Source organism: Streptomyces sp. TG1A-8, from assembly GCF_030499535.1.
Lineage (GTDB): Bacteria > Actinomycetota > Actinomycetes > Streptomycetales > Streptomycetaceae > Streptomyces.
In genome coordinates, this window is record NZ_JASTLB010000001.1 from 6,301,929 (window position 1) to 6,355,963 (window position 54,035).

Below are 54,035 nucleotides of genomic sequence, written 5' to 3' on the forward strand. Positions count from 1 at the left end.
GATCAACGACGGTCTCAGCGACGCGTGCGCCAACAACGGCCAGCCGACGTGGACGTACAACCAGGGCGTGGTGCTGGGGGGCCTGACCGAGCTGTACCGGGCCACCGGTGACTCGGCGCTGCTGACCACCGCCCGCACGCTGGCCGACGCCTCGACCGTGCGGCTGCAGACCAACGGGGTGCTGCGCGAGCCGGGCGAGGGCGACTCCTGCACCGGTGACGGCCCCAGCTTCAAGGGCGCCTACGTCCGCGGCCTGGGACGGCTCAACACCCAGCTCGGCGACCACCCGTACACCGGGATCCTCGCGAGCTGGGCGAACACCGCCTACACCCACGACCGCAACCCCCTCGACCAGTACGGCCCGCACTGGGGCGGCGGCGCCGGCACCACGGACTACGGCTGCCAGCAGAGCGCCCTGGACCTCCTCAACGCGGCCGGCTGACCCGGACCGGCGAGGACCTGCGGGGGCCGGTGCGGCGGAGCCGGCCAGGCCCCCGCGGGCACTGGGCTGCCTGTCCCAGCCCCGGACGCCCGCGGATACGGCAGCGTGCAGCTCCCCACCACCGACAGCGGCCGGGAGGTCGCCGGGGACGCCGAACGACAGGGAGGCAGAGGACGGGGGAGACCGGGAGGCATGGCCACCGGCGTCGTGCTGGGCACGGCGGCGGGCCGTCCCGCCGTTTGAGCCGGAGCGCCGCAGCCGCGGCAGCCGGCCGCACGGACGGCGGCGGGGTCACCGGGGGGAGCCGGTCGTCAGGAATGGTGGATCGGGTGGTTCGCCCGCGGCGACGGAGACCCCGGCCCGAGCAGGAAAGCACCTCCGTCGAGGCCGTGCAGGACGGAGTCGGCGGTGGTTTCCGGAGTGAGGTGCGTCGTGTCGAGTACGTGTCCTTCGAATGCGCCGAGGCCGGTGAACTGCCGGTGCAGTGAGCGGATCGGGTCGGGGTCGGTCAGCGCGTCGCCACCGCGGCCGGCCGCCCGGCGCAGCGTCGTGTCCTGATCGGGACGCAGGACGGCGTAGTGCAGCTCGGCACCCCGTGTCCCACCCGTGGTCCGGAACGCGTCGATGAACCAGGGGCCGACGATGCCGTCGCAGATGACCTGGTAGCCGCCGACGGCATAGCCGAAGGCGGCGTCGGCCAGGACACCGATGACGGTTTCGTTCTGCCGGTGGGCCTGCGGGAGGTGGGGAGCGATCGCACCCCGCTTGATGAAGTGCCAGAAGTCGTCGCAGTGCAGGTGGACGCTGGGCGACAGCCGGTCGGCCAGCAGGCGGGCCACGGTGCTCTTGCCCGCACCGGGCGGACCGGTGAGGACGATCACCCTTCCAGGGGGAGGAGCCGGGGTCGTGGCGTCGGTGGTGGGCTGATCCATGCGGCGATCCTTATCACTGGGTTCGACCGGCGCGCCGGGTTCGAAGCGGGCTCCGGCCCCGGCGGGGCGGCGGAGCGGGGCGCGTCCACGGCCCGCCGACGGGCCCGGACGGACCCGACGGGCTCGAAGACCACGGTGGGGCAGGACCGTCCGGATGGCCCGGTCGTCGCTCCGGCTATGTTGGCGGGGACATCCGACAGGCGGGGCTGGCATGCAGAGAACAGAAGAACGGGCCGAGGAGGCCGAGGCCGTCGACGCGGACGGAACGGCGGGGGACGGCACTGCCGCCGGCTGGCCCCGGTGGTGGCCGCTGCTGTTCCTGGGGGCGGCCACCGTGCCCGGTGCGGTGCTCTACTTCGGGGGCAGGTGGATGGAGACGCCGGCGATGCAGGCGTGGCGGACCGTCTGCCTCGCCGTGACCGTGCAGGCGCTGCCCTTCCTCCTGCTGGGCACGGCCCTGTCCGGGGCCATCAACGCGTTCGTGCCGGCGCGGGTGTTCAGCCGCGTGCTGCCGCGTCGGCCGGTGCTCGCCGTGCCGGTGGCCGGTGTGGCGGGGGTGGTGCTGCCGGGCTGCGAGTGTGCGTCGGTGCCGGTGGCGAACAGCCTGATCGGGCGGGGTGTCACGCCCGCGGCCGCGTTCGCGTTCCTGCTGTCGGCGCCCTCGATCAACCCGGTGGTGCTGACTGCCACCGCGGTCGCCTTCCCCGGTCACCCGGCCGTGGTCGCCGCCCGGCTGCTGGCCTCGCTGGGCACGGCCGCCGTCATGGGTTGGCTGTGGTTGTGGCGGGGGCGGGCCGAGTGGCTGCGGCCGGTGGTGCGGCACAGCGGGCACCAGGTGGGCGGCAGCCGGTGGCGGGAGTTCCGGGTCGGCTTCCAGCACGACTTCCTGCACGCGGGCGGATTCCTGGTGGTGGGCGCGATGGCGGCGGCCACGTTCAACGTGGCGGTGCCCCGTTCCGTGCTGGACGTGTTCTCCGGTTCGCCCTGGCTGTCGGTGCTGTTCCTGGCCGGGCTGGCGATCGTGCTGGCGGTGTGTTCGGAGGCGGACGCGTTCGTGGCGGCCTCGCTCAGCGGGTTCTCGCCGGTCTCGCGGCTGGCGTTCATGGTGGTCGGCCCGATGGTCGACCTGAAGCTGATCGCCCTTCAGGCGGGCACCTTCGGCCGGGCCTTCGCCGTCCGGTTCTCCGCCGCCACGGTGGTCGTGGCGGTCCTGTCCAGCGCACTGATCGGAGGAGCACTGCTGTGAAACGCCCGTTTCAGATGACCCTGCTCGTCCTCAGCGGCATCGGCCTGCTGCACGTCGCCCTCTTCACCGACCTCTACCTGCGCTACGTCAAGGAGGGGATGCGCCCGCTGCTCATCGCCTCCGGGGTCCTGCTGATCCTGCTCGGCGTGGCGGACGCGGTCTCCTACGGGCGACGGCGCGAGGACGACGAAACCGCGGACCACGGCGACGACGGCCACGGGCACCACCACTCCGGCGCACCCCGTGCGGCATGGCTGCTGTTCCTCCCGGCGCTGAGCCTGCTCGTCTACGCCCCGCCCGCCCTCGGCGCGTACACCGCCTCCCGCGAGGCCCCCAGGGCCATCACCCACCAGGACGACTTCGACCCGCTGCCCGCGGCCTCACCGCTTCCGATCACCCTCTCCGACTTCACCCGCCGCGTGCAGCAGGACCGCACACGGGCCATCAGGGACCGCACGGTCCGGATGACCGGTTTCGTCACGTCCGGCCGGCGGGGCGACGGCTGGTTCCTGACCCGGATCATCATCTCCTGCTGCGCAGCGGACGCCCAGTCCGTGAAGGTACGGGTCCACGGCACCCCGGCCCCGTCCGCGAACACCTGGGTGGTCGTCACGGGCACCTGGCACCCAGGCGGAACCCTGGGCACGAGCTCCGCACCCGTCGCACTCGACGCCCGTTCCGTGGAGAAGACCGCCAAGCCGGTGAACGCGTACACCGACGCCCTCCCGCTCACTCCCACGAGATGACCCGGTGCTCCTCCGCCCGCCGGTCGCCCCCGCGTTCGGGAGCGGGCGGGGTGTCCCTTCGTGCTGCGCCGCGCGGAGGGGAGCCCGATGCGCCGGCGGGTCTCCGGCGGTGCCGCACGCGGTTCCCCGGCGGCCGTGCGGGCGGGACGCGGTGCGCGGCCGACCGGCCGGACCGGGGCGCCGACGACCGGGACACCGCTCGTGCGCAGCGCCCCGCACCCGTTGGTGCCCGCAGGCCGCTCGCCGGCCCCTCCCGGACGCGAACTCGTGGGGATCGTCCAGGTCGTGGGCGGACGCCGGCACCACGTGCTCGGCTGCGTGGCGCCCCCACGACGGCGGCACCGTTCCCCGCGGCGCTCAGGACGGGCGGGCCGCCGGCCGTCCCCGGTGTCACCGGCGGTGAGTTCGTCGCCTCCGCCGAGGGCATCGGTCACGAACTGTTCACCGCGGCCACCAACCCCGACGCCTCGACCGACTTCGCGGGCCTCGTCGTCCGGGTGGCGAGGGCGCTCGTCCCGGACGGGGTGCTCACCGCACCGGACGCGCCCGTCCTCGAGCGCCTCGGCCCGGGCGACCGGCGGTCGGGTCGCAAGACCCCGTGGGCCGCAGCCGGTGCGCCGCACGATCCGGGCCGCCGGCCCGAACCTCCTGCCCGCCGGACGGACGGGGGTGCTCCTGGTGGCCGCCGCCGAGCCCGGCACTGCCGCCGGACGACCGGCAGCCCGCCCGCGACGCCGCACGCCGACGGCGCGGGTCCGCGGGAGGGCTTCCCCTGCGGACCCGCGCCGTCGGCGTGTTCGGCGGCCGGGAGAAGGACTCAGCCCAGCTCGGCCCCCTGCGCCGCGGCCTCCTCCTCCGTGTGGGCCCGGCTGGTGGCGAGCGTGCCACCGGCGCTCTCGAGGTGCGCGCGCACGAACCACTGGAACTGTTCCAGGTCGCGCAGTTGCCCGATCAGCAGGTCCTCGGTGGCCGTGTCGATCTCGGCCGCCGTCTTGATCGCGGCACGGAGGCCCTCGACCACCCCCGTGTAGACGAGGTCGAGCGCACCGAGGTGGGCGATGGCGTCGGCCCGGCCGATGGAGTAGTCGTCCCAGGTGCGCTCGGCGACCAGTGTCCCCGGCGTCCCCTGGGCGACGCCGCCGAGCGCGGCGATGCGCTCCGCCACGTCGTCGGCCATCTCCCGGACCCGGTCCACCTGCGGGTCGATCATCTCGTGGACACCGATGAAGTGCGGGCCGATCACGTTCCAGTGCACGTGCTTGAGCGTCAGGTGCAGATCGTTGAGAGCGTGCAGACGGAGCCTGAGCACACCGATGAGCCGGCCGGCCGCCTCGCGCTCGATGCCGGGCACCGTGTATTCGGGGGTCAGGTCCTGCGTCATGGCTCACCTCGGTTGTCAGCGGAGTGCGCTTGGCTGTCGACATCACGATTGCCCCGGTTCGACCATGCCAGACCTGGACCGCCGGCGCTCGCCGGGACGTCCCCCACGGGGACGGCGCGGTGCCGCGGCCGGCGGGTCCGTCGCCGGGCCCCGCGGCGCACCGCGCGCCGCGGAGCCTTCCGCGTCCGGGCGTGGCCGGCGTGCGGGAGACCGGGCGGGTGTGGCCCCCTCGTGCCGGCCCCGTCACCCGGATGGCTGGTCCACACCGTGCAGTCCTGGTCCGTCGTCCCAGTTCAGGACGGTATCGAACGCTTGGGCGGGGCTGACGCGCCGTCAGGTGGGTATGCGCGTGTACTCAGCGGCATCGAGGAAGGGGAAAGCCATGTCAGTGCATCCCGAACCTGCCGAAGCGACGCCGGCCGCGGAACACGTGGCCGAATCGATGATCGAGCTGTGGCAGCGCGCACACGAGGACGTCGCTCCGACGATCTCCCGCGAACAGATGCGCGTGCTGCTCGCCCTGGAGAACGAGCAGGCGGGCCCGGACCGGATCGCCCGCTGCCTCGGCGTCAGCCCCGTGTCGATGACGAGGGTGTTCGACCGGCTGGAACGGCGCGCACTGGTGCGCCCGGTCGCCCCCGGGGCCTTCGGTCTCACCGGCGCCGGGAAGTGCGTGCTGGAAGCGACGCGGCAGCGCCGCAGGCAACTGCTGGAACAGACGCTGGTGACCGCCCTGCCGCCGGACCGCCCGGTGCTGCGCGACGCCTTCGACCAGCTCTACGGGCGGGTCAGCCCGCTGGCCCGGGTGCCCCGCAGCCGCTCGCCGCTGTGACGGGGCACCCCTGCGGAACCACGGCGGGGGAGGGAACCGGGCACCGCCGTGCGGCGGGCGCGCAGGATCCCGCCGCCGGGCAGCGGGCCGGTCCTTGCCGCCCGCACCGGGTCCGCCGTTGTCCCCGGTGGGCGCGGAAGGCGCCCTCCCGCCGGGACTTCGGCCGACGGCCGGCCCGGTCGCTACGCGTCCGCGGGGTCCGCGGTCCCGGCTTCGTCCCCGTCGGCGGTCCGCCGCGTCCCCTCCTCGGGCCCGGGCCGGCCCCGCGACGGCTGCCCGTCCCCGGCGGGACGCTGATCCCCGGCGGACCGCTCCTCCTCGTCGAGGTGCTCGCGCACCTCTTCCGGCTTGTCCCCGATCTGTTCCATGGGTTCCCTCCGCCTCGTGGGCCTTCGACGGCTTCCCCCTCCGGGAGCCGTCCCGCGCGGCGGGAGCGGACCCCGGCGGAGAAACGTCACGTCCGGCAAGGAGCGGGTGACGCCGGATCGCAGCCCCGCTCCTGCCGCTCGTGCCGCGGGGTCCTACTGGTTCGACTTCGCCGCGCTGATGTCGCCGAGCGCCGACTCCGCGTCCCGCTCCATGGCCACGTCGCCCAGGGAGACGATGCCCACGGGGTGTCCGTGGTCGACGACCGGGAGGCGTCGGACGGAGTGCTCGCGCATCAGCCGCACCGCGCTGTCCAGGTCATCCTCCGGTGCCACGGTGACGAGGTCGTCGCTGCACGCGGAGGCGACGGACCTGTGGTCCTGGTCGCCGCCCTCCGCGAGCGCCCGCACGACCAGGTCGCGGTCGCTGACCAGGCCGCGCAGTTCGTCGCTCTCGGTCACCAGGACGACCCCGATGTTCTCGTCGCGCATCCGCTGGGCCACCGACGTCACCGGGGTCTGCGGCTCCACCGTCACCAGCCGGCTGGTCATGATGTCGCGTACGTGCTGAGTCATGACGCCTCCCTTCATCGGGTTCCGCGGTGCCGCTCACCGCGTCGCCCCCGACGAGTACCCGGCACGCGCCACGCAGGCACACCCCGATCCCGGCGGACGGCGATCGAACAGGTGATCGGGTCCCGGTGGGTCGGGGCGGAAGTTGCGGCTGCCGCCGTGAGGGCGTTACCTGGAAGTACCCGGCGGTGAAGCGAGCGCATGCGGGGCCGCGGCACGGCCGGGGCCCGCGCCCTCCCGTGCGTCCCCCGGCAGTGGCCCCTCCCTCACCGTCGCCGTCCGGCGCTCGATGCGGAGGTGGCCCAAGTGAAAGCTGTCGTCTATGAGAAGCCCTTCACCGTGGCGGTGAGGGACGTGCAGGACCCACAGATCCAGCACCCGAACGACGTGCTGGTACGGGTCACGTCGACCGCGATCTGTGGTTCGGACCTGCACATGTACGAGGGCCGCACGGCCGCCGAATCGGGCATCGTCTTCGGACACGAGAACCTCGGCATCATCGAGGAGGTCGGCAGCGGCGTGACCTCCCTGTCCGAGGGGGACCGTGTCGTGATGCCCTTCAACGTGGCCTGCGGTTTCTGCAAGAACTGCCTGGCCGGGAAGACCGGTTTCTGCCTGACGGTGAACCCCGGCTTCGCTGGCGGGGCCTACGGATACGTGGCGATGGGCCCCTTCATCGGCGGCCAGGCCGAGCGGCTCAGGGTGCCCTACGCCGACTTCAACTGCCTGAAGCTGCCGCCGGGTGACGAGTTCGAGTCCGACTTCATCCTGCTCGCCGACATCTTCCCGACCGGTTACCACGGATGCGAACTCGCCCAGGTGATCCCCGGCGAGAGCGTGGCCGTCTTCGGTGCCGGCCCGGTCGGTCTGATGGCCGCCTACTCCGCGCTGCTGCGCGGTGCGTCGAAGGTCTTCTCGGTCGACCGGGTGCCCGAGCGGCTCGCCAAGGCCGAGGAGATGGGGGCCATCCCCATCGACTTCACGCAGGGCGACCCGGCCGAACAGATCAAGGAGCAGACGGGCGGAGAGGGAGCCGACAAGGGCGTGGACGCCGTCGGGTACCAGGCCCAGGCGCCCGACGCGAGCCACGAGGAACCCGCCGTCGTCCTCAACACACTGGTCGAGACGGTGCGGCCGACCGGCATGCTCGGCATACCGGGTCTGTACGTGCCCTCGGACCCGGGCGGGCCCGACGAGCACGCCAAGCACGGCCAGCTGCTGGTCTCCATCGGCAGGATGTTCGAAAAAGGGCAGCAGATGGGCACCGGTCAGTGCAACGTCAAGCGGTACAACCGCCAGTTGCGCGACCTGATCATCGCCGGGCGGGCCAAGCCCAGCTTCGTGGTCTCCCACGAACTGCCGCTGGACCAGGCACCCCAGGCGTACGAGAAGTTCGACAAGCGGATCGAGGGATACACCAAGGTGGTGCTGCACCCCGGTCACGCCCTCGCGGCGTAGGACCCGGGAGGTCCCTTCCCGGCATGAGGCGCGCAATGCCCTCGCGGCGTACGCCTCCGGGGCGGGCGGAGTGCCGGGCCGGGGAGCGGCGGTCCATCCGCCGCTCCCCGGCCCCGGGTGTCTCCCCGGCCCCTCACACCAATCGCGCGGGTCCGCTGTTGCCGTAGCGGTTCAGGACGCGCCGGGCGGTCCGGACGAGCGGCTCGTTGCCCTGAGCGGGTGTTCCGCCCGGAAGGAGCAGGGTGTCCTCCAGGCCCGTCCGGGTGTCGACGCCCAGCGCGGCCGCGGTGTCGAGCACCGGCCAGGCCGTGTCGTCGACGCCGTGCAGCAGGACGGGGGCCGGGCTCAGGACCGACACGTCCTCGACCAGGCGGCGGCCGGCGACCGCCGCCCGGTCGGCGGGCGTGTCGGTGATCTCCACCAGGACGCGCAGGACACCGTCCACGAAGGGGGACGAGGTGAACCTGCGCAGGGCGTCCGTGCCGGAGTGGAGACCGGCCTCGATACCGATGCCGCGGTCCGCCAGCGCCTCCGCGACCAGGTCGGCCCCCTCCTCGTGCCAGTTCACCGACGCGTGGTCGGGCAGCGTCGTCCACGACCGGACGAGGGCGGCGCGGCGACGGGGGTCCGGTTCGGTCCACGCCCCGGTCGTGACGCCGACACGGATCCGTGGGCCCACGGACCGCCGGACGGCCCGTACGGCCTCCCCGACGACCCCGGGGTCCAGGGTGTCCCGGCCGTCGGCGTCCTTGGGGTGCAGATGGATGTCCTCGGCACCCGCGTCGACCGCCCGGCGGGCCTCGGCCGCCAGTTCCTCGGCACCGACGGGCACCCAGGGGCAGTCGGCGGTGGTGCGCGAGCCGTTGAGGCAGACCTGGAGCATGGACCGTACTCTGCCACGCGACCGGCCGGAACCCGTGGGGCACGCGCGAGTGCGGGCGGAGCCCCGGCCGCGGCGCCGACGGCGTCGTCCCGCCCATCGCGGTTGTCCACGTACCCACGTGCGCGACGACCGGACGCGGGCGGCCTGCGATGGGCACCGTGGAAGCACGTCACCGCCGGAGGCGAGACGGACGATCTCTACGTCCCGGACCCCGGCACCGTCACCCTTCCGCCGGGGGCGCCCTGGACCCTGCGCGGTTACCTCGGCGAGCCCTCACCGGTCGGGGAACCGCTGAACCCCGGCAGCGTCCGGTTGCTGTCGACACCGGACGGCGCGCTGATGACGGAGCAGGACCCGCGCCGGGTGATCCCGCTGGGCTGAGCCGTCCCGGACCCCGTGCCGAGCGGGTCATCAGCGGCCGCGGCGCCGCAGCAGGAGGTCGGCGACCACCGGCCGGTGGTCGGACGCCGTCGTGCCGACCTCGTACGCGTCGGTGACGGTGGCTTCCGGCGAGACGGCCACCACGTCGATGCGCTTGACCGGGTCAACGGCCGGATACGTCCCGCCGCCGTTCGGGGCGGCGTCGGCCAGGGGGCCCCACAGCCTCGCCAGCTCGGGGGCGCCCGGCTCGGCGTTGAAGTCGCCGACGAGCACCTTCGGCCCGAAGTCCTCGGCCAGGACGTCCAGCATGTCGTCGACCTGGGCCCGCCGGACCGAGGGGTCCGTGCGGTAGTCCAGATGGGTCGAGTACACGTGCACGAAGACGCCCCGGACGTTGACCGTCGCCTCGGCGAAACCCGGCGCGGGGGCCGGTACCGGGTCCGGCGTCTGGGTGGACAGCCGGGTGATCTCGTGGTTCCGGGCGTCGAGCACCGGGTGGCGGCTCAGCACCGCCACGCCGTACTGCTGCCGCCGCCCGCCCGGCGCCGTCGGCGGCACGTCGTAGATCGGCGCGAAGAAGACCCGCATGCCCAGGCGTCCGGCCAGTTCCCGGGCCTCGTCGGTGAAGTCGCTTCGGGCGCTCCAGTGCACGTCGACCTCCTGGAGGCCGATCACGTCGGCGTCGAGGCCCCGGATCGCCTCCGCGGTGCGGTCGAGGTCGAACACGTTGTCCTGGCCGGCTCCGGCGTGGATGTTGTAGGTGGCCACACGCAGCGGCACGGGCGGCACGGCCGGTTCCGTGCCGGCCGGCCGGTGCGCCGCGGCGGCCGCGGCCGGGGCCGGGCCGAGTACGGCGGCGGCGAGCAGGGCGGCGGCGAGCACGCGGCGGGTGGGTCGCCGGGTCTTGCGGTCCACGAGGTCCTCCATCGTCGGATTCGACTGCCGGTCCCTGCGCGACGGCGTCCCGGGCGGGGGCGTGCTCCCCTCGCCCGGGACACCGCCCGCCCGCCTCACGGCGGTGGGGCGGTTCACACGACGCCGCTCTCCCACCACCACGAGCCGGAGCCGTACGAGGGGTACTGGACGCGGCTGTCGACGTGCTGCCACGAGTGCGTGTACGCCTCGAGACCGGAGAAGCCGCTGGTCTCGGCGATCCGGTAGGTCTGCAGGGTGGTGTGGCCGGAGACCACGATGTCCGCGGCGACCCCGTACAGGTGCATGCTGTTGGACGCGCCGCCCACCGAGGCGTTGTGGGAGATGCTGCGGAAGCCGGAGTTGATGGTGATCGGGCTGTTCCCGGCCTTCTTGCGCACGGCCTCCAGCTTGTACATCAGCCTGCGCACGTTCTCCTTGACCTGCGCCGAGCCGACCTTGCCGCCGCTGAAGCCGGAGCCGTCGGAGGAGTAGAACTCGCTCCAGTTGAAGTTCGCGGTCGAACCGTCGCCGTCCTCCAGGCCGTTGAGCACGCTCTGGGTCTGCGGACCGACCACGCCGTCCGCGGTGAGGCCGTAGGCGGACTGGAAGCGCTGCACGGCGGCGGCCGTCGTCGCGCCGAAGGCGCCGTCCCAGGCGACGTACGTCTTCTGGGCGCCGGAGGCGGCCCAGCCGCCGACGCGGATCTGCAGCTCCACCACGTCGGAGCCCGAAGCACCCTGCTGGAGGGTACGGGCCCAGCCGTAGGCGGAGGCCCTGCCCGCGCCCCCGACGTCCGCCGCTGCCGCCGCGCCGAGCGCGGCCGCCAGGCCGGCCGCGCCCCGGAGCAGGGTGCGGCGGTCGACGCGTCCACCGGACTGTCCTGCCGTTCGCATGGAGATCTCCTTCACTGGTGGTGGGATACCGGGTGAATGGTCCGGAACGATCAGGCGACCAGCGCCTGCCAGGTGCCGGATCCGGCGATGCCGCCCGCGGCGGGGCCGCGGGCTGACCGGAACGAGCGCACCGCGCTGTCGGTGGCGGACCCGAAGGGGCCGTCGACGGTGGGCGCGGAACCGTGGGTGTCGGGCAGGTACTGAGCGGTCCTGACGCGTTCCCCGGCGGGGCCCTGCCGCACGGCGGGCCAACCGGTCGCCGGCGGTGGGTTGCGGGGGCTGCCCCTGGCGAAGGCCCGGAGGCCGGGGAGGCAGCCGTCGGAGGCGTCCCGGTCGCCGGGAAGGTCCCGGAACCGGCGTACTGCCACGGCGTCCGGGCGCTCCGGCCCGCGGGCAGTGTGTCCGGGCCGCTGGAGCGGCGGGCGATCCACAGTGGGTGGGCGGCGTCGGAGCCGCTGTCGTCGCCGGTGCAGGTGGTCCACCGGTGGACGGTGGTGGAGACCGTGGGGTGGCGCCCGGTGCCGGGCGGGTGAGGCGGCCGACCGGCCGGAGGCCCCGCCGGGGCACGGCCGTCCCGTGGTGGACCGGTGCGTGACGGTGCCGCGGACCGTTCCCGCGGCGTCGGCCCGGCGCCCGCCGCCGGGGTGGGATCCGTGCCGTGGCAGTGGTCGCGGTGCGGCCACTGTTCGCGGCGGACGCGGTGCCGTCAGCAGAACCAGCCGTCCTGGACCCAGCCGCGGCGGTTGAGGTCACCGTACGCGAAGCCGTACACCCACTCGCCCTGTTTGCTCTCCACCAGGAACGTCTGTCCCTGGTAGAGGGTGCCCGTCCAGGCGCCGAGCGGTGCGGTGCGGACGTAGAGGTCGTTGGCGCAGACGGTCTCCCGTTCGCCGACGGTGCCGTTCGCGGCGACGGCCGGGACGGTGCCGAGCAGTGCCGCGGCGCCGACCGCGGCGGCGACGGTGACCGCGCCACGGAGGGAGAGTGCCTGCCTGGGAGTGCTCATGGTGTCCTTTCGCTGCCGTTGTCGGGGAGGAGTCGTGGGGCGCGGGAGCGAGGTGCGGGCAGACCCGCCGAACCCACGGCGCTCACCAGGAGCCGTAGCCGCCGATGCACTCGTCGCGGACGTAGCCCCAGTCGTTGGGGCCGTAGTCGAAGGTGGCGGCCCAGCCGTTGTAGACGGGGTGCGAGCCGGGGCTGTGGCCCACCTTGTCGCCGTAGGCGAGGGTGCGCAGGTAGCCGCTGGGGCCGGTCGAGCTGTCGTAGTTGGCGTAGAAGCTCGCGCTCTGGCAGACGATGACGGCGTGCTGCGGCGGGACGTCCGCCGCCGCCGAGGACTGCCCGAGAGCGAGGGCGGTGACGGTCGCAGCACAGGCGAGGACGCTCCTGCGGAACGGCATTCCGATCAACTCCCTGTCACGGGGGTGGGGTTGACGCGCGTAAACCGTAGGACATGTATGGCATGTCCGCAACAAGTTCGCAGTGGTGTTCCAGCGGAGCCGTTCGCGCCGCCGGCCGCTCGGCGCCGAGCGCGACCGGGCCGCGAGGTCTTCGGTGAAGGCCGGGGCACGGCCCCCGTCGTGGAACGCCGGCCGTGTTCCGCACCGGATTCCCGGAGGGAGTGTCGCACGTCGCCGCGGTGGGCGGGGCCGGTCCGGCCTCCGCCGCGGGGGCGCACCGGGACAGGCATCCGGCTCCTGTCCGCGCCCCCGCGCCCGGTGCCCGTGCGGGTTCAGAGCCGTGAGGGCTCCGCCTCGGCCCGCCCGGGGGCCGTCCGGTCGGGCGCGGGGCCGTCCGGTGCCGTGGCGGGCGGGTGGTCGGCACGGACCCGGTCGAGCAGGGCCGCCGGGTCCGGGTCCGCCTGGAGGGCGCCGAGCAGCAGCAGCCACAGCTCGTGCAGGCGCTCCTCGATGTGTTCCCGGCCGTCCAGGGCGTCGGAGATGGTGTGCAGGCCGAAGAAGGCGCACACCACGCTGTGCGCGGCGGCGACCGGGTCGACGGCGGTCGCCAGTTCACCGTGCGCGTGTGCCTCGGTGAGCAGTTCGGCGACCACCCCGATCCAGTCCACGAAGGGCGTGGGCAGCGGGGTGGCGATGGCCTTGTGCTCCATCCAGAGGCGGGAACCGGCCCGGACCACCACGTCGTCGCGGAACGCGCGGGCGACGGTGAAGCTCAGCCCGACCAGTTTCTCCAGCGCCGGGCGGTCGGCGGACCGGTGACGGTCGATGAGGCGCGGCCAGGACGCGAAATGCTCCTCGACGACCGCGAGCGCGAGTTTCTCCTTGCTGGCGTAGTGGAAGTAAATGGCGCCGCTGGTGCGGCCGGAGAGCGTGCTGATGTCACTGATGCTGGTCCCCGCGTAACCCCGCTCGTCGAACAGCTGTGCCGCAGTTTCCAGCAGGGCCCGCCGTGTCAATTCTGCCTGCATGCGTCGCAACCTTTTTCGAGGTTTTCGTAGTTTTCGTACTTCCTGGCTTCGTGCAATGTAGTGCCTGGGCCCGCTCCGAAGGGCCGGGCCGGTGTGCGGAACCCGCCGAACTGGGGTCTGCTGGGGGAATGAGTGCTCGAATCCGTGGCGCCGCTGGAGCACCGCGGGCCCTGAGCTGGTCGCGCACGGTTCCCCGGGAACTGGTGCACCGGGTCTCCGTGGCGGAGGTTCTGCTCACCGACGTACTCCGTATCGATGAAGTGCATTTCTTGGCGGCCGCGTGCTGGCCCCGGTCGCATCCGACTTTCCCGGCCGACGGCACGGCCATGCACCATCCGCTGATGGTGGCGGAGACACTGCGTCAACTCGGCATTTTCATTCCCCTGCGGTACTTCGGCGTTTCGGCGGACGCCCGGCTGCTCATCACCGATCTCTTCCTCGCGGCGGAACCCGGGGCGCAGCCCCGGGTCCGCCACGGGGCCACCGAGGTCACCTGCCGGGTGCGGATCACCCGGCTGCGCACGGATCAGGCCGGTGCCGCCGTCGGACTGCGGCTGCACGTGGAGTTCTCGGCCGGCGGGGTGGCGTTCGCCCGGGCCGGCGGCGGGGCGCGGTTCCTCTCCCCCGGCCGCTACGCGGCCCTGCGCGGGCCGCTGGCCGGCGCCCGGAGGCCCGGGGCGCCGGGCGGGCTGTTCCGCCCCGACCCGGTGACGCTCGGTGTGAACCACCCCCGTGACGTCGTCATCGGGCTCGCCGGGACGCAGGAGCGCGCCGGTCCGGACGGGCGTGACGGAGGGCACGGGCGGGACGGGCGGGGTGCGCAGGACGGTTGCGAGCGCCGGGACGTGGTGGTGGACGTGGCCGACCCCCGGCATCCGTTCTTCTTCGACCACGCCACCGACCACGTCCCCGGGATGGTGCTGCTGGAGGCGGCACGGCAGGCCGCCGCGCTGGCGAGCGGCGGGGTGCTGCTCCGGATGACCGGTGCCCGGCTGACGGCGCTGCGCTTCACCGAGTTCACCCCGGCCGCACGGGTGATCTGCGTCCCGCACCACCGCACGTGTGTCTTCCGGTTCGACCAGGACGGCGAACGCCGTGCCTTCGGTGTTCTGCGCTACCACTCACTCTCCCGGGTGTAACTGACGGTGAAAGCTTGACTCCCTTATGTGGTCAAACCTAGCGTAATGATCGTTATGTTCCCTGGTGGGACACACCGTACGGACAAAACGGTCGTACGGCTGCGTCTGCCCTGCCCCGGAACCTCTCGCCGCCCGGCCACGCACGCCGGTGCCCCGACGACACCGCTCACCCCCGTGGTGACCCGCCGTCGCACACCGGTCCGCGGCACCCGCGGCCCACATCGGAACGGAAAGCAAACAGATGACGCTTCATCGCATCCTTTCCTGGACCCCGGCGGCCGTCGTCTTCGATTGCGACGGCACCCTGATGGACACTGAACGCCACTGGGTGGACGCCCGGCAGCGTGCCTTCGACGAAGTGGGGATCACCCCCCCGGCGGGCTTCGCGGAGCGGGCCAAGGGCCTGCACTACACCGAGTGCGGGCAGCTCATGGCCGACGAGGGAGGCCGTCCCGAACTGGGCCGGGAACTCGCCGACCGGCTGCTGTGGCACTTCCGCGCACTCGTCCGCGACCGTCCGGTGACGATGCCGGGCGCCCGCGGAATGGTGGAGGCGGCCGCCGCCTTCGCCCCCCTGGCCGTCGCCAGCAACTGCCCCCGCGAGGTGGTGGAGTCGTGCCTGGACACCGCCGGGCTGCGGCACCACTTCCGCGCCGTGGTGGTGCCGGACGGCACCGTCCGGCCCAAGCCGGACCCGGACGTCTACCTGGCGGCCGCCCGGCACTGCGGGGCCGACCCGGCCGACACCATGGCGGTCGAGGACACCCGCTGCGGGATCCTCGCCGCCGTCCGGGCCGGTCTGCGGGTGCTCGGCGTCGGCCCCTGGCCGGGAGACGAAACCGCCGACCTGGTCGATCTGTGGGTCGAGACGCTGGAGGACCCGAGGATCACCGGCTGGGCCACCGGGCGCAGGCCGCTGCTGGCCAAGACGCCCAAGCCCGCCTCGGAGTCCCTGCCGACCGGGGCCGGACTTCCGGCCACGGCCCGCTGAGCCGGGCGGTCGCCCGTCCCGCGCCCGGAACCCGGGCCCGACCCGGAGGCGGTGGAGCGCTGCCGGCTCAGCTCAGCTCGGCCCGGCCGGCTCCGGTTCCGCCAGGAGCGGCGCCAGCTCGGCGACGACGCCGCCGGCCGAGGAGAGCAGCAGACCGATGCCCACCGCACCCGGGTCCGGGACACCGGTGGCCCGGGTGCCGACATAACTGGCCCGGCCACGGCGCGCGCGCAGCCGCGCCGTACAGCGCACGCCCTCCCATGCGGCGCGCGACGCATGGGCGAGGGCCGTCCGGCCTCCGGCCTCCGCCGGGCACACCCGCAGCGCCTCACAGGCCGGATACAGGGCGTCGACCAGCGTCTTGTCACCCGGCCGCGCCTCGCCGACCCGCTGTATCGCGGCGAGTCCACCGGTCAGGCCGGCCCGCAGCGCGGTCAGGTCCAGGGCGGGACCGGCCGCCGCGACCGCCAGTTCCTCCAGCAGCAGTCCGAAGAGGGGGCCGCTGGTGCCGCCGACCCCGTCCAGGAAGGCGGTGGCGGCCGTCTGGAGCGGCCCGCCGGCCCGGGCGGCCCGTCCGGCGGTGGACGCCACGGTCACGGCCTCCGTGTCGAGGGCGGTCACGGTGGCGTCCAGGCCCGCCCTGAGGTTGGTCCCGAAGTCGCCGTCACCGACCTGCTGGTCGAGTGCGGTGAGCTGGGCCTCGGTGGCCCGGGCCGACGCGGCGAATCTCCGCATCCAGCCCTCGGTGAAGGCTGCCCCCGTGTGTGTGGTGTCGTCCTCCGGCGTGTAGTGGTCCAGCATCGTGCCACCTCCTGCCGCCCATGGGTCAGCGGGGCCACGCGGGCGTGTGTGCCGGCGCGTCGAACCACTTGACCGTCTCGGTGTCCGCCCGCATGAGCGTGAGCGAGAAACCGCGCATGTCCAGCGCGGTGACGAAGTCCCCCACGAGGGTGCGCTCCAGCACCAGTCCGCGCCCGTCCAGCCGGAGCGCGAGTGCGCGCGCCACTCCGTACAGCTCGAGACGCGTCACCCCGCCAAGCCCGTTGACCAGGGCGATGACCGATTCGCCGGGAGCCGGTCCGAGTGACGTCAGCAGTGCCTCCGTCATGTCCGTGACCAGTTCGTCCAGCGGCGGCCGGGACACCGTGCGGCGGGCCCGCTCGCCGTGGATGCCGACTCCGTACTCGAGTTCGCCCTCGGCGAGCTCGAAGGCGGCGCGGCCGGTGGCCGGTGCGGTGTGCGCGGCCGAGGCGACCGCCAGGCTGCGGCAGCGGCCGGCCAGTTCGGCGCCGAGCCCGGCGAGTTCGCGCAGCCCCAGCCCCGTGTCGGCGGCGGCGCCGAGCACCTTCTCCACCAGGACGGTGGCCCCGGTGCCCCGGCGGCCCGCGGCCGACTCGGCCGATTCCGACGCCAGGTCGTCGTCGACCAGCACCCGGGCGCAGTCGATGCCCTCGTGGGCCAGCCGCTCGGCGGCGATGCCGAAGTTGATCCGGTCGCCCGTGTAGTTCTTGACCAGGTGCAGCACACCCCCGCCGCGCGCCACCGCGCGGGAGGCGTCGAACACTTGGCGGTTGTGCGGCGAGGCCATCAGCCGGCCCGGGCAGACGGCGTCGAGCATGCCCGCGCCGATGAAGCCGAGGTGCAGTGGCTCGTGTCCGCAGCCACCGCCCGAAACGATCCCCACGCGGCGGGTGGGAGCCGGGCTCCGGGCGCGGAGGAAACCACCCTGTTCGTCGTGGACGACGAGGTCGGCGTGCACCCGGGCGAACCCGGCGAGCGCGTCGGGCACCATGCGGTCGGGGGAATTCGCGAAGTACACCACGGCCGGCCTCCCAGACCTCTTCGGCCTCCCGGTGACCGCGGAAACGGGGCGGGGGGCTGGAAACTGCGGGGTCGATCAGGAGCACGTCACCTGTGGGGCGCGACGTGCGATGCTGCCTCACGGATTGTCGCCGTTCCCTCCTCCTTCCGGCCATCGTGCGGCCGTCCGGTCGCGGCGGCAACTCGTGGGGAGAGGACACCCCCGCGAAAAGGCCCCGGCCGGCGGCGCGGTGCGCTCACCCGTCCGGCCCTTCCGGTCTCCTCCCGCTTGCGGGAACGGGCGCAGGCGGAAACGGGTGTGGGGGAAGGAGGGGCAGCCGTGTCCGGCCCGCCCACGCGGGTGCCACGGCGCGGGCCGGCGGACACGGTCCCCGCCGGCGTCCGGCAGTGGCCCCACCACCAGGAGGAGGTGCCCGGGCGGGGCAACGGCCCGGTGCCGACGGCGACGGTGCCGGCGGGACGGGGCCGCCGTTCGGAGCGTCACGGATCCCCGGTACGACCTGACATATCGTCAGGGACGGCCAATACCCCGGTACTTGCGAAGGGTGCGTCCGGAACCGGGTCGCAGCCGCGTCCCGGGTGCCGAACGGTCCGGCGCGACGACGATTCCGGGAAAATCCGGTAAAAGAGGAGCACGGGTTCCGTGCCGCCGACAGGCGTGAGGAACGTGCCGGGGCGGGCGGCATCGTGCGGATGCCGCCCGCCCCGGCACGCGGTGCGCGGTGCTCACGCCGCTGCGGTGGCGCGCTGCGGGGAGACGGGCCGCCGGTCGTCGTCCGGGGCGTCCTCCGCCCGGTCCGCACGCGGCTGTTCGGCGTCACTCCCGGTGCTCCGGTCCTCGACGGACTCGGGGTGCCGCAGGGCCGTCAGCACGGCCACGGGCGCCACCAGGGCCAGCACCCCGCACAGCAGCCAGGTCGTGCGCAGCCCCAGCCCCGCGGCGAGGGAGCTGAAGAGGGCGATGGAGACCGGTCCGGTGCCGATGCTCGCCAGGGACGGCGTCGACATCGCGGCACCCATGCTGGAGGCCGGCGCGGCCGGGGCCGTGACGTGCAGTCATCCGACGTCGGCCGCCTCCCCGACGGGCAGGAACCGCCGCGCCAGCGCGAGGGCCGGGGTCTGCTCGCCGACCCGCTCCAAGTCCACGGAGAAGGTGGCGCCCAGACCGACGGCCGCCATCAGGTACAGGTCGCCCGGGCGCAGCCGGCCCGCGGCCCGCGCGCACGTGGTCGACGAACGGGTCGGCCGTGAAGCAGTGCCCGGTGACCGGGATAAGGAGGGGTCCAGCGCGTCCGGGGGGAAGTCCTCGGCGTAGCGCCCCTCGGTGCGGCAGGCGTAGCCGAGCAGCGGGTCCCGTTCGCCGTGCGGGGCGACCAGCGCGGCGGCGGTCGCCTCGCCCATCACCGGGCTCTCCGGGATGAGTTGGAGGGCGGCGCTGAAGGTCTTCTCCCCGCTCAGGACGAGCGCCAGGGCGTCGGGGTCGTCGTCGGCCTCGAGCAGCCGGCCGGCCAGGTCCAGGGCGAGCAGGCCGGTGGCGCAACCGTGCCGGGTGAGCGTGAAGGCCACGGCCCGGTCCAGGCCGGCCGCCGCGCACACGTCCTCCACCGGGCACCGACCACCCGCTCCACGCGGTCGCCGGCCAGGTGGGCTACGGCTCGTCCTCCGCCTTCTCCCACGCCTTCGAACGCCACTTCGGCAGCACCCCGGGCGGCTACCGCTCGGAGGACCGCGGCACGCGGACCCCGGTGCCCTGAGGGGAACGTGCCGGGCGGGCCGTACATCCGAAAGCGGGACCGCGGGGGAAGTACCCACGTGATCAAGGTTGTGCGGGGGAGCGCGGGGTACGCGGTGCTCCCTGCCCGTGGGGATGCGGAGGAAACGATGACGATGTCCGGTCGGTGGCGCTGGACGGTGCCGGCGCTGGTGGTGCTGGTGTGGCTGCTGGCGGGCGGGGCGATGGGGCCGTTCGCGGGCAGGCTGGGCCAGGTCTCCACCAACGACCAGGCGGCCTTCCTGCCCGGCAGCGCCGAGTCCACCGAGGTCAACCACCTGCGGGAGGACTTCCAGAAGAAGCAGACGGTACCGCTCGTCGTCGTCTGGGTCGGCGACCCCGGCCCGATCACCCCCGCCCAGCGCGGCCGGGCCGCCCGGGCGCTGCGGGAGGCGGCACGGGTACGGGGAGCCGCGGGCCCCGCCAGTCCGGCGCTCCCCTCGAAGGACGGCCGCGCCCTGCAGGCGGTGGTACCCCTGCGGGGCGACCTGGGCGACGAGGTGGGCCCGGCGGTCGACGCCGTACGGGAGGCCGCCGGCCGGGTCGAAGGCACCCGGGTCCACCTGTCCGGACCCGCCGCCACCCAGGCGGACCTGTCGGAGGCGTTCGCCGGGATCGACGGAATCCTGCTCGCCGTGGCCCTGAGCGCGGTGCTGCTGATCCTGGTGGTCGTCTACCGCAGTGTCCTGCTGCCCCTGGTCGTGATCCTCACGGCGGTGTTCGCGCTCGCCCTGGCCTCCGCCGTCGTCTACGCGCTGGCCGACCACGGTGCGGTGCGGGTCGACGGCCAGGTGCAGGGCATCCTGTTCATCCTGGTCATCGGCGCGGCGACCGACTACGCGCTGCTGCTGACCGCCCGCTTCCGGGAGGAACTGGGCGGCGACCGGGACCGGTGGGGCGCGATCAGGGTGGCCTGGCGGCGCTCGGTCGGGGCCGTCACCGCCAGCGCCGCCACCGTCGCCCTCGGCCTCCTCACCCTGCTCATCAGCGATCTGACCAACAACCGCGCCCTGGGCCCGGTCGGCGCCATCGGCGTCCTGTGCGCCGTGGCCGCCGCCCTGACCTTCCTGCCCGCCGCCCTCGTGCTGCTGGGGCGCGCCGCCTACTGGCCGGCCCGCCCCCGGCCCGTCCCCGCCGTCGGCCCGCGCGGCGACGGGCCGGGGAACGCCGGGCTGTGGGGGAGGGTCGCCGGTTTGGTCGACCGGCGGCCGCGGCGGATCTGGGTGAGCACCACGATCGTGCTGGCCGCCTTCGCCGCCTTCTTCCCGGTGCTGCACGCCCGCGGCATCCCCCTGGACGAGATCTTCATCAACGACGCCCCCTCCGTGACCGGGCAGCAGGCCCTGGCCCGGCACTTCCCGGCCGGCTCCGGGAACCCGGTCGTGGTCATCACCCGCGCCGACCGCACGGAGCAGGTCCTGGCCGCGGTCCGCGGCACCGAAGGCGTCGCACAGGCGGCGCCCGTCACGAAGGACGGACAGCCGGGAGGAGGCGCCGCGGCCGTCGTCGACGGCCGGGCCCGGATCGACGCCACTCTGAGCGCGGCGGCCGACAGCGACGCCGCCAAGGAGACGGTCCCCCGCCTCCGCGACGCCGTGCACGGCGTCGACGGCGCACGGGCGCTCGTGGGCGGCTACACCGCCGAGCAGTACGACACCCAGCAGACGGCGGCCCACGACCGCACCCTGATCATCCCGGTCGTCCTGGCGGTCATCCTGTGCATCCTCGTCGCCCTGCTGCGCAGCCTGCTGCTGCCGCTGCTGCTGGTGGCCAGCGTCGCCCTGAACTACCTGGCCACCCTCGGGGTGACCGCACTGCTGTTCACCCACGTCTTCGGCTTCTCCGGCACCGACGCCTCCGTCCCGCTGTACGGGTTCGTGTTCCTGGTCGCGCTCGGGGTGGACTACAACATCTTCCTGATGACCCGGGTGCGCGAGGAGGCCCGCCGGCACGGCAACCGCACCGGCATCCTGACCGGACTGTCCGCCACCGGCGGCGTGATCACGTCCGCGGGCATCGTGCTGGCCGCCACCTTCGCCGCCCTGACCGTCATCCCCCTGGCCTTCCTGGCGCAGATCGCGTTCATCGTCGCCTTCGGCGTCCTCCTCGACACCCTCGTCGTGCGCTCCCTGCTCGTGCCGGCCCTCGTGCGTCACATCGGCCCCGCCGTGTGGTGGCCCCACCGCGGCATCCGCCCGTGAAGCCCCGCGCCGGAGAGCCGTGGAGGGAGGTGAAGGGGTAATACGCCACCGGATGCCGGGGCGGACGGGTGACGGGCACGGACCGGAGTCCCCGCACAATCCGGGACCGCGCCGCCCGTGGATGGGTCGCGCCGCCGTCGTTCCGGGGCGCGGTCGCGGCGGTCGCGGTGCCGGACGCGCCGGGCCGCCGTCCCCGCGCCGGCCCACCGCGTCAGCCGCTCGCCCATCGGGCGAGGGCGCGCAGCACGGCGACGCGTCCCCGGTCCGGTACCGTCCACAGCGCCTGCCCGCGCACGCCCCACCGCTCCAGCAGGGCGTTCGCGGCGAGGAACCCGCTCGTCGCGGCGCGTTCCATCAGCGCCACCGGCAGGCCGGTGCGCACCAGGTCCCCGGCCAGCACGAGACCGGGTTCGGGCGTGCGCACGGCCGGCCGGTCGGCGTAACCGCCCGTCGGGAACAGCGGGCAGTCCTGCCGCCACTCGTGGCGGGCGTCCACCACGGCGGCCCGCCGCGTCTCCGGGTACACTCGGTGCAACTCCGCGACCAGGCGTTTTTGTTCGACGTCCCGGGGAGCGTCCGGCCGCACCGCGTAGGCGTGCAGTTCCACGACCGACCCGCCGGTGCGCGCCGCCCACCGGGCCGCCTCGTCCTCCCAGCGCTCCAGCACGCTGATGTTGTCCAGGCCGCCGTAGCCGCTGGTGCCCAGGAAACCGGGCCGGCCGGCGTCCACGGGCCGGTCCAGCCACAGGCGGGTGACCAGGAACGGCGGTGCGGTGCGCAGCCGTTGCACGCGCCCGCGCCAGGCGGCGTCGCCGAGAGGGCCGGAGCGGCCGACGAGGGAGCGCAAGCCCGCGGCGTCCAGCGCGAGCACGACGGTGTCGTGACGCCGCCGTTCGCCGTCGGCGGTGACGTCGTAGGCGCCGTCCGGCGTGCGCGCGACGTGCTCGACCGGCGTGCCGGTCCGCACGTCGGCGCCGTGCCGCCGGAGGTAGCCGGCCAGCGGGTCCCACAGCGCGGCCGGGAACGGCGCGCGGGGCACGTCGAACAGCAGCCCCTCACCGGAGCCGAGGAAGTAGACGTGGAACATCAGCACCATCTCGGCCGCCGACAACTCCCGCGGGTCGGCGAAGAAGCTGCGGGAGAACACCTCGAACGCCAGGTGACGGGCCGTGTGCGGGAAGCGCACGGCGTCGAGGAAGTCGTCGGCGCTGACGCCGTCGAGACGCTCGTACACCCCGGGGACGCGGACGTCCAGCAGCGGCAGGGCGGCCACCGGGTTCATCGCGCGCAGATCCCGCAGGCCGAAGGAGGGGCTGAGGGCGACGAAGCCGAGCGCGCTCCAGGGCGGGGTGCGCGGGACGTGGCGGAAGCTGTCGCGCAGTCCGCTGCTGTGCGCCAGGGGGTAGTCCGGCAGACCGGTCAGCCGTTCCAGCCGGGGATCGGTCCGGCGCAACAGGCCGCGCAGGTTGTAGTACTGGCGGAAGAAGGCGTGGAAGCCGCGGCTCATGGTCACCGCGGAGCCGTCGGCCAGGTGGACCGGCCAGCCGCCCACGCGCCCGCCCAGATAGGGCTCCCGTTCGTACAGCGTCACGGCGACGCCGCGTTCGGCCAGCGCCGTGGCGGCGGCCAGCCCGGCGATGCCGCCCCCGACGACGGCGGTCGTGGGCCGGGGGCCGACGACGCGTGCCGCTCCCGCGGGCGGCGGCAGGAAGCGGGCCCGGCGGTCCCTGCCCCGGCGGGCGCCCTCGGCGCGGCGGGGGCCCCTCATCGTCCGGTCCCCGTCACCACGGCGGGCGCCGCCGCTCGCGCGGGCCCCTGCGGATCGCCGCCCCGGCGGGCGACGACGGTGTGCGCGATGCCCGTCTGCCAGCCCGGCAGCGGCAGGGCCCGGACGGCCTCGAAGCCCGCCGCGCGCACCCGTTCGGCGAACCGGCCGGCGGTGTCGAAGTCCACGACGCTGCGCCACAGGTGCCGGTACAGCTCGCCGTCGCCCAGAGCGGTGGCCACCGGCTGGACGACGCCGCGGCACACCAGGGTCCACACCGCGCGGTCCGCGCGGCGGCCGCCGAGGGCGTACTCGTGCACGCCGAGCCGCCCGCGCGGCGCCAGCAGCGCGCGCACGGCACCGAGCACGGCGTCCGGGTCGGACAGGTTGCGAAAGAGGTAGGCGGCGGACACCGCGTCGAAGGGGCCCTTCACCCCGGCCCCGGGCAGCTCCTCCGCCGGGGCGTGCACGAAGGTCACACCGGCCGGCCAGGGCTTGGCGGCGGCGCGCTCCAGCATGCCGGCGGAGGCGCCGACGGCCGTGATGTCCGCGCCCGGCAGCGTGGAGCGCAGCGCGGCGGTCGAGGCGCCGGTGCCGCAGCCCAGATCCAGCACGCGCAGTCCCTCCCCGTGCCCGGGCAGGCCCAGCCGGCGCACCGAGCGCCTCAGGTGGGCGTGGTAGCCGGGGTTGGCGGTCATCAGGGCGTCGTAACTGCGGGCGGCGTGGTCGAACGCGGCGGCGAGGGCCTCGTCGCGCAACGGGTTCATGCGGTCTCCAGGATCGGCGGGGACTTCGGGACGGGCGCGGCCGGGGCGTCCCCGGTGCGCCGGAGGGACGGCGGCGCGGACGGGGCCGGGGCGCGGGGGACCGGGGGGGCGCGGGGCCGGCGGCGCGGGGCGCGGGTCCGGGCGGGTCACGGCGTGTCGAAGGGGCGCAGGGGCAGGCGGGGCAGTTCCAGCGCCGAACGGAGCATCGGTCCGGCCGGGGTGCGCAGGCCCACGGAGAGGTCTTCGAGGAGACGGGTGCGGCCGTCCAGGAAGCGCAGGACGCGGTTCATCGGCAGGCGCTCGAACATCCGGGAGAACAGCGCCGGACCGTCGACCCGGCCGCTGTCCAGGGCGCGCAGCAGCACGGCGTCCATGGCCCGGGAGCGGGCGGAGTGGGCGGGCGGTGGCACGGGACGGCGGCCCCGGCGCAGCGCGGCGGCGACGGCCCGCGTCTGGCGCTGCAGGCCGGCGAAGGTGTACCCGGTCGCCGGGCGGGTGGCGCCGCCGGCGGCGCCGATGCGGAAGACGGACTCGCCGACCTGGCGCGGCATCCGGCCGTCCGTCATCGGGATGATCCCGGTCTCGGTCGCCAGCACCTCCGTTTCACCGAGCCGCAGGACGTCCTCGGCGTAGTACCGCACCGCTGCTCCGTAACCCTCCGCGGTGAGCGGGCGGGGCGAGAACTCGGTGTACTCCACCAGCGCCTCGTGGCGGCCGGTGGGCAGCACGTAGCCGAAGGACAGGCCGTCGGCGGGCTGCGGGGTCCGGAAGTCCATCAGCTCCGCCGTACCCGGGTCGAAGACGGGCCCGGCCGTGCGGACGAACCATCCGTGGAAGTGCTGCAGCAGGGTGGTGCGGGCGGCCGGCAGGCTGCCCGGCGGGCGCGAGTCGAAGACCCAGCGGGCGCGCAGCACGCCCGCCCCGCCCCCCGCTTCGCGGAAGAGGACCCGGGCCCCGTCCCGCACGTCCTCGACCGCCTCGACGACCGCCTCCAGACGCCGGACGTTCGGGCTGCGGGCGAGGTCCCGTGCGACCAGGTCCTCGAAGTCGCCGGAGCGGATCATCTTGTAGCGCAGGGGCGAGATGTCCCCGGTGACGGGTGCGCCCGCCGGCGGGCGCACCCGCAGGCGGCGCCAGGCGGCGCAGACGGCGGCGTCGAAGCGGCCCGGGCCGCCCTCCCAGAAGCACCACGTCCGGTTCGGCGGCCGCAGCGGGCCGGGCGGAGCGTCCACCAGCACCACCGACGGCGCACGGCCGCCGGGCACGCGCCCCGCCAGCCGGTGCGCCAGGGACAGCCCCGCGGCCCCCGCCCCGACCACCACCACATCCGTTTCCCGCACGACCCCTGCCTCCCTCCGGCCCCGACGGCACACTCCGCCGGTTTTCCCGCCCGTGCGCCCGATCGGATGCGGGTCACCCGAATGCGACAGGCGGACCGCGCCGAAAACCACGAGCGTGGAGGAGATGGCCCGCGCCATCCGTCCGTCAGGCTCCGGGACGACCGGTCGCATCCGTTCGCGGCACCCGGGCCGAACGCTCTGTCAACCAGGCGATCAGCGATCACGACGAGAGGAACCGGGATGCGCCCCACACCGGCGACGGACCAGCACGCGGCCGGATCGCCGCCCGTCCCCCGACGGGCCGCCCTGCCGGAAACCCCCGTCCGGGTGCGCCCGGACGGGGGACGCGCCCGGCCGCCCGCCGAGCCCTTTCACCAGCCGCCCCGCGAGCCGGTGGCGGCCGCCGGGGCGCGCGTCGTCGACCGGGACGTCCGCGCGGCCGTGGAGCGCGTGCTCGACGACGTGCTGACCGACCGGGTGACGCGCGCCCGCGCCGTGGACCCGGTCTTCGCCGGCGACCTCGCCGAGCGGGTCGCCGACTTCACCCGGCGGGGCGGCAAGCGCATCCGCTCACGGCTGCTGTGGTGGGCGCTGCGCGCCTGCGGCGGCGACGAGCCGGCGGCCGCGGCCGCCCTGCGGGTGGCGGCCGCGCTGGAGGTCCTGCAGACCTGCGCGCTCGTCCAGGACGACATGATGGACGGCTCGCTGCGGCGGCGCGGCCGGCCCGCGCTGCACGCGGACGTCGGCGCGCAGTACGCCCGCGCCGCCCGTCCCGGCCGCGTCCAGCGGTTCGGGGAGGCGGCGGCGGTCCTCGCCGGGGACCTCGCCCTCGCCTGGGCCGACGACCTGGTGGCCGAGACCGCGCTGACCGCGGACACCGCGCGCGGGGTGCGGCGGCTGTGGAGCGACATGCGCACCGAGATGGTGGCGGGCCAGTACCTGGACCTCCACGGCCAGATCACGGGGTCGCGCTCGGTGCCCAGGGCCCTGCGCGCCGCCTGCCTCAAGAGCGCCCTGTATTCCGTCGAACGGCCCCTGGCGCTGGGCGCGGCGCTGGCCGGGGCGGACGACGCCACGACGGCCGGGCTGTGCTGGGCCGGCCGTCGCTTCGGCCTGGCCTTCCAGCTCCGCGACGACCTGACCGACGTCTTCGCCGAGACCGGCCGGACGGGCAGGTCCGCGGGCGGGGACGTCCGCGAGGGCAAGCCGACCTACCTGGTCGCCGCCGCCCGGGCCGGGGCCGAGGCCACCGGCGACCGCGCGGCCCTGGCCGTGCTGGACCGGTCGCTCGGGGACGGCGGGCTGACGCCGGCGGGCCTGGAGGAGGTGCGCGAGGTCCTGGTGCGCACCGGGGCCCGGGCCACCGTCGAGGCGAGGATCGACCGCCTGGTGGCCCAGGCACTGCACCGGTTCGACGACCTCCGGCTCGATCCCGCGGCGGGCGGTCGCCTGCGCGAGCTGCTCCTGTCGGCGGCGGGCGCGACGGCGGACCGCCCCGCCGCCCACCGCGCCGGCCCCGGACCGGATCCGGCCGTGCCCCTGATGGCCCCCGCCACCGAGGAGATCAGCGCATGACCCGCTCCCTGCCCGGCCCCAGCGACCACGTCGTCGTCGTGGGCGCCGGGCTGTCCGGCCTGTCGGCCGCCCTGCACCTGCTGGGCGCCGGCCGCCGCGTCACCGTCGTCGAGCGCGAGGCGCTGCCCGGCGGCCGGGCCGGACGCCTGGACCTGGCGGGCTACCGGATCGACACCGGTCCCACCGTGCTGACCATGCCCGACCTCGCCGACGAGGCGTTCGCGGCGGTCGGCGACAGCCTGGCCGGGCGCGTCGAGCTGATCCCGCTGCACCCCGCCTACCGCGCCCGCTTCGCCGACGGCGGCACCCTGGACGTGCACACGGAGGCCGACGCCATGGCCGCCGAGGTGGAACGCTTCGCCGGTGCCGCCGAGGCCGCCGGCTACCGGCGGCTGCGGACCTGGCTGGAGCAGCTCTACCGGGCGCAGCTGCGCCGGTTCATCGACGCCAACTTCGACTCGCCGCTGGGCCTGCTCAACGGCGACCTCGCACGGCTGGCCGCCCTCGGCGGCTTCGGCAGACTGGACTCCCGCATCGGCGGCTTCCTGAAGGACGAGCGGCTGCGCCGCGTCTTCTCCTTCCAGGCCCTGTACGCCGGGGTACCGCCCGCCCGGGCACTGGCGGCGTACGCCGTCATCGCCTACATGGACACCGTCGCCGGCGTGTACTTCCCCCGCGGCGGCATGCACGCGCTGCCGCGGGCCATGGCGGACGCCGCCGGCGACGCGGGCGCCGACCTCCGCTTCGGCCGGCGGGTGACCCGGCTGGAACGGTCCGGTGACCGCGTCACCGCGGTCGTCACCGACCAGGAGCGGATCCCCTGCGACGCCGTCGTCCTCACCCCGGACCTGCCCGTCGCCTACGGCCTGCTCGGCCGCCGGCCCCGGCGCCCGCTGCGGCTGCGCCACTCGCCCTCCGCGGTCGTGCTGCACGCGGGCACCGACCGCACCTGGCCCCACCTGGCGCACCACACGATCTCCTTCGGGGCCGCCTGGCGCGGCACGTTCGACGAGCTCACCCGTACCGGACGCCTGATGAGCGACCCCTCGCTGCTCATCACCCGCCCCACCACCACCGACCCGGGGCTCGCGCCCCCCGGCCGCCATCTGCACTACGTCCTCGCGCCCTGCCCCAACACCGACCTCGGCCCGGACGCGCGGGCCTGGACCGACCTCGCCCCCCGCTACCGCGACACGCTGCTGCGGGAGCTGGAACGGCGCGGCCTGGACGGCATCGAAGCCGCCATCGAGGAGGAGTGCCTGGTCACCCCGGCCGACTGGCAGGCCCGGGGGCACGCCGCCGGCACGCCGTTCTCGGCGGCCCACACCTTCGCCCAGACCGGCCCCTTCCGCCCGCGCAACCTGGTGCGCGGCACGCGGAACGCCGTGCTCGCCGGCTGCGGCACCACGCCGGGCGTCGGCGTGCCGACGGTGCTGCTGTCGGGGAAGCTGGCCGCGGCCCGCATCACCGGGGTCCCCCGGCCCGCCGCCGCCCGCGCGCGCACCGCACCGGCCCCGACGAACACGCGCACCGCACCGGCCCCGACGAAGGAGACCACCGCATGACCGACCGCGAACTCGACGCGGCGGGGATCACCGGCCCGGCGCTGCGCGAGGCGTACCACCGCTGCCGCGCGCTCAACGCCCGCCACGGCAAGACGTACTTCCTGGCCACCCGGCTGCTGCCCGTCGAGCGCAGGCCGGCCGTGCACGCCCTGTACGGCTTCGCGCGCTGGGCGGACGACATCGTCGACTCCCTCGACCCCGGTACCCGGGCCGACGAGCGGGCGGCGGCGCTCGACCGGCTGCAGCACGACCTCGCCGAGGGGCTGCGCAGCGGGCACAGCCGGGAGCCGGTGGTGCGGGCGCTCGCCGACACCGTGCGCCGCTACGGCATCCCCCACGGGCACTTCCGCGACTTCATGGCCGCCATGAGCGCCGACCTGGTGGTCACCGACTACCCCACCTACGCCGACCTGCGCGGCTACATGCACGGCTCGGCGGCCGTCATCGGGCTGCAGATGCTGCCCGTCCTGGGCACGGTGGTGCCGCGCGCGCAGGCGGCACCGCACGCCGCCGCCCTGGGGGTGGCCTTCCAGCTGAGCAACTTCCTGCGGGACGTGGGCGAGGACCTCGACCGCGGCCGCGTGTACCTGCCCGCCGACCTGCTCGGCGCGCACGGCGTCGACCGGGCCCTGCTGCGCTGGAGCCGGGACACCGGCCGGTCCGACCCCCGCATCACCGCGGCGCTGCGGGAGTTCGCGGCGCTGACCCGGGCCGTCTACCGGGAGGCCGCACCGGGCCTGGACATGCTCGATCCGGTGGCCAGGCCCTGCATCCGTACCGCGTTCGTGCTCTACGGCGGCATCCTGGACGCCGTCGCCCGCGACGGCTACACGGTGGTGCACCGCCGGACGGTGGTGTCCCGCCGCCGCCGCGCCGCCGTCGCCGCCGACGGACTGGCCCGCGTGGTCACGGCGCGGCTGCGCGCCCGCGGCCACGCGCACCGCGCGCCGACGGCGCGGCCGGGCCCGCCGCCCCCCTCCCGGTCGGCGGTGCCCGGCCGCAGGACCCGCCAGGAGGTCGCGTGAACCCCGTCCCGCCGGGCCGGCGCAGCCGCCTCCCGCTGTCGCTGCGCAGGCGGCCCGTGCCCTGGGAGCGCCAGCGGCCCACCTGGCGCGACGCCAAGCCCGCGGTGATCGCCGGGGCGCTGGAACGGGCCCGGGGGCGGCCGTCGGGCAACTGGTACGTCGTGGGCGCCTCGCACCGGCTGCGCGGCGACCGCCCGCTGGCGCTGACGGTGGCGGGACGGGAGGTGGTCCTGTGGCGGGCCGCCGACGGGCGCCCGGTGGCCGGCCCCGGCAGCTGCCCGCACCTGGGCGCACCGCTGCGGGACAGCCCCGTGCGCTGCGGCACCCTCGTGTGCCACTGGCACGGCATGGCCCTGGACGGCACGCCGTACGCGGGCTGGAACCCGCTGCCGGCGCACGACGACGGCGTCCTGCTGTGGGTGCGGCTCGACGACGCCGGGGGCGAACCGCCGCTGGACGCGCCGGTCGTCCCGCGCCGCCCCGACCCCGGCCGGGCCCTGACGGCGGTGTACACCGGCACGGGCGCCTGCGAACCCGAGGACGTCGTGGCCAACCGGCTGGACCCCTGGCACGGGGCGTGGTTCCACCCGTACTCCTTCGTCGACCTGACGGTGGCCGGCTCGCCCGGGGACCCCGGCGACGGGGCGGAGGACGCCTTCACGGTGGACGTGTCCTTCAAGGTGGCGGGCCGGCTGGTGATCCCGGTGCGGGCCGTCTTCACCGCGCCCGGCCCGCGCACCGTCGTCATGCGCATCACCGACGGCGAGGGCCACGGGTCCGTGGTCGAGACGCACGCCACCCCGCTCGGCCCCGACGGACGGGGCCGGCCGCGCACGGCGGTCGTCGAGGCCGTCGTCGCGGCCTCCGAGCGGCCCGGGTTCGCCGTGGCCCGCCGGGCGGCCCCCCTGCTGCGCCCGCTCGTCCGGGCCGCCGCCGGCCGCCTGTGGCACGACGACCTGGCCTACGCCGAGCGGCGCTGGCTCCTGCGTTCCACGGGTCGCTTCCCCGGCTGACCACCGCGCCGGGACCGGCCGGTCCGGTCCCGGGGCCGGACCGGGCACCGGCCACCCGAGGGAACCGCGGCCGGTGCCCGACACCGTCCGCCGGGATCCGGCCGGCCGGACCGCACGCCTCAGCGGCGGGCGCGCAGCCGCTCCACGAGTCGCTGGGCCTGGGCGCGGCGGCGCGGATCGGCCGCGGCGCGCCGGACCTGTTCGACGGTGCGCCGCCCCTGGGGGCTCCTGGCAAACTGCTTGATCCGTTCCAGCACTCCGGACACGGCACTCCTCCCGGTCGGGACGGCCCCCGGCCCGGCGCCGGGTGCCCGTGCCCCTACGGGTACCCGGTGAGCGGCTGCCCAGCCGGACGGTCGGCGACTTCCGCGCCGGCCGCGGTCCCCGGTCCGCCCGCCCGGGCCGCCGCGGCCCGCCCGGGGGCGGGAGCGGCGTTTTCCCACCCGCCTCCCGGGCACCCGCCGTCCTTGCCGCACCGTCGGCCCGCGGCCCGGCCGTCGGCCCGCGGCCCGGCCCGCGGCGGCGGCGCGGCCCAGGAGCTGGTAGTCCGTAGGGGACAGGGCTGAAAGCCCGCACCGGGACCGACCGATGGAGACGAGGCCGATGGCGACCACCGTGGGCGAGAGCAGGACCGAACCGGCCCCGGCCGGCCTCCAGCTGCCCGGCATCGTGCTGGGCGTGGGGCTGGGTGGGTTCGTCGACGGCATCCTGCTCCACCAGCTCCTGCAGTGGCACCACATGCTGACCAGCACCAACCACGACCGCATCGGGGTGAAGTACTACGACCCGCACACCGTCTCCGGGCTGGAGATGAACACCGTCTGGGACGGCGTCTTCCACGTCGTGTGCTGGCTCTCCGTCCTCACCGGCCTGGCGGTCCTGCACTCCCGGGTGACCGCCGGGCGGCGCAGGGTGTGGACCTCGCGGGTGCTGTGGGGCTGGATCCTCGTCGGCTGGGGCGTCTTCAACCTCGTCGAGGGCGTCCTGGACCACCAGATCCTGGGCATCCACCACGTCCACGGCGGGCCCCACCAGCTCTGGTGGGACCTCGGCTTCCTCGTCCTCGGCGCCCTGCTGATCGCCGGCGGCCTGCTCCTGCGGCGCGGGGGACGGCCCCTCGACCCGGACGCGCCCCGCGCCGGGCGGACGGGACGGACCGCCTGATGCACCACGGCCCGGAGCCCGTGCACCACCCGGACGGCGCAGGCCCCCCGGAACCGTTCGCCGTGCTGCTGCCGGCCCTGGCCCCGCTCCTGTGCGCCTGCGGCTACCTGCTGCTGGCGCGCCGGGCGCGGCGCCGCAACCCGGCGCGCGGCTGGAGCCCCTGGCGCACGGCCGCGTTCCTCGCCGGACTCGGCCTGCTGGCCGTGGCGCTGCTGCCGCCCCTGGCGCCCCTCGCGCACCGCGACTTCCGCGGTCACATGCTGCAGCACCTGCTCACCGGGATGTACGCCCCGCTGGCGCTCGTGCTCGGCGCCCCCGTCACCCTGCTGCTGCGCACCCTGCCCGCGCCCCGGGCCCGCGGCCTCGGCGCGGTCCTGCACAGCCGTCCGGTCCGGGTCCTCACCCACCCGATCGTCGCCCTGCTGCTGTCGACCGGCAGCCTCGCGGTCCTGTACTTCACGCCGCTGTACGACACCGCCACGGAGCATCCGGCCGGGCACTGGCTCCTGCACGCCCACTTCCTGCTGTCGGGCTGGCTGTTCGCCCACGCCGTCGCGGGCCCCGACCCCGCCCCGTACCGGCCCGGTGTGCCGGCCCGGCTGGTGTACCTCGGCTGTGCCATCGCCGTGCACGCGGTGGTCTCACAGCTCATGTACGGCGGGTTCTGGGTCGACGTCCACGCTCCCGTCCCCGAGGTCCAGGGCGGTGCGGAGATCATGTACTACGGCGGTGACATCGCCGAACTCCTGGTCGCCGTGGCGCTCGTGGCCACCTGGCGCCCCGGGCGCCGCACCGGCACGGCGGCGGGGGCGCCCCCGTCGTACGGGCGGCCGGCGCGGGCCTGACCCCGCCCGCGCCACTGCTGGCCGGACCCCGTACGGCGGGCGGCGGGTGCGCGCCCACGCACCCGCCGGAGCGGTTCAGCCGGACTTGCGGGCCACACCCCCGTAGAAGCCGATCTCGCCGGACCGGGCCGGCGGCGGGGTGTCGGGCCGCCAGAACGGGACCTGGACGACACCGGGTTCCACCAGGTCGAAGCCGGCGAAGAACCGTTCCACCTCGGCGCGGGAGCGCAGGTTCATGCTGGCGGTGGCCTTGTTGTAGACGGCCTGGGCGGCCGCGCGGTCGGCGAAGTCGCCCGTGGCGTGCGACAGCACCAGGAAGCTGCCGGCCGGCAGCGCGTCGCGCAGCGTGGCGACGACCCGCGCGGGGTCCTCCTCGTCGGTGAGGAAGTGCAGGACGGCGATCAGCATCAGCACGACCGGCTGCCGGAAGTCGATGACCTGACGGACCTCGGGGTGGTCCACCAGGGCCTGCGGATCGCGCAGGTCGCCGAGCACGATGCGGGTCGAACCGGAGCTGCTGAGCAGCGCGTTGCCGTGCGCGGCCACGATCGGATCGTTGTCGATGTACGCCACCCGCACGTCGGGCGCCACCTGCCGGGCGACCTCGTGGACGTTGGGCGAGGTGGGCAGCCCGGTGCCGATGTCGAGGATCTGGCGGACGCCGGTACCGACGGCGTACTGGACGGCGCGCTGCAGGAACGCCCGGTTGGCGCGCACGCTGATCCACACCTCGGGTGCGGCGGCGGCGAGTTCGTCGGCGGCCTGCTGGTCCACCTCGTAGTTGTCCTTGCCGCCGAGCAGGTAGTCGTAGATCCGCGCAGGGTGTGGCCTGCTGGTGTCGATCTCCCCGAAGCGCACGCCGTCCTGACCCACCCTGTGCTCCTTTCCGCGACCCCCGCGCCCGCCCGTGCGTGGCTGGTCACAGCTTCCCACACCAACCGAGCTGCTCCCGCACGCGGTTGCCACGGCCCCGCGCGGGCCGGGGCCGACGGGTCACTCGTTGTGGAACACGGCCTGGCTCACCTCGGCCGGGGTCCGGAACTCCTTCTTGCCCAGGTGCGCGATGCGCTCGGTGATCTCCTTGGGCGCGTGGTTGTCCTCGGCGACCTTCCTCAGCTGGTCCGGGTCGGCCGGGTACTCCGCGCCGGACAGGGCTTTCTGCAGGTCGGTGGGGCTGACAGCCGCCATGGTTCCCCCAGGGCGGTGAGAGGGTCCGATGTGCGCCGGCGCCGCATGCTGCGCCGGGACCGCCCAGGTACCCGTTCCGAAGGGGACGGATGCGCGTTCCGGCCGTCGCGGTGGGACGGGCCGCGGACGGGTACCCGGAGCTGCGCAACAGGCGCACGACGCAAGGGAGGCATCCGGATGAGCGAGTACACGACCCCGTCGCAGGCAGAGGGCGAACCGGAGCCGGAGGGCGCGGACCCGGCGGAAGTGATGCGGACCACCCCCTCGCAGGCGGAGGGAGAGGCTGACACGGACGACACCGACGACACCGACGACACCGACGACACGGAGGATGCCGACCACACGGGCGGCACGGGCGGCACGGGCGGCGCCTAGGGAATCGGAACGACCGGGGCACCTCCCTCCGATCGCCGCGCATGCCCCGGGGCCCACCGGGTACGCGAGGCGGAAGCACGCTCGGGCGCCCGCCTGCCGCGGAGGCCCGCGCACCGTTGCTACCTGGGGATTCGCCATGGAGACACCCGCACACGACACCCACCGCACACCGGCGCAGCAGGCGCTCGACGCGCTGGCCGTGAACGCCGAGGACCAGGCCGCCCTGGACACCCTCGCCCACAGCGACGTCCTCGTCCCGGTGCCGGACGACGCCGTCGACGGGGAGGGCACCGACGCGACGACGGTCGCCCTGCCCATCCTCGAACAGCCCGGCGGCGACCCGGTCGTCCCCGTGTTCACCTCGGAGGGGACGATGGCCGACCTGCTGCCGTTCGTCTCCCGCTACCGCCTGGTCCCGCTGGGGGCCCTGGCCTCCCAGTGGCCCGAGGACGACCTCTCGCTCGCCATCGACGGCAGCACCGCACACGCTCTGACGCTCACTTCCCAGGGAGTGCGCACGCTGCTGGCCCGCTGAACGGTCGCGCACGGCACGGTCGGATCCGCGCCCGCCCGCGCGGGCGACACAATGGCCGCATGGAATGGATCTCCGGCGTGGCCGGCGGACTGGTCCTCGTACTGGTCCTCGGCAGCATCCTGCGCACCCTGGTCGTCCCCCGCGGTCTGTACTCCGCGCTGGTCCTCCGCCTGTGGTGGGTGCTGCGCCGGCTGCTCCGGCTGACCGTCCGGCGCGGCGGCTACCGCGCCATCGACCGCGCGCAGACGTGGCTGGCCCCGCTGATGCTGATCGGCATGCTCGCCAGCTGGCTCGGCGGGGCCCTGCTCGGCTTCGGCCTGCTGCTCCACGCGCTGTCCGCGCTGTCGTGGAGCGACGCCTTCCGGGAGGCGGGCTCCAGCCTGTTCACCCTCGGCTTCGCCAGCGGCGACCGGCTCAAGCTCTCCGCGCTCGACTTCGTCGCAGCGGCCACCGGGCCCGTCCTGATCGCCCTCCAGATCGCCTACCTGCCCACCCTCTACGCCGCCTACAACCGCCGGGAACTGGAGGTCACCCTGCTCCAGTCGCGGGCCGGCGAGCCCGCCTGGGGCCCGGAGATCCTGGCCCGGCAGTGGCTGGTCGACACCGAGACCGCGCTGCCCGCGCTGTACCACGCCTGGGAACGCCTCGCCGCGGACATGGGCGAGAGCCACTCCACCTACCCGATCCTGCTGACCTTCCGCTCCCCGCGTCCGCACCGCAGCTGGCTGGTCGGTCTCGTCGCCGTCATGGACGCCGCCGCCCTCCAGCTCGCCCTGGACCCGCGGGCGGCCCCTCCCGAGGCCCGGCTCGTGCTGCGGGCCGGCTTCACCGCGCTGCGCGACATCGCCCGCACGCTGCGCCTGCCCTTCGACGAGGACCCGGCGCCCGACGCCCCCCTGCGGCTGGCCTTCGACGACTTCGAGGCGGCGGTGGCCATGCTGGAGGCGGCCGGCTTCCGGGCGGAACGCGCACCGCGGGACGCCTGGCCGCACTTTCGCGGCTGGCGGGTCAACTACGAGGCGCTGGCCCACGAGCTGTGCCGGCGCTGCGACGCCGTACCCGCCCTGTGGACCGGCCCGCGCGACTTCCCCGCCGAACCCCTCCCGCCCCGGCGGCCGGCGGACCGGCGCCCCGGCGGGGAACCGTCCGTCCCGCTCTAGCGGCCCCGCTCCGCGCGCGAGGGGGCACGCGGTGCCCTAGCCGGCCCGCCCGGCCAGCGTGCGCTCCAGCACCGCGCGCTGCAGCGGCAGCACCACGGTGTGCAGGTCGCGGCCCTTGCGGGTGAGCGCCACCCACACCCCGCGCCGGTCCTCCGCGCACACCGAGCGCTCGACCAGGCCCTCCTTCTCCAGCCGGCCGATCAGCCGGGACAGCGCGCTCTGGCTGAGGTGGACCCGGCCGACCAGGTTCTGCACCCGGCACTGGTCACCCTCCCGGGGCGACTCGGAGGCGAGGATGTCCAGGACCTCGAAGTCGCTGGCGCCCAGCCCGTGCGGATGCAGGACGCGGTCTATCTCGCACATCGTGCGCGCGTGCACCGCGAGGATGTCCCGCCACCGTTCCTCGAGCCGGGCGCCGGCCGTCTTGACTGCCATACCTGCACCGTAACACCGGGCGAGCCGTTCGTTGAGTGTGCAACTAATAGGGGTGCGGCGGGGTGCACGGCGTTCAGGCCGCCGTGTCCTGGAGCAGTCCCACCGGGTTCCCGTCGGCGTCCTTCACCGAGGCGATCAGCCGGCCGCCGCCGACGTCCTGCGCGTCCTGGAGCAGCTCGGCGCCCGCCTCCAGCAGGGCCGCGAGCCGCCGGCGCACATCGGCGACGGGCCAGTAGGGGACCGGCCCGGTCATGCCCCGGGCGTGCCCGTTCGGGTCGAGCCCGACGTCCTGGCCGCCCGTCCTGAAGCCCACGTAGTACGGCTCGTCCACATGGGGTTCGACCCCCAGCAGGGCGCTGAACAGGCGCTTGGCCCGCTCCAGGTCCGTGACGGGGTAGATGATCGTCTGCAGGCCGGCGTCCATGGCTGCCACTCCTCCGGGATACGTGGCCGGCGGGTTCCCGCCGGTGCCCTCACGCTAGGGCGGCGCGGCCCGCCCCGGCTTCTTCGATCCTGACCGGTCGCGGCGGCCCTTTTCAGCCGCCCAGGCGACCGGTCCCTCCCGCGCGGGCGGGACCCCTCCCGTCCCCTCCCGCCGACCCGCGCGCCGGAGCGGCGGGCACCCGGTCCCCGGCGGCCTCCGGGGGCCGGGCGCCGCGGTCCGCGCGCCACCCGCCGGGTGAACCGGCCGCGGGCCCGGCGGTACCCTGGTGCCCGGCCGTCACCACCCGTCGGGGCAGGGCCGAACAGGAGACATGACGAGCATGACAGCCCCGGAAGCCGAGAGCGTCCGAGTCCACCCCGCGCCCGGGCGGCGCCCCGCGTGGCGCGGGCAGGTCCCGGTCGTGGCCGTCGTGGCCGCGGGCGGCGCCCTCGGTGCCACGGCCCGTTACGCGCTGAGCCTGGCCTGGCCCACCGAACCGGGGGGCTTCCCCTGGGCGACCTTCTGCACCAACGTCACCGGCTGCGCCGTGATCGGCGTGTTCATGGTGCTGATCACCGACGTGTGGGCCGCCCACCGTCTCGTGCGCCCCTTCTTCGGCACCGGCGTGCTCGGCGGTTTCACCACCTTCTCCACCTACGCCGTCGACGTCCGCGAGCTGGTCGGCGCCGGCCACCCCGGTACCGGGCAGGCCTACCTCGCCGCGACCCTGCTCGCGGCGCTCGCGGCGGTGTGGCTGTCCTCGGCCGCCACCCGCCGGCTGCTCACCGGGAGGCGGCGATGACCGCACCGACCGGCCGCGCGCTGCGGCTGACCGTGTACGCCGGCGAGGACGACACCTGGCACCACAGGCCCCTCTACGCCGAGATCGTGCACCGCGCGCACGCCGCCGGGCTCGCCGGGGCCAGTGTCTTCCGGGGCGTCGAGGGCTTCGGCGCGTCCTCCCGCGTCCACACCTCCCGGCTGCTGTCGCTGAGCGAGGACCTGCCCGTGGCGATCGTCGTCGTGGACACCGAGGAGCGGATCCGGGCGTTCCTGCCGCAGCTGGACGAACTGGCCGGCGGGGGACTGGTGACCCTGGAGGAGTGCGAGGTCGTCCGGTACGCCGGCCGGGCCCCGGAGGCGGGCCGACGGAAGGGCGGGAAGCCGTCGTGAACTGGCTGCTGGTCGCCTTGGGGGCGATGGTCGGCGCACCCCTGCGGTACCTCACCGACCGGGCCGTGCAGGCCCGCCACGACTCCCTCTTCCCCTGGGGCACCTTCGCGGTGAACCTCACGGGCTGCCTGGTCCTCGGCCTGCTCACCGGTGCCGCGTCCGCCGGGGTCGCCGGCCCGGACCTGCGGCTGCTGCTGGGCACCGGGCTGTGCGGCGCGCTGACGACGTACTCGACCTTCTCCTACGAGACCCTGCGGCTCACCGAGGCGGGGGCGGGGCTCTACGCTGCCGCCAACGTCGTCGCGAGCGTGACGGCGGGCCTCGCGGCGGCCTCCGCCGGGGTGTCGCTCGCCGGCGCCCTGTGGGCGTAGGCGATTGCCACCCGGCCGGACGCAACGAGTACTGTCTACAGCACTGTCGACCAATTGCCCACTCCTCAGAACTGGATCCCATGAGCGCCATCTCCGTCGGTCAGGCCGTCGTCCTCGGAGTAGTCGAGGGGGTGACCGAGTTCCTCCCGGTGTCCTCCACCGGCCACCTCAAGATCACCGAGGGCCTCATGGGCATCCCCGTCGACGACAAGTCCGTCGTCGGGTTCTCCGCCGTCATCCAGGTCGGCGCCATCGCCGCCGTGCTCGTGTACTTCTTCAAGGACATCAAGCGGATCGTTTCCGCTTGGTTCCGCGGGCTGGCCCGCCGTGAGGAGCGCCACCACCACGACTACAAGTTCGCCTGGTGGGTGATCGCCGCGACCATCCCGATCGTGCTCGTGGGCCTGGCCGCCAAGCCGCTGATCGACGGCCCGCTCGCCTCGCTGTGGGTGGTCGCCGGCTCGCTGATCGTCGGGTCCGGCGTCATGTGGTGCGCGGACCAGATGGGCCGGCACAAGCGCGGCGAGGACGACACCTCCTTCAAGGACGCGATGCTGGTCGGCTGCTCGCAGATCCTCGCCCTGCTCTTCCCCGGCTTCTCCCGCTCCGGCGCCACCATGTCCACGGCGCTCGTCCTGGACCTGGACCGCGTCGCCGCCACCCGCCTGTCCTTCTTCCTCGGCATCCCCGCCCTGACCGGCGCCGGCCTGTACGAGCTGAAGGACGCCCTCGGCGCGGGCGTGGGCGCCGCCCCGCTGGCCGTCGGCACGGTCGTGTCCTTCGTGGTCGCCTACGCCTCCATCGCCTGGCTGCTGAAGTTCGTCGCCAAGCACTCCTTCAACGCCTTCGTCCTCTACCGCATCGTCATCGGCGTCGTCCTCATGGGCCTGCTGGCCACCGGCACGCTCAGCAGCTGAGCGAGCCGGGTCCGGCCGCACCCCGCGGCCGGACCCGTCGCCCCGCCTTGACACCGCCCTCCCGCACCCCGCAGGATCGCCCCGTGAACCTGTCAGACAGCCAGACAGGTGGTCCGGTCCCGCAGCGGGTGAGCGCCCTGGAGGCGGTCCTGGGCCACCTGCGCGCAGCCATCGAGAGCGGTGCGTACGCCATCGGCGACAAGCTCCCCTCGGAGGCGGAGCTGTGCCGCGCCCTGGAGGTGTCCCGGCCGGTGCTCCGCGAGGCGCTGCGCGCGCTGCAGACGATGGGCCTGACGGTCTCCCGCACCGGCAGGGGCACCTTCGTCGTCGCCAACACCGTGCAGGACCCCACCTTCGGCGACTACGCGGCCGGCGACCTGCTGGAGGTGCGCCGCCACATCGAGATCCCGGTCGCCGGCTACGCGGCCCGGCGCCGCACCCCGGAGGACCTGGACCGCCTGTTCCACCTCCTGGACCGCATGGAGCGGGAGACGGACACCGCCGCGTGGGTGGCGATGGACACCCTCTTCCACCTGGCCGTGGCGGACGCCGCCCGCAACCCGGTCTTCCGCCGGCTCATCGAGGAGATCCGCGACGCGCTGGCCCGCCAGTCGGCGTTCCTCAACGAGCTGGGCGGCCGCCGCGAACAGTCCGACCGCGAGCACCGGGCCGTCGTCGAGGCACTGGCCGACGGCTGCGAGCAGGACGCCGCCGACGCCATGAGCCACCACCTCGACCGCGTCGAGACGGCCCTCACCGACATCGTGCGCCCACCGCGCACGGACCACCCCACGGACGGCGGACCCGACGCGCGACCCGCGGACCGGCCCGCCCCGACCCAGTGATGCAGGCAGCGATGTACACCAGTTCCCGCGCGGACGCGCCCGTCGCCCGCGAACCCCACCACGCCCCCGTCGCCCACCTCGTCCGCGGCGGGCTGGTCGAGGGCGTCCACTACGGCTCCGTCGTCGTCCTCGGCGCCGACGGCCGGATCCTGTTCCGGCTCGGCGACATCGAGGCCGCGTTCCACCCGCGCTCGGCCGTCAAGCCCCTGCAGGCCGCCGCCATGCTGCGCGCCGGGTTGCCGCTCGACGGCGAACTGCTCTCGCTCGCCGCCGCGAGCCACTCCGGCGAGGAACGCCACCTCGCCGGCGTCCGGCGCCTCCTCGGCCTGGCCGGCCTCACCGAGGACCACCTGCGCAACGTCCCCGACCTGCCCCTCGACCCGGCCGTGCGGGACACCTGGATCCGCGACGGCCGCGCACCCGGCCGGCTCGCCCAGAACTGCTCCGGCAAGCACGCGGCGATGCTGTGGACCGCGCGGCTCAACGGCTGGTCCCTGGAGGACTACCTCGACCCCGCCCACCCGCTCCAGCAGGCGATCGCCCGGACGGTCGAGGACCTCACCGGCCAGCGCATCGCCCAGGTGACCGTCGACGGCTGCGGCGCGCCCCTGTTCGCCGTCTCCCTGCACGGCCTGGCCCGCGCCGCCGCCCGCCTCACCACCGCCGCGCCCGGCACGCCCGAGGCCCGGGTGGCCGACGCCCTGCGCGCGTACCCCGAGATGGCCTCCGGCGCGCGGCGCGACGTGTCCGCGCTGATGCGGGCCGTGCCGGGGCTGCTCGCCAAGGACGGCTTCGAGGGCGTCCAGGTCGCCGCGCTGCCCGACGGCCGCGCCATCGCCGTCAAGATCGCCGATGGTGCCGCCCGCGCCCGTGTCCCCGTCGCCGCGGCCGCCCTCGTCCGCGCCGGCGTCGACCCCGCCCTCCTCGTCCCGTTCGCGGGCGAGACCCTGCTCGGCGGGGGCAGGCCGGTGGGGTGCGTGCGTCCGGTGCGGGACCTGGACCCGGGGACGCCGACGGCCTGCGCCTGATCCCGTTCGCGGGTGCGCCGCCCCTCCCCGCGGTGCTGTCCGCCGCGTGCCGCGGCCCCGCGGGGGACGGGCCTCGCCGGCCTCGGCGCGGGCCCGGCCCGCTGCCCGGCCCACCGACCGGTCAGCCGCGCGCGGCCCGGCGGCCCCTGGTCCGCAGCGCCAGCGCCACGGCGCCCGCGCCGAGGCCGGCGAGGCCCACCACGGCCGCGCTCGGCGGCCAGGGGCCGCCGCCGCCCCCGGGCGCGGGCGCGGGGGCGGCGGCCGCGGCGACCGGCGCGGCCACCGACGCGGGCCTGGACGCCTTGCGCAGCCCGTCCAGCGACCCCACCGGGTCCACCCGGCCGGCCGCCGCGAAACCCCAGTCGAGCAGTGCGCGCGCCTCCTCGTACACGGCGAACGCCTCCTCGTCCTGCGGGTTCATCACGGTCACCACCAGGGTGCGCCCGCCCCGCCGGGCCGCGGCGACGAGCGTGTTGCCCGCGTTGGTGGTGTAGCCGTTCTTGATGCCGATCAGCCCGGGATACGGTGCCACGCCGTCCTCACCGGTCAGCAGCCGGTTGGTGTTCTCGATCGCGTAGGACCACCCGTCGCCGGGGAACCGGGCCTCGGCCGTGGAGCAGTACCGGGCGAAGTCCGGGTCGCGCAGCCCCGCCCGGCCGAAGACCGCCAGGTCGAAGGCGGAGGACACCTGGCCGGGGGTGTCGTAGCCGTCGGGGGAGACGACGCGGGTGTCCAGGGCGCCGAGGGAGCGGGCCTTGGCCTGCATCCGGGCGGCCGTGGCCCGCCAGCCGCCCCCCAGGGAGGCGAGCACGTGCACGGCGTCGTTGCCGGAGCTGAGGAAGACTCCGCGCCACAGGTCGGACACCTCGTAGCTGAGCCCCTCCTCTACGCCGACCAGGCTGCTGCCCTCGCCGACCTCCTCCAGCTCCTCGTAACGGACCGTGTGCCGCAGGCCGGCGGGCAGTCCGGGCAGCACGGTGAGGGCGAACAGGGTCTTGAGGGTGCTCGCGGGCGGCAGCCTGCGGTGCGCGTCGGCGGCGGCCAGCACCTCGCCGCTGCCCGCGTCGGCCACCAGCCAGGACAGCGCGGAGACGTCCGGCACCTCGGGCACGCCGGGGTGCGGACGGACCTGGGTGCCGGGGCGCCGCAGCAGGGACGGCTGCGGCATCGCGGCCCGCGGGCCGGGAGGGGCGGGTTCCCCCGCGCGGTGTCCGGCGGCGGCCGTGGCCGGCGCGAGTGCCAGCGTCCCCGCCACGCAGAGCGAACAGACCGGGACGGCCATCCGACGAGAAAAACCGGTAATCATATGATCAACGTAGAGATGTCCGGGTGTGGTGCCACGCGGTCAGGGCTGGACGGCCCACCGGAGCAACCCGGACGAGCACGCGACGGCCGGCGGGGTGCCGTTCAGTCCCTCGGCAGGGTCGGCCGCACGCGGCGCAGGAACGTGGCGTTGTCGGGCGTCTCGCGCAGGCGGCCCAGCAGGGTCTCCAGGGCGGCCGGACCGCCCTCGCGGGAGCGCAGCGCGCGGCGCAGCCCCCGGGTGGCCGCCAACTCCGCCGGGGTGAGCAGCAGTTCCTCGCGGCGGGTACCGCTGGTGTCGATGTCCAGGGCCGGGAAGACCCTGCGGGCCGCCAGTTCCCGGTCGAGCCGCAGTTCCATGTTGCCCGTGCCCTTCAGCTCCTCGAAGAAGTAGCCGTCGGCGCGGGAGCCCGTGTCCACCAAGGCGGTGGCGAGGATCGTCAGGGAGCCGCCCTCCTCGGCCTGGCGGGCGGCGCCGAAGAACCGCTTGGGGCCGATCAGCGCGCCCGCGTCGACCCCGCCGCTCAGCGTGCGGCCGCCGGCGGCGGAGGCGTTGTTGTGGGCCCGGCACAGCCGGGTCAGGGAATCCAGCAGGACGACGACGTCCTGGCCCGCCTCGACCAGCCGCTTGGCCCGCTCGACGACGAGGTCGGCGAGGGCGATGTGCTCCCCGGGCGTCCGGTCGAAGGTGGAGGCGTACACCTCGCCGCGCACCGAGCGGCGCATCTCGGTGACCTCCTCGGGGCGCTCGTCCAGCAGGACGACCATGAGGCGGCAGTCGGGCTGGTTGGCGGCGACGGCGGCGGCGAACTGCTGGAGCAGCACGGTCTTGCCGCTCTTCGGCGGGGCCACGATGAGCCCGCGCTGCCCCTTGCCGACCGGCGCGAACAGGTCGGCGACCCGCCCCGCCAGCCCGGACGCCGGGTGTTCGAGGCGGATCCGCTCGTGCGGGTGGAGCGGGGTCAGGTCCTGGAAGTGACGGCGGCCCCGCAGCTCGTCGGGGGCGCGGCCGGCCACCCGCGCGACCTCGGTCACGGCCCGCTGGTCCCCGCGGACGGCCTCGACGAGGTCGCCCCTGCGCAGGCCGTACCGGCGGATCAGCGCGGGTGGGACCTGGGGGTCGGCGGGGGAGGGCAGGCAGGTCACGGCCCGCAGGTGCCCCTTCCCGCGCGCGTCGACGTCGAGGACACCGGTGACGAGCCGGGCGACCGGGGCCTGCAGCGGCGCGGGCGGGTGTTCGAGTGTGGTGGTCATGGGGGGTGTCCTTTCACGGACGGAAGACGGAGAACGGGAAGGGGGGAGGAGGGGGAGAAGCCGTGAACGGGAGGCGGGCACGGCGGCCTCCGGGCGGCGGAACGACACCTCGGACACGTGCGCGAGCCCGTTCACGAGGTGGTGCTGGGAAAAGCCCGGGCCGGTTGCGGACCGTCGGCCGGGGACTGGTGAAGGAAGAGCGGCGTCGGCGCCCGTACGAAAGGGCGCAACCGTGCGCTGATCGCACTGTACCGGTGCTCCTGCGACGGTCAACAGCACACCTGGCGTCTGCATTCCCCGTCGGCGCCGTCCGTACACATCGGTGCGTCCCGCACGGGCGGGCCCTCCCGTCGGATGGACGCACGAGCGGGTCCGCGCGCGCCGCGGCGCGCCTACGATCGGCCGGACCCGTCATCCGTACGACGTCAGGAGAGCCGTGCAGACCTCGCCGAGCGGGCCCCCGCACCGTCCGAACCCCTCCGGCGGCTGCCCGCACGCCGACAACGCGCGGCTGCTGGCCCGCGGCGCCGTCACCGCGGTCGAACTGCCGGGCGGCGTCGAGGGGATGGCCGTCCTCGGGCACGAAGCGCTCCGGGAGTTCCTCCAGCACCCCGAAGCCGCCGAGGACGCCCGCCACTTCACGGCCCTGCGGCAGGGGCGGGTCGGCCCCGGCCGGCCCTGCTGGCGTTCGCGAGGGTGCGGGGCATGACCACCGCCGAGGGCGACGACCACCGGCGGCTGCGCTCCCTGGTCAGCCGGGCCTTCACACCCCGTCGGACCGGGCAACTCCGCGCGTATGTGGCCGAGTTGACGGAGACCCTGCTGGAGGAGCTGGCGGCGGCGGCCGAGGCGGGCGACGGCGTCGCCGACCCGCGCCGGCACTTCGCGCTGCCGCTGCCGATGGGCGTCATCAGCGAACTCCTCGGTGTGGAACCGGAGTTCCGGGACCGGCTGCACCACCTGAGCACCCAGGTCGTGGCCACCGACCTCGCGCCCGACGAGGCCGTCGCGGCCAACCGCGAACTCGTCGCCCTGCTCGGCACGATCGCCGTCGAGAGGGCCGCCCGCCCGGGCGGCGACCTGACCAACGCGCTGATCGCGGCCCGGGACGAGGGCGGCGACCGGCTCGGCCCGCAGGAACTGATCGGCACCCTCGTCCTCATGGTCGTCGCCGGGCACGGGACCACGCTCAACCTGATCACCAACGCGGTGCGCGCCCTGTGCGGCCACCGCGACCAGCTCGACCTGGTCCGCGCGGGCGGGGCCGGCTGGGCCGACGTGGTGGAGGGGACCCTGCGCCGGGACGCGCCGGTCAGCTACTTCCCGTTCCGCCACCCGGTGCGGGACGTCACCGTCGCCGGCACCGTCATACCCGCCGGCACGCCGGTCCTCGCCGGCTACTCCGCCGCCGGCCGCGCACGGCCCGGACGCCGGCCGCCTCGACGTCACCCGGCCGGCCCGCCCCGACGCGGTCCGCCACCTCTCCCTCGGCCACGGCGCCCGCTACCGCCTGGGCGCCCCGCCGGCCCGCCTGGAGGCCACCGTCGCGCCGGAGCGGCTGTTCACCCGCTTCCCCGCCCCGGACCTCGCCGTCCCCGAGCGGGACCTGCCGCCGAACGCCGGCCTCGTCGGCAACGGCGTGCGCGAGCCGCCGGGGCGCCCGGCTCCCTGAACGGCCGGGGGCGCCCGGCCCGGGCGCCGCGACGCGCGCGACCGGCTGAAGGCGCGCGCCGGGCCGCGCCGGAACGGCTCAGGGGCCGAGCCCCCGGTCCGGCCGGGCGGACCGCGCCGCCGCGTCCTGCGCGATCCGCTCGAACCGGGCGCCCATCGCCTCGGCCAGCGCCCGGGCGCCGGAGAGCGGGCGCACCATGACCGTGAGGCCGTCGATCAGGCCGTTCTCGTCCAGGTGCAGGAAGTCGCAGCCGGTCAGCTCCCGGTCGCCCACCCGGGCCGCGAAGACCAGCGCGTGGTCGCGGTCGTCGGGGCCGCCGATCTCGCGGACGTACCGGAAGTCCTCGAACACCTGGGAGACCCCGCGCAGGATCGCCGCGGTGATCGCCTTGCCCGGGTACGGCGCGAAGGCGACCGGGCTGGTGAAGACGACGTCGTCGGCCAGCAGCGCCTCGACGGCGTCCAGGTCGCCCGCCTCGACCGCCTCGCGGAAAGCGCGCATCGGATCACCTCGAATACTCAATTAATTGATTAAGTGCAAAGGAGAATAACCACCTGCTGCTAGCGTGTCCACATGTCGCTCAAGTACGCCGTGCTGGCCGCCCTGCTGGAGGGCGAGGCCTCGGGCTACGAGCTGTCGAAGCTGTTCGACGTCTCGCTCGCCAACTTCTGGCCCGCCACCCCCCAGCAGCTCTACCGGGAACTGGAACGCCTCGCGCAGGACGGACTGGTCGAGGCCCGCACGGTCCAGCAGGAACGGCGTCCCACCAAGCGCATGTTCACGCTCACCGAAACCGGCCGCGCCCAGCTGCGCGACTTCTCCGCCGCACCGCCGCGGCGGCCCACCGCGGTCCGGGACGAACTGCTCATCAAGATCCAGGCCATGGACGGCGGCGACCCCCGGGTGACCCGGGCGCTGATCGAGGAGCGCAGGGGCTGGGCGCGCGGGAAGCTGGACCGCTACGAGCGGGTGCGCGAGCGCCTCCTCGGCGGGCACACCGAGGAGGAGTACCTGCGCACCGCCGACCGGATCGGCCCGTACCTCACCCTGCTGGCCGGTATCGGCTTCGAGGAGGAGAACCTGCGCTGGTGCGAGCGCGCCCTCGCGGTCCTCGGCCGGCGCGTCCCCCTGGGCTGACGGCGTGTTCCGCCCCGGAGGCCCCACGCTGCGCGAACTCGCCGTACAGGCGCTGTCGTCCGTCGAGCACGGTTACGACCTGCTCGCCCCGAAGTTCGACCACACCCCCTTCCGGACGCCCGACGCGCTGCTGCAGTCCGTCGCCGGAACGCTCGCTCCGCTCGGCCCGTTCGAGGACGGCCTCGACCTGTGCTGCGGCACCGGCGCCGGGACCGGCCTCCTGACCGGGCTGTGCCGGCGCAGCGTCACCGGCGTCGACTTCAGCGCCGGCATGCTCGACGTCGCCCGGCGCCGGGTGACGTCCGACGGGCCGGACCTGTCCTGGGTGCGCGCGGACGTCCGCGCGCTGCCGTTCACGGCCGCCTTCGACCTGGTGGTCAGCTTCGGGGCGTTCGGCCATTTCCTGCCCCGCGAACTGCCCGGCCTGTTCTCCCGGGTCCACACGGTGCTGCGGCCGGGCGGCCGCTTCGCCTTCCCGGTCACCGCCCCGCCCTGGCCGGCCGACCCCGCGTTCTGGACACTGCTCGGCTTCGACGCGGTGATGCGGATCCGCAACGCCGTGTGGCGGCCGCCCTTCGTCATGTACTACCGGGCCTTCCGGCTGGGCGGCGTACTGGCCGAGCTGACGCGCCGCGGTTTCGCGGTCGAGCTGCACGCCCTGCCCGGCTTCGGCCGGCGTGGCGACGGCAGCCCCCGTGCCCGGCTGGTCGTGGCCCGCCGGACGGCGGACACCACCCCGCCGCGGAGGGCGTGAACTAGTGGACCCCCGCGTCGCGTCCGGCGTGCACGGCCGGTTCCGCGGTCTTCGGGGGGCGGTGCGTCGAGCGGAGTCGAGGCGGTCCTCCGTACCGGGACCCGCCGTCGTTCCGCGGGGGATCGCACGGGGACCGTGCGGGGTGGTGCGGGCCACGCCGCGCCTGCCGCGGTGACAAGGCGCAGCCGTTCGGGCCCATCGCGCGACCAGGTCCGGCACCGGTCCACGTCACGGGAGGGGGAACGGCCTGCCGGTGCGGCCGAAACACGTCGCCGCCGGGCGGTCACAGCGCGCTGTACAAGGCTTCCACCAAGGCCGTCTTCCGGGGGTCGTCGGCGATGCGCGAGCCCATCCGGTTCATCGCATAGCCCAGGGAAACCCCGGCCTCGGGGTCCGCGAGCCCGCAGGAGCCGCCGAACCCGTCGTGCCCGAAAGCCCGCGGATTGGGGCCGTAGGAGCCCTGGGGGCCGCTGAGCCACAGCCCGAGCCCGATCTCCGTCTCGCCGTCGAAGCCCGCCCCGAGCACCAGATCACGGCAACGGCCCTGTCCCTCGCGCACCCGCTCCGCCGCCCGGGCCGACAGGATCCGCCGGCCGCCCAGCAGGCCGCGCCCGGCGAAGACGCCGTACAGCGCGGCGACCGCCCGCGCCGTGCCGTGTCCGTTGGCCGCCGGGATCTCCGCCGCCCGCCACTCGGGCGTGTTGGCCTGCGCCGCACCCACCAGCGGATTGGCCAGCGCGGCGACCGCGGCCGGCGCCAGCCGGCTGAAAGCCACCCCCCGCTCCCCGGCGTTCGCGGCCGGTGGATGCACCAGTTCGGCCGCCCGTTGGGAGTCCTTCTGTGGCAGTCCGACGCTGAAGTCGATCCCGAGCGGTCCGGTCACCTCCCGCTCCAGGAAGGCGCCCGGGCGCAGGCCCGAGACCCGCCGCACGACCTCGCCGACCAGGAAACCGTAGGTCAGCGCGTGGTACCCGGACCGCGTCCCCGGCTCCCACCACGGCTCGGTCGCCGCCAGCCGCGCGGTGGTCAGCTCCCAGTCGCAGAGCTGCTCCAGCGTGTGCGGCTCGCGCAGGCCGCAGAGTCCGGAGCGGTGCGACAGCAGGTGCCGCACGCGCACCTCCTCCTTGCCCGCCGCCGCGAATTCCGGCCAGTACGCGGCCACCGGCCGGTCGAGATCGAGCAGCCCCCGGTCGGCGAGGATGTGCGCGCACAGCGCCACCGGTCCCTTGGTGGTCGACCACACGTTGACCACCGTGTCCCGCTCCCAGGGCCGGGTGCGGGCCGCGTCGGCCCAGCCGCCCCACAGGTCCACCACCGTCCCGCCGTCCACGGTCACCGCCACCGCGGCGCCCAGCTCGCCCCGCTCGCGGAAGTTCTCCTCGAACACCTCCCGCACCGCCGTGAAACGCGTGTCGCAGTGGCCGTGAACCCGTGCCTCGTGCCCGGACATGGCACCTCCGTCGTCTCCGCACCGCCCGGGCCGCGCCGTCACGGTCCGGGTGCCCCGAACGTACCGACTGGTCGGACGGGGCGGAAGGGCGGGGAGAGTGCGGGCGGGGTGCCTCAGGCGTACGAGCGCAGCCAGCGCAGCTTCGCCGCCTCCTGGAAGGGGCCGCCGCCCTCGTGGTCGTTGAAGTCGTACACCTCGATCGCCTTGTCCCGGTGCGCCCAGGCGTTGAACGCCGCGAACACGGTGGACGGCGGGCACGTCTGGTCCTCCAGCGCGGCGGAGAACAGGGCCGCGGCCCGGCCCCGGGCCGCGAAGTGCACCCCGTCGAAGTAGGACAGGGTACGCAGCGCGTCCGCCGCGCGGCCCCGGTGCGTCTTGAGGAAGAGGCCCACCTCGCGGTACGGGTGCCGATCCGTCAGCGTGATGGCGCGCGGGAAGTCGCACAGGAACGGCACGTCCGGGGCGACCGCCACCAGGTCGGGGACCAGGCCGCCGACCGCGAGGGCGATACCGCCGCCCTGGCTCTCGCCGATCACGGCGGTCCGCGCCGCGTCGGCGAGCGGATGCGAGCGGGCCGCCTCGACCGCGCGCACGGCGTCCGTGAACACACGGCGGTAGTAGTAGTTCCCGGGCGCGTCGATGCCCCGCGTCATGAACCCGGGATAGGCGGGCGCGGCGCCCACCGGGTCCGCCGTGCCGCCCCCGCCGCCCCACGCGCTGCCCTGCCCGCGCGTGTCCATCACGAAGTGCGCCCGGCCCGCCGACGCCCACAGCAGCTTCTCGTGCGGCAGCCCGCGCCCGCCGCCGTAGCCGATGAACTCCACCACCAGCGGCAGCGGCTCCCGCGCACCGGCCGGCAGCCGCAGCCAGCCCTTGACCGGATGACCCCCGAACCCGGCGAACGTCACGTCGTACACCCGCACGGTGGACAGCCCGGCGTCCACCGGCTCGAAACGGGCGCCCAGGTCGTGCGCGCGTGCCTGCTGCAGGGTCCCGGCCCAGAAGGCGTCGAAGTCCTCGGGCTCGGCGGACGCGCTGCGGTACGCGCGCAGTCCATCGAGGGGAAGGTCGAACAGGACCATCGACAACCGCCTTCGTGGAGGGGGACTGCGCGGCTCACCGTGCGCGGGCGGCCGGACGGCCGGCCGGACCGGTGCGGGGCGCGGACGGCGCGGTCCCCGCCCAGAGCGTCGCCACACCGGTCGCGGACGGCGCGGCCGCTTGCCGTGACCGGCGTCCGCGGTGGCCCCGCAACCGGGTGGCCGGGTCACCCCCGCCACCGCCCCGCAGGCGCCCGGGCGCCGGGCTCCGCGGCCGGCTCAGGCCCGCGGCTGGGTCCACTTCGGTCCCGTGCGCGCCCACTCCCGCTCCCACTCGGCCAGCCGGTGGCGCAGCGCCACCCGGCGCTCCACCGCGTGCCCGAGGAGGATCACGGCCACCGCCCCGCCCGCCGCGAACACGCCCGTGACCACGCCGTGCTGCCGGACCGCCACGTCGTCCAGCGGCGGGGCGACCGTGCGGCCCCGCGCGTCGAACCACACGCTCACCGCGTCACCGGCCCGGGCCCCCCGCGGCACGCGGGCCGAGGCGCTGTGCGTCCTTCCGCCCGGATCCGTCCAGCGGACCTCCGCCCGGTAGGGGTGCTGCCGGTCGCTCCGCACGCCAGGCAGCCGCTCGGCCGTGTCCCCGATGACCACGGCGCGCACCGGGTGCCGCTCGGCCCGCTGCACCCGGGCGGCGGCCTGCGCCTGGTCGTACGCGGCCTGGCCGGCCCCCAGGCCGGCCAGGGGCGCGGTCACCAGCAGCAGGACGCAGACGAGCAGTCCCGTCCACGCCTCCACGACGTCCGACCGGCGCCGCAGGGGGTTGCGCCGCCAGCGCCAGCCACGCACCCGGGTACGCATGTCCACCTCCTCGCCGCGGCCGGAAGCCGGGGGCCGGACCGGCCGGTGACCGGCGGGCCACCCCGCCACCGCTCACGCGCACGCGCGCCCACATCCGTCTCGTACCCCGTTCGTCGGACCTCGCGCACCCCGCGTACCGCGAGTTCCGGCCCATCTGGAGCACGGCTCGCGGCAGGCCCCCGCAGCGGCGGCCGACGGGCGCGGCAGGCTTCCCGCCGACCGGGTGACCAGTGTGCGCAGGCCCCCCGATGACCGGGTGCCCCGGTGCCCCGGTGACCGGTATGACCGGTGCGGCGGGGTCGGGGAGCCGGAGGCTCAGCCGAAGCGTTCGATGCGGATGCGCTCGACCGGCTGACCGGCCGCGACCAGCAGGCGGGAGGCGTGCTCGGCGAACCCGTTCGAACCGCACACATAGGCCTCCCACCCGCCAGGTGGCTGCTCGGCCAGGAGCGCCGCCACGTGTGCGGAGGCCACACGCCCTACGGGCGCCCCTCCGGGGGCGCTGCGCGTGAACACGGCCGTCGTCTCGGCACCCAGCTCCCGGGCGTAGATCAGCTCCTCGGGGCTGCGCGCCGACACCAGCATCCGCAGCGGTACGGACAGGCCCCGCGCCCGGTGGTGCCGCACCATCGACATCAGCGGCACGACACCGGAACCGGCCCCGAGCAGCAGCGCCGGCCGGTCGCCCGGCCAGGCGAAGAAGCCGCTCAGCGGGCCGCGCACCTGGACCGTGTCACCGGGCCTGGCCACCGTGTGGAACCAGCCGGACACCTCGCCGTCCGGCACGTGGTCCAGGGTCAGCTCGAGGTGCCCCGCGTCATCCGGCGCCGACGCGATCGAGTAGTGGCGCTGGGCCGCGTAGCCGTCCGGCGCGGTCAGCCGCAGCATCAGGTGCTGCCCGGGCAGGTGCCCCGCCCAGTGCGGCACCGCGAACCGGAAGGTGGCCGCGCGCGCGGTCTCGCGCCGGATCTCCGTCAGCGTGGCCGTCCGCCACCTCGCTGCGGTCTGCCCGCTCACCGCGATGCGGCCGGGCACCGCGAACCGGGTCGGGGGAGTGAAGGCCGCCGTCTCAGTCACCGGAGTACCGCTGCTCCTCCCAGGGGTTGCCGCGCCCGTGGTAGCCGTTGCGCTCCCAGAAACCCGGCTCGTCGTGGTCCAGCAGGGTGATGCCCGCGATCCACTTGGCGCTCTTCCAGAAGTACAGGTGCGGCACCAGCAGCCGGGCCGGGCCGCCGTGCTCGGGGGCGAGCGGCGCGCCGTCGTACTCCCAGGCGATCCAGGCCCGTCCGCCGGTGAGGTCCGCGAGCGGCAGGTTCGTGGTGTAGCCCGTGTGCGAGTACGCGATCGCATGGGTGGCGGACCCATGGGGCTGCGCCACATCGAAGAAGGCGTCCAGCGAGACACCGCCGAAGCGCACCCCGAACTTCGACCAGCTCGTCACACAGTGGATGGCGCCGTCGTACGCCGAGGCGGGCAGTGCCCGCGCCTGTTCCCAGTCCCAGGTGCACGGCCGCTCCACCAGGCCGTCGATGCGGAAGGACCAGTCGGCGGGCGTGAGGTCCGGGGTGACCTCGGCGGACAGGACGGGCCAGTCGTCCCCCGCGTCGTACTGCCCGGGCGGCAGCCCCGGGTGGTCGGCGCGCGGGCGACCCGTGAAGCCTCGGGTGACGTTCATGGTCCAACCGTACGCTCCCACCGCGGGTGCTCCGCCCCAGGTCAGTGCCCCGATCACGTCAGCCGCGCGAGCGGCCCGGCCCGGGGGGACGCGGCCCACCGCATGTCACCGCCGCACCCCTCACCGCCGTGGGCCGCTCAGCCGGGTCCGGCACCCTCCGCGTGGGCGTTGTACCGCTCCAGGTAGGCCGCGAAGCGGACGAGGTCCTCCTCCGGCCAGTCGGCCAGCCGCTCCCGGAAGGCTGCCCGGCGGCTGCGCGTGACCTGGGCCAGGATCGCCCGGCCCGCCCCGGTCAGCTGGAGCACCTGCACCCGGTGGTCCCCGGCGTCCGGGCGCCGCTCGATCAGCCCGGCCCGCTCCAGCGCGGCCACCTGGCGGCTCACCGTCGACTTGTCCAGGGCGTGGTGGGCCGCCAGGTCGGTGGCCCGGCAGCCGCCGCGCTCCTCCAGGTGGCCCAGCAGGGTGTACGACACCAAGGAGAGCTCGGGATGCATGCGTCCCGCCGAGGCGCGCGCCCGGCGGGCGAAGCTCGTCATCTCGCGCTGGATCGTCTCCACGGCCGTCTCCGCTGCGCTCACGGACCCACCTCCCGTCCCCTGACGGACCCGCCTTCCCGTCCTCTGGTTGCAGAATACAACTGGGGGACGGGGCCACCCGGCCGCCCCGGCACCGGTCACGGCGGATGCGGACGCTGGGGTAGGGTGACGCCTGCCGCGGACCCTCGCGGCCGCGGTCTGTCGAGGAGGTGGGACCCATTACCGCTGTGTCAGCTGGGGTGCTCCCTCCCCGTGACCGCTTCGCGTGACAGCGCGGACCACCGGCACCGGTGACCGCGGGAGCGCCCTTCGGCCCCAGGTTTCCGAAAGGCTCCCGGCCTCATGCCCTCCCCGCCCTCCTCGATCCCTCCTTCCCCGTTCCCGTCCTCCTCCGCCGTCGTCCGCGCGCTCCGGACCGCCGGGTGCGTCTTCGCCGAGGAGGAGGCGGAGCTGCTCCTCGCCGCCGCCCGCACGCCCGGCGAACTGGCCGCGATGGTCGACCGGCGAACCGCCGGACTGCCGCTCGAACACGTCCTCGGCTGGGCGGACTTCCACGGTCTGCGCATCACCGTGGAACCCGGCGTCTTCGTCCCGCGCCGCCGTACCGAGTTCCTGGTCGACCAGGCCCTCGCCCAGGCGCCGGACGCGCGCGTCGTCGTCGACCTGTGCTGCGGCTCGGGCGCCCTCGGCGCCGCCCTGGCCGCCGCGCTCGGCGCCGTCGAGGTGCACGCCGCCGACGTCGACCCCGCCGCCGTGCGCTGCGCCCGCCGCAACCTCGCCGCCTTCGGCGGCCGGGCCCACACCGGTGACCTCTACGCCGCCCTGCCCGCCGGCCTGCGGGGTCGGATCGGCATCCTGACGGCCAACGTGCCCTACGTGCCCAGCGCCGAGGTCCCGCTCCTGCCGGCGGAGGCCCGCGACCACGAACCGCTCGTCGCCCTCGACGGCGGCGCCGACGGCCTCGACGTCCTGCGCCGGGTGGCCGCCGGGGCACCCGGGTGGCTCGCACCCGGTGGCTGCCTGTTGGCCGAGACCAGCGAGCGCCAGGCCGGGGCCGCCCGGCAGGTCTTCGCCGACGCGGGCCTGACGACCCGGCTGGCGGTGTCCGAGGAGCTGTACGCCCACGTGGTGATCGGGGTGCGGCAGCCCTAGCCGTGCTGCCCCGGGCCGTCGGTCTCCCGCCCCGCTCCGGCGGGCGGGAGACCGACGGCAGGGCCTGGGGCCCGCGTTCGGACAGGCCGGACCCCGCGAGCCCGGCATGACCCAAATGACGGGTCCCGGCCCCGATACCAGTGACTTGAGGGTTTCAGCTTCGGCGGGTCCTGGTGGGCGGGCCGATCGGGGTGGTGCCCTCCGCCGGGAACGACCGCGTCAGCAGCCCGACCGCAATGCGATCCGACAACCGCTCGTCCGTCTCCGGCTTCACCTGACCCGGCCGCGGCA

The 54,035-nt window shown here is 75.2% G+C and carries 59 protein-coding genes and 2 pseudogenes (1 of these 61 only partly in view); 29 read left to right on the top strand and 32 right to left on the bottom strand.

Annotation, left to right across the window (positions count from 1 at the left end; translation table 11 throughout):
* Positions 1-442, top strand: the 3' end of a protein-coding gene (locus tag QQY24_RS27815) for a glycoside hydrolase family 76 protein (protein WP_301975457.1). Its footprint begins 995 nt before the window's first position; 442 of the gene's 1,437 nt are visible here — the last part of the coding sequence; the start codon falls outside the window, past its left edge; it ends in the stop codon at positions 440-442.
* A 311-nt stretch (positions 443-753) separates the two neighbouring features.
* Here the strand turns inward: QQY24_RS27815 and QQY24_RS27820 are convergent, their stop codons facing one another.
* Positions 754-1,374, bottom strand: a complete 621-nt coding sequence (locus tag QQY24_RS27820) for an AAA family ATPase (RefSeq protein ID WP_301975458.1) — start codon at positions 1,372-1,374, stop codon at positions 754-756.
* 211 nt (positions 1,375-1,585) lie between these two features.
* On the opposite strand from QQY24_RS27820, the gene QQY24_RS27825 reads away from it, so the two are divergent.
* A complete protein-coding gene (locus QQY24_RS27825) occupies positions 1,586-2,620 on the top strand; it encodes a permease (protein ID WP_301975459.1) in 1,035 nt (344 codons plus the stop codon).
* On the top strand, positions 2,617-3,366 hold the full coding sequence (locus QQY24_RS27830; protein ID WP_301975460.1) for a TIGR03943 family protein: 750 nt from the start codon (positions 2,617-2,619) through the stop codon (positions 3,364-3,366). The genes QQY24_RS27825 and QQY24_RS27830 overlap by 4 nt, the downstream gene beginning before the upstream one ends.
* Before the next feature lie 817 nt (positions 3,367-4,183).
* Here the strand turns inward: QQY24_RS27830 and QQY24_RS27835 are convergent.
* Positions 4,184-4,747 carry a Dps family protein gene (locus tag QQY24_RS27835; protein WP_301975461.1) on the bottom strand — a complete coding sequence of 188 codons (564 nt, stop codon included), beginning with the start codon at positions 4,745-4,747 and terminating at the stop codon, positions 4,184-4,186.
* Positions 4,748-5,129: 382 nt separating this feature from the next.
* Here QQY24_RS27835 and QQY24_RS27840 point away from each other — a divergent pair, with 382 nt between their 5' ends.
* Positions 5,130-5,579, top strand: a complete 450-nt coding sequence (locus QQY24_RS27840; protein ID WP_301975462.1) for a MarR family transcriptional regulator — start codon at positions 5,130-5,132, stop codon at positions 5,577-5,579.
* 182 nt (positions 5,580-5,761) lie between these two features.
* On the opposite strand, the gene QQY24_RS27845 is transcribed toward QQY24_RS27840, so the two are convergent.
* Entirely contained in the window at positions 5,762-5,947 is a 186-nt protein-coding gene (locus QQY24_RS27845) for a hypothetical protein (RefSeq protein WP_301975463.1), read from the bottom strand.
* A 153-nt stretch (positions 5,948-6,100) separates the two neighbouring features.
* Complete coding sequence (locus QQY24_RS27850) at positions 6,101-6,520, bottom strand: CBS domain-containing protein (protein ID WP_301975464.1); 420 nt, start codon at positions 6,518-6,520, stop codon at positions 6,101-6,103.
* A 303-nt stretch (positions 6,521-6,823) separates the two neighbouring features.
* Here QQY24_RS27850 and QQY24_RS27855 point away from each other — a divergent pair, with 303 nt between their 5' ends.
* Positions 6,824-7,975: a glutathione-independent formaldehyde dehydrogenase gene (locus QQY24_RS27855; RefSeq protein ID WP_301975465.1), complete on the top strand. Its 1,152-nt coding sequence runs from the start codon at positions 6,824-6,826 to the stop codon at positions 7,973-7,975.
* 133 nt (positions 7,976-8,108) lie between these two features.
* On the opposite strand, the gene QQY24_RS27860 is transcribed toward QQY24_RS27855, so the two are convergent.
* The gene (locus QQY24_RS27860) at positions 8,109-8,858 is read right to left on the bottom strand and encodes a 3-keto-5-aminohexanoate cleavage protein (protein ID WP_301975466.1); all 750 of its coding nucleotides are present in this window, start codon (positions 8,856-8,858) and stop codon (positions 8,109-8,111) included.
* Positions 8,859-8,960: 102 nt separating this feature from the next.
* Here QQY24_RS27860 and QQY24_RS27865 point away from each other — a divergent pair, with 102 nt between their 5' ends.
* Positions 8,961-9,239, top strand: coding sequence for a hypothetical protein (locus QQY24_RS27865; protein WP_301975467.1), 279 nt, complete (start codon positions 8,961-8,963; stop codon positions 9,237-9,239).
* Positions 9,240-9,269: 30 nt separating this feature from the next.
* On the opposite strand, the gene QQY24_RS27870 is transcribed toward QQY24_RS27865, so the two are convergent.
* The 6 genes from QQY24_RS27870 to QQY24_RS27895 form a co-directional block, all read right to left on the bottom strand.
* Positions 9,270-10,166, bottom strand: coding sequence for an endonuclease/exonuclease/phosphatase family protein (locus QQY24_RS27870; RefSeq protein ID WP_301975468.1), 897 nt, complete (start codon positions 10,164-10,166; stop codon positions 9,270-9,272).
* 101 nt (positions 10,167-10,267) lie between these two features.
* Complete coding sequence (locus QQY24_RS27875) at positions 10,268-11,047, bottom strand: D-Ala-D-Ala carboxypeptidase family metallohydrolase (RefSeq protein ID WP_301975469.1); 780 nt, start codon at positions 11,045-11,047, stop codon at positions 10,268-10,270.
* A gap of 50 nt (positions 11,048-11,097) precedes the next feature.
* Complete coding sequence (locus QQY24_RS27880) at positions 11,098-11,415, bottom strand: peptidoglycan-binding protein (RefSeq protein WP_301975470.1); 318 nt, start codon at positions 11,413-11,415, stop codon at positions 11,098-11,100.
* A 338-nt stretch (positions 11,416-11,753) separates the two neighbouring features.
* Entirely contained in the window at positions 11,754-12,053 is a 300-nt protein-coding gene (locus QQY24_RS27885; protein ID WP_301975471.1) for a hypothetical protein, read from the bottom strand.
* Positions 12,054-12,135: 82 nt separating this feature from the next.
* Positions 12,136-12,447 (bottom strand): hypothetical protein, encoded by a 312-nt coding sequence (locus QQY24_RS27890; protein WP_301975472.1) that lies wholly within the window; start codon positions 12,445-12,447, stop codon positions 12,136-12,138.
* Between the two features lie 332 nt (positions 12,448-12,779).
* On the bottom strand, positions 12,780-13,475 hold the full coding sequence (locus QQY24_RS27895) for a ScbR family autoregulator-binding transcription factor (RefSeq protein ID WP_301975473.1): 696 nt from the start codon (positions 13,473-13,475) through the stop codon (positions 12,780-12,782).
* A 128-nt stretch (positions 13,476-13,603) separates the two neighbouring features.
* Between QQY24_RS27895 and QQY24_RS27900 the strand changes: the two genes are divergently transcribed.
* Together QQY24_RS27900 and QQY24_RS27905 are read left to right on the top strand one after the other, a co-directional pair.
* Positions 13,604-14,614, top strand: a complete 1,011-nt coding sequence (locus tag QQY24_RS27900) for a ScbA/BarX family gamma-butyrolactone biosynthesis protein (protein WP_301975474.1) — start codon at positions 13,604-13,606, stop codon at positions 14,612-14,614.
* A 241-nt stretch (positions 14,615-14,855) separates the two neighbouring features.
* Positions 14,856-15,605, top strand: a complete 750-nt coding sequence (locus QQY24_RS27905; RefSeq protein WP_301975475.1) for an HAD family phosphatase — start codon at positions 14,856-14,858, stop codon at positions 15,603-15,605.
* A gap of 72 nt (positions 15,606-15,677) precedes the next feature.
* Here the strand turns inward: QQY24_RS27905 and QQY24_RS27910 are convergent, their stop codons facing one another.
* From QQY24_RS27910 to QQY24_RS27925, 4 genes are all read right to left on the bottom strand, one after another.
* The gene (locus QQY24_RS27910; protein ID WP_301975476.1) at positions 15,678-16,406 is read right to left on the bottom strand and encodes a DAK2 domain-containing protein; all 729 of its coding nucleotides are present in this window, start codon (positions 16,404-16,406) and stop codon (positions 15,678-15,680) included.
* A 25-nt stretch (positions 16,407-16,431) separates the two neighbouring features.
* A complete protein-coding gene (locus tag QQY24_RS27915) occupies positions 16,432-17,397 on the bottom strand; it encodes a dihydroxyacetone kinase subunit DhaK (RefSeq protein ID WP_301976373.1) in 966 nt (321 codons plus the stop codon).
* A gap of 755 nt (positions 17,398-18,152) precedes the next feature.
* A complete protein-coding gene (locus tag QQY24_RS27920) occupies positions 18,153-18,434 on the bottom strand; it encodes a hypothetical protein (protein WP_301975477.1) in 282 nt (93 codons plus the stop codon).
* A gap of 48 nt (positions 18,435-18,482) precedes the next feature.
* The gene (locus QQY24_RS27925; RefSeq protein WP_301975478.1) at positions 18,483-19,031 is read right to left on the bottom strand and encodes a hypothetical protein; all 549 of its coding nucleotides are present in this window, start codon (positions 19,029-19,031) and stop codon (positions 18,483-18,485) included.
* A gap of 17 nt (positions 19,032-19,048) precedes the next feature.
* On the opposite strand from QQY24_RS27925, the pseudogene QQY24_RS27930 reads away from it, so the two are divergent.
* Together QQY24_RS27930 and QQY24_RS27935 are read left to right on the top strand one after the other, a co-directional pair.
* Positions 19,049-19,180, top strand: a pseudogene (locus QQY24_RS27930) (helix-turn-helix domain-containing protein); the annotation flags it as partial.
* Between the two features lie 127 nt (positions 19,181-19,307).
* Positions 19,308-21,398, top strand: a complete 2,091-nt coding sequence (locus tag QQY24_RS27935; RefSeq protein WP_301975479.1) for an MMPL family transporter — start codon at positions 19,308-19,310, stop codon at positions 21,396-21,398.
* Between the two features lie 211 nt (positions 21,399-21,609).
* Here the strand turns inward: QQY24_RS27935 and QQY24_RS27940 are convergent, their stop codons facing one another.
* The 3 genes from QQY24_RS27940 to QQY24_RS27950 form a co-directional block, all read right to left on the bottom strand.
* Complete coding sequence (locus QQY24_RS27940; RefSeq protein ID WP_301975480.1) at positions 21,610-23,166, bottom strand: FAD-dependent oxidoreductase; 1,557 nt, start codon at positions 23,164-23,166, stop codon at positions 21,610-21,612.
* Entirely contained in the window at positions 23,163-23,930 is a 768-nt protein-coding gene (locus tag QQY24_RS27945; RefSeq protein ID WP_301975481.1) for a class I SAM-dependent methyltransferase, read from the bottom strand. The genes QQY24_RS27940 and QQY24_RS27945 overlap by 4 nt, the downstream gene beginning before the upstream one ends.
* 146 nt (positions 23,931-24,076) lie before the next feature.
* Positions 24,077-25,270 (bottom strand): lycopene cyclase family protein, encoded by a 1,194-nt coding sequence (locus QQY24_RS27950; RefSeq protein WP_301975482.1) that lies wholly within the window; start codon positions 25,268-25,270, stop codon positions 24,077-24,079.
* A 240-nt stretch (positions 25,271-25,510) separates the two neighbouring features.
* On the opposite strand from QQY24_RS27950, the gene QQY24_RS27955 reads away from it, so the two are divergent.
* From QQY24_RS27955 to QQY24_RS27970, 4 genes are read left to right on the top strand one after another with little or no spacing between them, the layout of a single operon-like run.
* On the top strand, positions 25,511-26,845 hold the full coding sequence (locus QQY24_RS27955; RefSeq protein WP_301975483.1) for a polyprenyl synthetase family protein: 1,335 nt from the start codon (positions 25,511-25,513) through the stop codon (positions 26,843-26,845).
* On the top strand, positions 26,842-28,410 hold the full coding sequence (gene crtI / locus QQY24_RS27960; RefSeq protein WP_301975484.1) for a phytoene desaturase family protein: 1,569 nt from the start codon (positions 26,842-26,844) through the stop codon (positions 28,408-28,410). The genes QQY24_RS27955 and crtI overlap by 4 nt, the downstream gene beginning before the upstream one ends.
* Positions 28,407-29,435, top strand: a complete 1,029-nt coding sequence (locus tag QQY24_RS27965) for a phytoene/squalene synthase family protein (RefSeq protein ID WP_301975485.1) — start codon at positions 28,407-28,409, stop codon at positions 29,433-29,435. The genes crtI and QQY24_RS27965 overlap by 4 nt, the downstream gene beginning before the upstream one ends.
* Positions 29,432-30,448 carry a DUF5914 domain-containing protein gene (locus tag QQY24_RS27970; RefSeq protein WP_301975486.1) on the top strand — a complete coding sequence of 339 codons (1,017 nt, stop codon included), beginning with the start codon at positions 29,432-29,434 and terminating at the stop codon, positions 30,446-30,448. The genes QQY24_RS27965 and QQY24_RS27970 overlap by 4 nt, the downstream gene beginning before the upstream one ends.
* 119 nt (positions 30,449-30,567) lie before the next feature.
* On the opposite strand, the gene QQY24_RS27975 is transcribed toward QQY24_RS27970, so the two are convergent.
* Complete coding sequence (locus QQY24_RS27975) at positions 30,568-30,714, bottom strand: hypothetical protein (protein WP_301975487.1); 147 nt, start codon at positions 30,712-30,714, stop codon at positions 30,568-30,570.
* 337 nt (positions 30,715-31,051) lie between these two features.
* On the opposite strand from QQY24_RS27975, the gene QQY24_RS27980 reads away from it, so the two are divergent.
* Both QQY24_RS27980 and QQY24_RS27985 read left to right on the top strand, forming a co-directional pair.
* Positions 31,052-31,612 carry a DUF2243 domain-containing protein gene (locus QQY24_RS27980; protein ID WP_301975488.1) on the top strand — a complete coding sequence of 187 codons (561 nt, stop codon included), beginning with the start codon at positions 31,052-31,054 and terminating at the stop codon, positions 31,610-31,612.
* Positions 31,612-32,457, top strand: a complete 846-nt coding sequence (locus QQY24_RS27985) for a cytochrome c oxidase assembly protein (RefSeq protein ID WP_301975489.1) — start codon at positions 31,612-31,614, stop codon at positions 32,455-32,457. Before QQY24_RS27980 ends, QQY24_RS27985 begins: the two co-directional genes overlap by 1 nt.
* A gap of 75 nt (positions 32,458-32,532) precedes the next feature.
* Here the strand turns inward: QQY24_RS27985 and QQY24_RS27990 are convergent, their stop codons facing one another.
* Both QQY24_RS27990 and QQY24_RS27995 read right to left on the bottom strand, forming a co-directional pair.
* The gene (locus QQY24_RS27990; protein WP_301975490.1) at positions 32,533-33,330 is read right to left on the bottom strand and encodes an SAM-dependent methyltransferase; all 798 of its coding nucleotides are present in this window, start codon (positions 33,328-33,330) and stop codon (positions 32,533-32,535) included.
* Between the two features lie 120 nt (positions 33,331-33,450).
* Entirely contained in the window at positions 33,451-33,645 is a 195-nt protein-coding gene (locus QQY24_RS27995; protein ID WP_301975491.1) for a DUF2795 domain-containing protein, read from the bottom strand.
* Between the two features lie 177 nt (positions 33,646-33,822).
* Between QQY24_RS27995 and QQY24_RS28000 the strand changes: the two genes are divergently transcribed.
* The 3 genes from QQY24_RS28000 (at position 33,823) to QQY24_RS28010 (ending at position 35,715) form a co-directional block, all read left to right on the top strand.
* Positions 33,823-34,020 carry a hypothetical protein gene (locus QQY24_RS28000; protein WP_301975492.1) on the top strand — a complete coding sequence of 66 codons (198 nt, stop codon included), beginning with the start codon at positions 33,823-33,825 and terminating at the stop codon, positions 34,018-34,020.
* Between the two features lie 136 nt (positions 34,021-34,156).
* Positions 34,157-34,555, top strand: a complete 399-nt coding sequence (locus tag QQY24_RS28005) for an SseB family protein (protein ID WP_301975493.1) — start codon at positions 34,157-34,159, stop codon at positions 34,553-34,555.
* Between the two features lie 59 nt (positions 34,556-34,614).
* Entirely contained in the window at positions 34,615-35,715 is a 1,101-nt protein-coding gene (locus tag QQY24_RS28010; protein ID WP_301975494.1) for a hypothetical protein, read from the top strand.
* Between the two features lie 36 nt (positions 35,716-35,751).
* Here QQY24_RS28010 and QQY24_RS28015 read toward each other — a convergent pair whose 3' ends face one another.
* Positions 35,752-36,150 carry a MarR family winged helix-turn-helix transcriptional regulator gene (locus QQY24_RS28015; protein WP_301975495.1) on the bottom strand — a complete coding sequence of 133 codons (399 nt, stop codon included), beginning with the start codon at positions 36,148-36,150 and terminating at the stop codon, positions 35,752-35,754.
* Between the two features lie 73 nt (positions 36,151-36,223).
* On the bottom strand, positions 36,224-36,574 hold the full coding sequence (locus QQY24_RS28020) for a VOC family protein (protein WP_301975496.1): 351 nt from the start codon (positions 36,572-36,574) through the stop codon (positions 36,224-36,226).
* A 340-nt stretch (positions 36,575-36,914) separates the two neighbouring features.
* On the opposite strand from QQY24_RS28020, the gene QQY24_RS28025 reads away from it, so the two are divergent.
* The 6 genes from QQY24_RS28025 (at position 36,915) to QQY24_RS28050 (ending at position 40,908) form a co-directional block, all read left to right on the top strand.
* The gene (locus QQY24_RS28025) at positions 36,915-37,376 is read left to right on the top strand and encodes a CrcB family protein (RefSeq protein WP_301975497.1); all 462 of its coding nucleotides are present in this window, start codon (positions 36,915-36,917) and stop codon (positions 37,374-37,376) included.
* Positions 37,373-37,747 (top strand): DUF190 domain-containing protein, encoded by a 375-nt coding sequence (locus QQY24_RS28030; protein WP_301975498.1) that lies wholly within the window; start codon positions 37,373-37,375, stop codon positions 37,745-37,747. Before QQY24_RS28025 ends, QQY24_RS28030 begins: the two co-directional genes overlap by 4 nt.
* Positions 37,744-38,118 (top strand): fluoride efflux transporter CrcB, encoded by a 375-nt coding sequence (crcB, locus tag QQY24_RS28035; RefSeq protein ID WP_301975499.1) that lies wholly within the window; start codon positions 37,744-37,746, stop codon positions 38,116-38,118. The genes QQY24_RS28030 and crcB overlap by 4 nt, the downstream gene beginning before the upstream one ends.
* 80 nt (positions 38,119-38,198) lie before the next feature.
* On the top strand, positions 38,199-39,035 hold the full coding sequence (locus QQY24_RS28040; protein ID WP_301975500.1) for an undecaprenyl-diphosphate phosphatase: 837 nt from the start codon (positions 38,199-38,201) through the stop codon (positions 39,033-39,035).
* An 83-nt stretch (positions 39,036-39,118) separates the two neighbouring features.
* Positions 39,119-39,880, top strand: coding sequence for a FadR/GntR family transcriptional regulator (locus tag QQY24_RS28045; RefSeq protein WP_301975501.1), 762 nt, complete (start codon positions 39,119-39,121; stop codon positions 39,878-39,880).
* Positions 39,881-39,891: 11 nt separating this feature from the next.
* Entirely contained in the window at positions 39,892-40,908 is a 1,017-nt protein-coding gene (locus QQY24_RS28050) for an asparaginase (protein WP_301975502.1), read from the top strand.
* A gap of 121 nt (positions 40,909-41,029) precedes the next feature.
* On the opposite strand, the gene QQY24_RS28055 is transcribed toward QQY24_RS28050, so the two are convergent.
* Positions 41,030-42,214, bottom strand: a complete 1,185-nt coding sequence (locus QQY24_RS28055; protein WP_301975503.1) for a D-alanyl-D-alanine carboxypeptidase family protein — start codon at positions 42,212-42,214, stop codon at positions 41,030-41,032.
* Between the two features lie 101 nt (positions 42,215-42,315).
* The gene (gene rho, locus QQY24_RS28060) at positions 42,316-43,464 is read right to left on the bottom strand and encodes a transcription termination factor Rho (RefSeq protein WP_301975504.1); all 1,149 of its coding nucleotides are present in this window, start codon (positions 43,462-43,464) and stop codon (positions 42,316-42,318) included.
* Between the two features lie 436 nt (positions 43,465-43,900).
* Between rho and QQY24_RS28065 the strand changes: the two are divergent.
* Positions 43,901-45,136: pseudogene (locus QQY24_RS28065) on the top strand (cytochrome P450).
* A 78-nt stretch (positions 45,137-45,214) separates the two neighbouring features.
* Here QQY24_RS28065 and QQY24_RS28070 read toward each other — a convergent pair.
* Positions 45,215-45,637, bottom strand: a complete 423-nt coding sequence (locus QQY24_RS28070; protein ID WP_301975505.1) for a nuclear transport factor 2 family protein — start codon at positions 45,635-45,637, stop codon at positions 45,215-45,217.
* A gap of 72 nt (positions 45,638-45,709) precedes the next feature.
* Between QQY24_RS28070 and QQY24_RS28075 the strand changes: the two genes are divergently transcribed.
* Both QQY24_RS28075 and QQY24_RS28080 read left to right on the top strand, forming a co-directional pair.
* Positions 45,710-46,273, top strand: a complete 564-nt coding sequence (locus tag QQY24_RS28075; RefSeq protein ID WP_301975506.1) for a PadR family transcriptional regulator — start codon at positions 45,710-45,712, stop codon at positions 46,271-46,273.
* 4 nt (positions 46,274-46,277) lie between these two features.
* Positions 46,278-47,027 (top strand): class I SAM-dependent methyltransferase, encoded by a 750-nt coding sequence (locus QQY24_RS28080; protein ID WP_301975507.1) that lies wholly within the window; start codon positions 46,278-46,280, stop codon positions 47,025-47,027.
* Positions 47,028-47,310: 283 nt separating this feature from the next.
* On the opposite strand, the gene QQY24_RS28085 is transcribed toward QQY24_RS28080, so the two are convergent.
* From QQY24_RS28085 to QQY24_RS28110, 6 genes are all read right to left on the bottom strand, one after another.
* Positions 47,311-48,477, bottom strand: coding sequence for a serine hydrolase domain-containing protein (locus tag QQY24_RS28085; RefSeq protein WP_301975508.1), 1,167 nt, complete (start codon positions 48,475-48,477; stop codon positions 47,311-47,313).
* Positions 48,478-48,590: 113 nt separating this feature from the next.
* Positions 48,591-49,559, bottom strand: a complete 969-nt coding sequence (locus QQY24_RS28090; protein WP_301975509.1) for an acetylxylan esterase — start codon at positions 49,557-49,559, stop codon at positions 48,591-48,593.
* Positions 49,560-49,796: 237 nt separating this feature from the next.
* Positions 49,797-50,381, bottom strand: coding sequence for a hypothetical protein (locus QQY24_RS28095; protein WP_301975510.1), 585 nt, complete (start codon positions 50,379-50,381; stop codon positions 49,797-49,799).
* Between the two features lie 315 nt (positions 50,382-50,696).
* Positions 50,697-51,458: a ferredoxin reductase gene (locus QQY24_RS28100; protein ID WP_301975511.1), complete on the bottom strand. Its 762-nt coding sequence runs from the start codon at positions 51,456-51,458 to the stop codon at positions 50,697-50,699.
* Complete coding sequence (locus QQY24_RS28105) at positions 51,451-52,056, bottom strand: sulfite oxidase-like oxidoreductase (protein WP_301975512.1); 606 nt, start codon at positions 52,054-52,056, stop codon at positions 51,451-51,453. The genes QQY24_RS28100 and QQY24_RS28105 overlap by 8 nt, the downstream gene beginning before the upstream one ends.
* A gap of 137 nt (positions 52,057-52,193) precedes the next feature.
* Positions 52,194-52,634 carry a MarR family winged helix-turn-helix transcriptional regulator gene (locus tag QQY24_RS28110; protein ID WP_301975513.1) on the bottom strand — a complete coding sequence of 147 codons (441 nt, stop codon included), beginning with the start codon at positions 52,632-52,634 and terminating at the stop codon, positions 52,194-52,196.
* Between the two features lie 300 nt (positions 52,635-52,934).
* On the opposite strand from QQY24_RS28110, the gene QQY24_RS28115 reads away from it, so the two are divergent.
* Positions 52,935-53,744, top strand: a complete 810-nt coding sequence (locus QQY24_RS28115) for a putative protein N(5)-glutamine methyltransferase (protein WP_301975514.1) — start codon at positions 52,935-52,937, stop codon at positions 53,742-53,744.
* The last annotated feature ends 291 nt before the right edge of the window (positions 53,745-54,035 follow it).

Bases quoted from the DNA above. Each gene is read 5' to 3' on its own strand.
- QQY24_RS28075 (WP_301975506.1), top strand. From the start codon at position 45,710: ATGTCGCTCAAGTACGCCGTGCTGGCCGCCCTGCTGGAGGGCGAGGCC.
- rho (WP_301975504.1), bottom strand. From the start codon at position 43,464: ATGACCACCACACTCGAACACCCGCCCGCGCCGCTGCAGGCCCCGGTC.
- QQY24_RS27895 (WP_301975473.1), bottom strand. From the start codon at position 13,475: ATGCAGGCAGAATTGACACGGCGGGCCCTGCTGGAAACTGCGGCACAG.
- QQY24_RS28105 (WP_301975512.1), bottom strand. From the start codon at position 52,056: ATGAACGTCACCCGAGGCTTCACGGGTCGCCCGCGCGCCGACCACCCG.
- QQY24_RS27905 (WP_301975475.1), top strand. From the start codon at position 14,856: ATGACGCTTCATCGCATCCTTTCCTGGACCCCGGCGGCCGTCGTCTTC.
- QQY24_RS27845 (WP_301975463.1), bottom strand. From the start codon at position 5,947: ATGGAACAGATCGGGGACAAGCCGGAAGAGGTGCGCGAGCACCTCGAC.
- QQY24_RS28030 (WP_301975498.1), top strand. From the start codon at position 37,373: ATGACCGCACCGACCGGCCGCGCGCTGCGGCTGACCGTGTACGCCGGC.
- QQY24_RS28025 (WP_301975497.1), top strand. From the start codon at position 36,915: ATGACAGCCCCGGAAGCCGAGAGCGTCCGAGTCCACCCCGCGCCCGGG.
- QQY24_RS27820 (WP_301975458.1), bottom strand. From the start codon at position 1,374: ATGGATCAGCCCACCACCGACGCCACGACCCCGGCTCCTCCCCCTGGA.
- QQY24_RS28115 (WP_301975514.1), top strand. From the start codon at position 52,935: ATGCCCTCCCCGCCCTCCTCGATCCCTCCTTCCCCGTTCCCGTCCTCC.
- QQY24_RS28070 (WP_301975505.1), bottom strand. From the start codon at position 45,637: ATGCGCGCTTTCCGCGAGGCGGTCGAGGCGGGCGACCTGGACGCCGTC.
- QQY24_RS27850 (WP_301975464.1), bottom strand. From the start codon at position 6,520: ATGACTCAGCACGTACGCGACATCATGACCAGCCGGCTGGTGACGGTG.
- QQY24_RS27915 (WP_301976373.1), bottom strand. From the start codon at position 17,397: ATGGTGCCCGACGCGCTCGCCGGGTTCGCCCGGGTGCACGCCGACCTC.
- QQY24_RS27825 (WP_301975459.1), top strand. From the start codon at position 1,586: ATGCAGAGAACAGAAGAACGGGCCGAGGAGGCCGAGGCCGTCGACGCG.
- QQY24_RS27870 (WP_301975468.1), bottom strand. From the start codon at position 10,166: ATGGAGGACCTCGTGGACCGCAAGACCCGGCGACCCACCCGCCGCGTG.
- crtI (WP_301975484.1), top strand. From the start codon at position 26,842: ATGACCCGCTCCCTGCCCGGCCCCAGCGACCACGTCGTCGTCGTGGGC.
- QQY24_RS28085 (WP_301975508.1), bottom strand. From the start codon at position 48,477: ATGTCCGGGCACGAGGCACGGGTTCACGGCCACTGCGACACGCGTTTC.
- QQY24_RS27920 (WP_301975477.1), bottom strand. From the start codon at position 18,434: ATGTCGACGCCGTCCCTGGCGAGCATCGGCACCGGACCGGTCTCCATC.
- QQY24_RS27860 (WP_301975466.1), bottom strand. From the start codon at position 8,858: ATGCTCCAGGTCTGCCTCAACGGCTCGCGCACCACCGCCGACTGCCCC.
- QQY24_RS28005 (WP_301975493.1), top strand. From the start codon at position 34,157: ATGGAGACACCCGCACACGACACCCACCGCACACCGGCGCAGCAGGCG.
- QQY24_RS27890 (WP_301975472.1), bottom strand. From the start codon at position 12,447: ATGCCGTTCCGCAGGAGCGTCCTCGCCTGTGCTGCGACCGTCACCGCC.
- QQY24_RS27940 (WP_301975480.1), bottom strand. From the start codon at position 23,166: ATGAGGGGCCCCCGCCGCGCCGAGGGCGCCCGCCGGGGCAGGGACCGC.
- QQY24_RS27835 (WP_301975461.1), bottom strand. From the start codon at position 4,747: ATGACGCAGGACCTGACCCCCGAATACACGGTGCCCGGCATCGAGCGC.
- QQY24_RS28015 (WP_301975495.1), bottom strand. From the start codon at position 36,150: ATGGCAGTCAAGACGGCCGGCGCCCGGCTCGAGGAACGGTGGCGGGAC.
- QQY24_RS27885 (WP_301975471.1), bottom strand. From the start codon at position 12,053: ATGAGCACTCCCAGGCAGGCACTCTCCCTCCGTGGCGCGGTCACCGTC.
- QQY24_RS27910 (WP_301975476.1), bottom strand. From the start codon at position 16,406: ATGCTGGACCACTACACGCCGGAGGACGACACCACACACACGGGGGCA.
- QQY24_RS27995 (WP_301975491.1), bottom strand. From the start codon at position 33,645: ATGGCGGCTGTCAGCCCCACCGACCTGCAGAAAGCCCTGTCCGGCGCG.
- QQY24_RS28020 (WP_301975496.1), bottom strand. From the start codon at position 36,574: ATGGACGCCGGCCTGCAGACGATCATCTACCCCGTCACGGACCTGGAG.
- QQY24_RS28050 (WP_301975502.1), top strand. From the start codon at position 39,892: ATGTACACCAGTTCCCGCGCGGACGCGCCCGTCGCCCGCGAACCCCAC.
- QQY24_RS27980 (WP_301975488.1), top strand. From the start codon at position 31,052: ATGGCGACCACCGTGGGCGAGAGCAGGACCGAACCGGCCCCGGCCGGC.
- QQY24_RS28055 (WP_301975503.1), bottom strand. From the start codon at position 42,214: ATGATTACCGGTTTTTCTCGTCGGATGGCCGTCCCGGTCTGTTCGCTC.
- QQY24_RS27985 (WP_301975489.1), top strand. From the start codon at position 31,612: ATGCACCACGGCCCGGAGCCCGTGCACCACCCGGACGGCGCAGGCCCC.
- QQY24_RS27945 (WP_301975481.1), bottom strand. From the start codon at position 23,930: ATGAACCCGTTGCGCGACGAGGCCCTCGCCGCCGCGTTCGACCACGCC.
- QQY24_RS28095 (WP_301975510.1), bottom strand. From the start codon at position 50,381: ATGCGTACCCGGGTGCGTGGCTGGCGCTGGCGGCGCAACCCCCTGCGG.
- QQY24_RS27965 (WP_301975485.1), top strand. From the start codon at position 28,407: ATGACCGACCGCGAACTCGACGCGGCGGGGATCACCGGCCCGGCGCTG.
- QQY24_RS27840 (WP_301975462.1), top strand. From the start codon at position 5,130: ATGTCAGTGCATCCCGAACCTGCCGAAGCGACGCCGGCCGCGGAACAC.
- QQY24_RS28090 (WP_301975509.1), bottom strand. From the start codon at position 49,559: ATGGTCCTGTTCGACCTTCCCCTCGATGGACTGCGCGCGTACCGCAGC.
- QQY24_RS27875 (WP_301975469.1), bottom strand. From the start codon at position 11,047: ATGCGAACGGCAGGACAGTCCGGTGGACGCGTCGACCGCCGCACCCTG.
- QQY24_RS28040 (WP_301975500.1), top strand. From the start codon at position 38,199: ATGAGCGCCATCTCCGTCGGTCAGGCCGTCGTCCTCGGAGTAGTCGAG.
- QQY24_RS28000 (WP_301975492.1), top strand. From the start codon at position 33,823: ATGAGCGAGTACACGACCCCGTCGCAGGCAGAGGGCGAACCGGAGCCG.
- QQY24_RS27900 (WP_301975474.1), top strand. From the start codon at position 13,604: ATGAGTGCTCGAATCCGTGGCGCCGCTGGAGCACCGCGGGCCCTGAGC.
- QQY24_RS27935 (WP_301975479.1), top strand. From the start codon at position 19,308: ATGACGATGTCCGGTCGGTGGCGCTGGACGGTGCCGGCGCTGGTGGTG.
- QQY24_RS28010 (WP_301975494.1), top strand. From the start codon at position 34,615: ATGGAATGGATCTCCGGCGTGGCCGGCGGACTGGTCCTCGTACTGGTC.
- QQY24_RS27955 (WP_301975483.1), top strand. From the start codon at position 25,511: ATGCGCCCCACACCGGCGACGGACCAGCACGCGGCCGGATCGCCGCCC.